Origin of the sequence: Paenibacillus sp. NPDC058174 (assembly GCF_042883865.1) — a bacterium.
In the GTDB taxonomy this organism is placed as follows: Bacteria; Bacillota; Bacilli; order Paenibacillales; family Paenibacillaceae; genus Pristimantibacillus.
This window is the reverse complement of the sequence record NZ_JBHVUY010000004.1, coordinates 215,368-273,038: the sequence shown is the minus strand read 5'-3', so window position 1 is coordinate 273,038 and position 57,671 is coordinate 215,368. Positions and strand designations below refer to the sequence as shown.

Genomic DNA, 57,671 nt, shown 5'->3' with positions numbered 1-57,671 from the left:
CCCGGCATGCAGGTTCGAGGTAGCATGGAAGCCCGCAATATAAGTCGCCCGTGCGCCCCATACGGCGGCATCCGCCTCCTGCGCTCTTCGCGTACCGAACTCCAGCAGCGTGTCGCCCGCCGCAACCTGCACAATACGGGATGCCTTTGTTGCAATCAGCGTCTGGTAGTTCATAAAGTTAAGCAGCGCCGTCTCCACAAGCTGCGTCTCAAATACCGTTCCCTCTACCCGGATAAGCGGTTCATTGGGGAACACAATTGCTCCCTCTTCCGCCGAGTAGAGTGTCCCTTTGAACTGAAACTGCCGGAGCAGCTCCAGAAAAGCAGGCTCATACCGTTCCTCCTGCTCCGCCAAATAACGGAGCTCCTGCTCGTTAAAGCGAAGCTCGCGGATATAATTGACGATTCGCTCCAATCCGGCGAATACGGCGTAGCCATTGCCGAACGGCAGCTTGCGGAAGTACGCCTCGAACACCGCGCCGGTATCGGCTGTGCCGTTTTTCCAATGGGCATACATCATATTAATCTGATATTTATCGGTATGCAGCGTTAAGCCGGAATCCGTCATGTTGCAGCACCTCTCTTGTTCAATTCCATCTTAACAGCATATCCAGCTTAAAGCGCCGTAAACGGCCTGCGGTCAGTTAAGTTCGATTCCGAAATAGGTTCGCAAAGCTTCCCGGTAGGCTTCATCCGTTTCCGGCTTGAACACCTGTACACCGTCCGCTGCGAAAATCCGGAACTCCTCGCCCGCTATCGTATTTCGTCCTTCTTCCGTTCGTATCGCGGCTATTGCCAGCTGCTTAAAAATCGATTCCGGTGCATGCTCGCACCAGAATGAAGCCATTATGTAATCCTTCGGCAGCTGAGGCTCTTCCGTGAATGAATAAATCCGGTGCCACTCCCCGCCCTTCAGCTCGCACAGCAGCCAGCCGAAATCGGCATCCCGCTCCATGCGGTACACCTCAGAGCCTTGGTGCTGCACTTCGAGTTCGACCATCCGCAACGGTCTGCGTGGTACGATCCCGCCTACGCCAACGTCGCATAAATATCGTTCTCCGTCCAGCGTCACCTGCAAAATATGATGCCTCCGCTTCGGCGGCGTATCCGTCTCATCCCGCCAGAAGCGGCTGAAATAGTGGACAACCTCGAAGCCAAGCTCAGCCAACAGCCAGCCGAATAAGGCGTTTAATTCAAAGCAGTAGCCGCCTCGGCGGCGCGTCACGATTTTATTGAACAGATGAGTAATTTCCAGCGATAGCGGTATGCCGTGAAGAATATCCAGGTTTTCGTAAGGCACAGAATGAATATGGCATTCTTGCAGTCTGGATAATGTCTCGGCATTGACGCCCACGTCCCCCGTATATCCAATCCTTTTCAAATAAGCGATAATGTCCGGCTGCAAATGCATATGCTGCTGCGTATCATTTGTCATTCGTTATTCCCCTCGCTATTCCGGAAGATAGACTTCTATAGGCATTATACCAGTAATTTATAATTGCAATTTCATCTAGCGGCCAAAAATAATATCAAGCACCGTACTTACAGAACCCGTCTTGCTTCCTCTAATGATGTCCGGGTTGTACACTTCCACGAAGCCGCAATTGCAGCAGGAGACGAATAAATAATGATTGTACTGGATGTCGAAAAGCTTGCTCAGCCCCGTTCCCGTCATCGCAACCTCCTTCACCTCGCATTCATCATCTCCGCATTTGGCACAACGAAACTTATGATGAAACATATCGATAAGCTCGGTCGAGCGCGGCATGCTTTGTTCTTCTCCGCCCTCTGCCTCCTCGTTCACCTCGTTCTTGCATTCCGGGCAGGTTCCGTCTTTACGGAGCTCTACCATCTCATGGCACCAAGGACATTTGATCATTGCAACTCCCCCTCTCTTTATCTGTTAAACGCCGCTTATATAGCAAAGGTTTCCATTAATTTGCTGTTGCGCAAAAAAAAGCTGCTCCCCAACGCCTATCGCGCATGAGCACAGCTTTTATATACACCAATTCTGTTAGAGGCCTTCCGGCGCGTGATGCATCTCGCGTCTTTTTCCCAATACCCGTCCTAACACAACGACAAGCACAGCAAGCAGTACCGGAATGACGTAATGCCCTCCGGCAACCGGAAGCTCGAAAAACTGTCCGATTCCTTTATCGTTCTCCAGCATCTCCCCTGCTGTATAGCCCAGGAGCGCAGCGCCTCCCCAGACGATGATAGGGAACCGCTCCATAATTTTCATCAGCAGCTGGCTGCCCCATACGATTAGAGGGATGCTGATCACAAGTCCAATAATGATGAGTACAATATTGCCCTGCGCAGCGCCTGCAACAGCCAGCACATTATCGAGGCTCATGACGAGATCGGCAATAATGATCGTTTTTACCGCTCCAGCTAGTCCAACACCTGGCTTCAGCTTCTCCTCGCTGCCGTCATCCAGCAGCAGCTTCACCGCTATATAAAGCAAAAGGATGCCCCCGATAACCTGTACGAATGGTACCTTGAGTATCCATACTGCAACAAAAGTCAAACCGATGCGCAGCAGGACCGCACCTGCCCCGCCCCATAGCGTTGCTTTTTTCTGCTGCTGGGGCGGTAAATTCCGGCAGGCAAGCGCAATAACGACCGCATTGTCGCCGCTAAGCAAGACGTTGATGAGAATTAGCTTCAATAATCCGGTAATCAGCTCGCTATCCATGTTCAGTGGCTCCAGTCCATTATATATAGTCGTAGAATCCGGAAATGAAAAGATACATGACCCTATCATACCCCTAAACTACGGTGCCATAAACAATGAACCGGCGGCGCATAGCGCCGTCCTGCGTTCCAAAAGGGCGATCTTGCGCCAGGAATGCAGACTTTTGCCTATTCATCCCCGAATTTCAAACTGTAGAGCCTCTCCCTTTACTTCTCACGAGGAGCAGCTGCAAACCTTCTCCAATCCACCTCGTCGAAACTATCGACAGGATAATATAGAGGGGAGGCATCGAAGGCAAGAACCTTCGTCAGCTCGTTAGGCACGACTACACAGTGCATCCCTGCGGCAATTGCAGCTCTGGCGCCATTCGGGGAATCCTCAATAGCGACCGCCTCAGCGGCTTCTACCCCAAGAGCCTCTAGCGCCTGAAGATAAAGCTCCGGATCGGGCTTGACTTTGGTGACATGGTCGGAAGTGCGAATACATTCGAAATAATCGCGAATGCCAAGCGAGATCAAATAGTTGTCCACCCATTTATAAGGGGAACTGGACGCCAAACCGATCCGCAGCCCTTCCGCCTTCGCACGCTCCAGCAATTCGCGTATGCCTGGCCGCATTTCCTCGCGCTCCATCCTCGCTGTATGCTCCAGATGAATGGCCTTCTTGAACGATTGCTTATCGATCTGGATACCATGCTCTGTCGATAAATACTCATAAGGATTGAAAACGTCGTTGCTTGTGCCTATACAGGTGGAATACAGCTCCAACGACAGCTCAACGCCGTACTCCTTATATGCGTCACGGAAAGCGTAATACCAAGGCGTCTCCGTATCGAGAATCGTGCCGTCAAAATCAAAAATTATCGCTTTAATCATATCATCGCTCCTTAAGTTTTTGTGCGAGGCGAATGTTTCCCTCGGCCATACGCTTAGGAATGTGAATTATCCTAAACCAAACGGTAGCATTGATCAAAAGTTTTAGTCAAGGCGTCAGCTATGGGCTCTTATTGAAAAAACCGCCGTACGCGGGGAAGCCAAGTGGGCCTTCCTTTCCGTATACGGCGGCTGAGACACCGCTTATTTGCGATGCATTTTAAACTCCAGAAACAGCTCATTATAATGCGACAGCATTCTTTTGCCGAGATTCTTGTAGACCTCCAGCTTGGAGGTCAATTCTTTGTCCGGGTAAAACCGCTCGTCGCCCGCCACATCTGCCGGCAAGTATTCCAGCGCCTTGGCGTTAGGCGTAGAGTAGCCTACATATTCGGCGTTTTGCGCGGCATGCTCGGGATCAAGCATAAAGTTGATGAAGGCATGGGCGCCTTCAATATTTTTAGCCGTCTTCGGAATGACCATATTGTCGAACCACAGATTCGAGCCTTCCTTCGGCACTACATAATCCAGCTTCTCATTCTCGCTCATAATTTCCGAAGCATCGCCTGACCAGACAAGGCCCACCGCCGCTTCCTCATTGGCAAGCAGCATCTTAATCTCGTCACCGACGATAGCCTTTACGTTCGGGGTCAACGTCCCCAGCTTCGCTTTGGCCTCCTGTAGGTGGGCTTCCTCGGTATCATTCAGCGAAAAATGCAGGCTGTTCAAGCCCATGCCGATGACTTCACGAGCCCCGTCGAGCAGCAGAATCTGATTGCGCAGGCTTTTATCCCACAGATCATTCCAGCTCTCAAACTTCAAGTCCGTCAGCTCGGGATTGAACACGATGCCGACCGTCCCCCAGAAATACGGGATCGAATATTTATTGCCCTCGTCAAAGGAAAGATCCAGAAAGCTCGGATCGATATACTGCAAATTCGGAAGCTTGGAATGATCAAGCGGCAGCAGCAGCCCTTCCTCTTTCATTTTGCTAATCGCATATTCAGAAGGAATGCTGACGTCGAACGTCGTGCCGCCTTGTGCGATTTTCGTCATCATCGCTTCGTTGGAATCGAATGTCTGATAGATGACTTTCATTCCGTTCTCCTTCTCGAATTCCTTGAGCAGCTCGGGATCGATATAATCGCCCCAGTTGTAGATCGTAAGCGTGTTGCCGCTCGTATAGCCTTGGCTGGAATTCAAATAAGCGGTCAGATACATCATCCCCGCAGAGACGATAAGCACAGCGGCCAGGAGCCGCACCAGCTGCTTCATCTTCTCCCCTCCCCTACGGACGCTGAGCGGTTATTTCGCTGGTTCACGAAATAATAGCCGATTACGAGTACGATCGTGAACAGGAAGATCAGCGTCGACAGTGCGTTTATGGATAAGGAAATGCCCTGACGCGCCCGCGAATAAATTTCTACTGACAGTGTCGAGAACCCGTTGCCCGTTACGAAAAACGTTACTGCGAAATCATCCAGCGAGTAAGTTAACGCCATGAAAAATCCGGCGAACACGCCTGGCTTGATGTACGGCATGATGACCTTGGTCAGTACATTCCAGCTGCTTGCCCCGAGATCACGTGCTGCGTCGATCAGTGTCGGACTCATTTCCTGCAGCTTCGGCAGCACCATAATGACGACGATCGGCACACTGAATGCGATATGCGACAGCAATACCGACGTGAAGCCAAGCTTAATGCCGATAATGGTAAACAAGATTAAGAATGAAGCACCGATAATAACATCCGGGCTGACGATCAGGACGTTGTTGAGCGCCAGCAGCGTGTTTTTAGGCTGATGCTTGCGGATGTAATGAATCGCAAGTGCGCCTGCGATGCCGAGTATCGTTGAGATGACAGACGATAACAGCGCAATAACGAATGTGTTGAGCACGATGATCAGCAGCCGCGTATCTGCAAACACTTCCTTGTACCAGTCCAGCGTAAAGCTCTCGAAATTGCGCATCGAGCCGCCGGAATTAAACGAGTAGAACAATAAATAAAAAATTGGCGCGTACAACACGATGAATACAGCGACCAAATAGAGATTAGACAGCTTTCTTCTTGCCATCATCCTGCAGCCCTCGCTTTCTGCTTCCCGTCAGCAGCATAATGACCGCCATCGCAATAATGAGGAATACGGCAATCGTCGCCCCCATCCCCCAATCCTGTGTGACGAGAAAATGCTGCTCGATGGCCGTACCGAGCGTAATAACCCGGTTGCCGGCGATGAGCCGCGTAATCATAAAGAGCGACAACGCCGGAATGAATACGGCTTGGCACCCTGACTTCACCCCGCTCAGCGTAAGCGGGAATACGACACGCCGGAACGTCGTCCATGGAGAAGCGCCCAGATCGCGTGCCGCATAGATGAGCGACGGATTCAGCTCCTCCAGTGAGTTGAAGATCGGAAGAATCATAAACGGGATAAAGATATATACCGATACGAACACAAAGCTGAAATCGGTAAACAAAATTTGCTGGGTGCCGATGCCGACCAGCTCCAGCACGCTGTTCACAAATCCGTACGTGCCGAATAGTCCGAGAAAAGCGTAAGCCTTCAGCAGCAGGTTGATCCAGCTTGGCAATATAATGAGCAGCAGCCATAGCTGCTTATGCTTCGTCTTCGTCAGCAAATAAGCTGCCGGATAGGCGACAAGCAAGGAAAACGCGGTAATGAGAAACGCATACCAGAAAGAGCTCAGCGTCATCTGCATATAGACCGGCGTGAAAAACTTCGCATAATTGCTGAAGGTAAATTGGCCTTCCACATTAAATAGCGAGTAGTACACGATCAGCACAATCGGCGCGATAACGAATAAGGCGATCCATAGCAAATACGGCACGAGGTACATATTGCGCGTTCTAGCGTTCATCGCGAGCCTCACCGCTTAAGCCGTCTTCATGCTCGCTATCGCTATAAGCATCCAGCCGCTTGTCGAATTCCTCTTCCGTCTCGTTGAACCGCATAACATGAATCGCTTCCGGGTCAAACACTAGGCCGATCTGCTCGCCGACAGACGCTTTTTTCGTCGAATGGACCAGCCACTCATTGTCCGCTTCATCATAGCAGCTGATCTCGTAATGAACGCCCCTGAACAGCTGCGAATCAACCCGCACCTTCAGCTTGCCCTGATCGAGAGTCGTAATCTCCAAGTCTTCCGGACGGATCACAATTTCGACCGGCTCGTTCGGGTTCAACCCCTGATCGACGCATTCAAACGATTTGCCTGCAAATTCGACTTCAAAATCCTGCTTCATGCGGCCAGCTACAATATTCGATTCTCCGATAAAATCAGCAACGAAGCGGTTAATCGGCTCGTCGTAAATATCATTCGGAGTGCCGCTTTGCTCGATGATGCCATTGTTCAGGACGAAGATTTCGTCTGACATCGCCAGCGCCTCCTCCTGGTCATGCGTAACAAAGATAAAGGTAATGCCTAGACGGCGCTGAAGCTCCCGCAGCTCGTATTGCATTTCTGTCCGCAGCTTCAAATCAAGCGCCGACAACGGCTCGTCCAGCAAAATAATCTCAGGCTCATTCACAATCGCCCGCGCAATTGCTACCCGTTGCCGCTGGCCGCCGGACATCTCCGTAATTTCCCGTGTCTCGTAGCCCTCGAGATTGACAAACCGCAGCGCTTCTTTGACCTTCGTCGTAATGACATCGTTTTTCAGTTTCTTGATACGCAGGCCAAAGGCTACGTTCTCGAACACATTCAAGTGCGGGAACAGCGCATAATCCTGAAATACTGTATTTACTTGCCTTTCATTGGCGGGAACGCGGTTAATTACTTTCCCGTTAAAATAAATTTGGCCATCCGAAGGTTCAATGAAACCGGCAATAAGCCGCAATATCGTCGTCTTCCCGCAGCCCGACGGCCCCAACAGCGTGTAAAATTTGCCCCGTTCAATCTCGAAGCTGACATTCTTCAATACGACAGTTTCATCGTCATATCGTTTGGTTACCCCTTCAAATCGAATGATGGATTGCTCCTGCATCCTCCCGCACCTCACTTCTTATGGAATAATAGGATATTAAACCTATGTATGCTTGTGATATCACTAACGTTTACTTTCAGCATTTGATTATACATGAAGAATACCATCTGCAAACGACAATTTTATATAAAAATCGAGGAATTTGCATCCTGTTGTTCAAATATTATTTTATCGCAAAGATTTTGCATCAATTTGATTCCAAATGCGCATAGTTAGCTTATTAATCCGATCGCATAGAAGTGACTTTTGCTTGGCGTAGAGCTATAATAAATACAAGCACTAAGCTGCTTTTCACATTACACCACAGACGGTAAAGGAGTGTTAACGATGGCACAATATCGTGAAATAGATTCCATTGAGCAATGGAACGAGGCTTTGAAAGGTTCGGCTGAGCGTCCGCTTGTCGTATTCAAGCACAGCACTACATGTCCGGTCAGCGCAAATGCTCACCGCGAGTTTCAAGAGTATTTGGACAACAAGCCGCGTGAAGATGCCGATTACGTTCTCGTGAAAGTCATCGAATCCCGTCCGGTTTCGAATCAAATTGCTGAAGATACAGCAGTAACGCATGCATCGCCGCAAATTATGCTCGTTCAGAACAAAGAAAAAGTGTGGACGACTTCCCACTGGGCCATTACGAAAGAGCATATTACAGCTGTATTGGATTAATAAAAAGACGAAAGAAGCGCGGGCCAATGGCCTGCGCTTCTTTTTTGTATAAATTTTCAAAAATTTTTTTCTGTTTTGAAACGAATAGAGAACATAGGACGTATATCACACTCATCCTCCTTAATTTTGAAAGATTTTGCCGTTTAATAGGTAAAATGTTCTAGGAAAAGGAGTGCAAATATTGAAGAATGGAGGATTCCGCAATTTATTGGACAATTTTTTCATATAAGGAGATGAGTGCTTTGAAGAAGACGATCATTAGCATTTTGACATTAGCAATGCTTCTTGTTACCAACGCATCGGTCTTTGCAGCTCAAGAACAGAAAGTCTCGTTAGGATTCAATAAGGTAACCGTGAAGTTGAACGGTAAGGTGTTCAAGGGCAACAATATTTCTTATGATGGAACCACCTATGTTCCAATCCGAAATATCTCCGCACTTCTAAAGTTTCCTGTTCATTACTATTCCTCGACAAAAACAGCATACATAGGAACGGTTCCCGCTGGCGAGGTTCCTGAATCGGTGCTGAAGGACTGGGCAGCTATGGATGCCAAAAGCAGCTCTTCGTCCTCCACAGAAAAACTTGAGAAAAAGCGGGATGCAAAGGTAACGGTAAAAATTAACGACATCACGGTTAAAGTTAACGGTAAAAAAGTAGCTTCGAACAACCTGGTATACAACGGCACTACCTACGCTCCCATGCGCGCTGTAGCGACAATGTTAGGCATCAATGTATATTTCCACGAGCCTACATCTACCGCTTATCTCGGCACGGTGCCTAAAGACGAATTGACCGCTGCGCCTCCTAAAAAATCAACCAATATGTACGATACCGCAGCATCGGGTGAAATGGCTGGCTGGCGCGTGCTTGTAGGCCATGAATACGCCGATGTAGCTAGAATCTACTTTAAAGCTAACGGCACGATTATCACGACAAAGGTTGTAGATATACGTAAGGTCGATTACAACAAGAAGGTTACATGGACCGATGATAACGGCATTAAATATACGAATACCATTCGGGAATTATATCAGCTGTTTCTCTTAACAAGTGAATATAATAGCGATTGGCTGCACAAAAAGTTCGGTAAAATTTATGACGATTGGTTCATTGTTTCCACCATTAAGGCCGATGACATCGTGACCCGCTATTTAGAGGATACCGGGAAGCTTAAGCCGATCGATGACGGCATTTCGTTGAGGCCAGATAGTGAATTTAAGTAGTCGAACCCAAAACAGACAGTCAGAGATTCCGCACTTTTGTTCGAAATTGCCAATCTAAGGCACAAGGGATTATTTAATATCCATTTAACCGGAGCTCCTGTCGAGGGAGCCCGGTTTTTTCTTACATAAACTAATTAGGACGATAGATCGAAACTTCCGACAAAAAGTGATACACTATTGGAAGTTTACGAGAGATATGGTATCCAATGATAACCTAAGGAGTCTGTGATGATCCCTACGATCAGGCCGCGAAAAGGCTTTAAGCTATCGACTATTATTTCGTTCGTCGTCATTATGTCTGTCATCGTTACCTTGGTCATAAGCACCAGAGTCGGCTACCACGCCGAGAAAACCTCATTATTCAACAACACGATTGAATTAAATCAGATTGCCGCAACCAACCTGAGTAATACAACGCAATCATTGATTAATGAGATGAGAGAAAGCTTAAGTGTCACAGCCAAGTATTTTTCCGACGTCCCGTTGACCGATGAGGCCGTACTGTCGCAGCTGGATTTCTTCATGGGAACCAGTCCTTACTTTAACTCGCTATCTATCGCCGACAGCAACGGTGTCATTATATCAACCTCGCCCAACACGCTCGGGCTGATCGGCAGCAAGCTCACTTCAGCCGCTGCCCGGCAGGCGCTGGAGCAGAAGAAACCGCTCATCTCCGAGCCCTATGTAGCGATGACCAAACGGATGATCGTCCTCGTCAGCCACCCGATCTTCGATTCAAAGGGCAACTACAGAGGGTTTGTCGGCGGCTCGATCTATTTGCAGCAGCAGAACATTTTTCAGAACATATTAGGCGTACAGGAGCAGAACAGCAGCGGCTCCTATTATTACGTTGTAGACGCTTCGGGCAAGCTTATTTTCCATCCTAATAAAGAGCGGATCGCGGAGGTTGTCAGTGACAATCCCGTCGTGAAGAAGCTGATGGCGGGCGAGTCCGGTCAGCAAAAGGTTACCAATTCCAAAGGAATTACTTTTCTCGCCGGCTATGCGCCAGTCGAATCGGTTGGCTGGGGCATCGTCTCACAAACGCCTGTCGATCATGTCGCATTGACAGCGAGAAACGTCATTGAGCAAATGCTGCTGTTCTCAGCTCCGTTTCTCATTCTGCTGCTCATTGCCTCGCTGTGGCTGTCCGGCATGCTGGCTAAGCCATTGAATCGTCTGGCGAACTACGCATCGCATCTGTCCCACGGCGACGATACATTGATGCCGCTGCCGCCCGTCGTGTTCTGGAATTACGAAGCGAACCAATTGAACAGTACGGTCGCACTGGCCTTCAGCAAGCTGAGGCAAAAAACAGCCGAGCTGTCAGTAGAAGCCCAGACCGATCCGCTAACCGGACTGACCAATCGCAGAACGCTGAATGCGATCACCGCTCTATGGCACGAGCAGCAGGTTCCTTTTTCAGTCATTATGATGGATCTCGACCACTTCAAAAGCGTCAACGACGTTCATGGCCACCATATGGGTGATGAAGTGCTCAAAGTGCTTGCCGAAATTTTGAAGAGCGAGAAGCGTGAATCCGACTATTGCTGCCGTTACGGCGGTGAGGAATTTACGATGCTGCTGCCGCACACAACAGATAATGAAGCCTATCAGGTGGCGGAGCGTATCCGAAGCAGAATGGAGAATGCGATAACGCCTATTTCTCAGCGGGTGACGCTCTCACTGGGTGTAGCCGCTTATCCCGTTGACGCCGAGGAGTTAACGAAATTGTTCAGCTGCGCAGACAAGGCGCTCTATCAGGCGAAGCATGAGGGACGAAACCGTACCGTGATTTACAGCAAAATGAGTACACTCTTAACAACGAAATAATCCATTCCGGGCTGTTCGCGAGGTTTCCGCCTCCGGGCAGCCTTTTTTATTTGATCCCGTTTGCCAGCTCTCGTATTTTCCAGCCGCCTATCAGCCATACTAACCGGAAAATAACGCCAGGAGGCCGGCATGAAATCAATCTTCCGCTTATACGCCCGCGATCTATCAGGCATCGTCCGCAATTGGGCGGCCATTATTACGCTGCTTGGACTCATCTGTCTCCCTTCCCTTTACGCCTGGTTCAATATTGAAGCTTCTTGGGACCCTTATGGCAATACGAGCGGTCTGGCTGTTGCAGTTGCCAACAACGATAAAGGTGCGACGCTGCGCGGTACACCGTTAAACGCCGGCGCAGGGGTCATCGATTCCTTGAAGTCGAACCATAAAATTGGCTGGGTGTTCGTCGACGAGAAGAAGGCGCTTAAGGGCGTCAAGCATGGCGACTATTATGCGAGCATTATCATTCCAGCGGATTTCTCCTCCAAAATCGCGACCGTCCTTAACGACAAGCCGGAACAATCAGCCATTGAATATTACGTTAATGAGAAAATCAATGCCGTCTCGCCGAAAATCGCTGCCTCCGGCGCCAACGGCATTATCCAGGAAATACGCAATACGTTTATCAAAACGGCAAACGGAGCGATCTTCACTCTGCTTAATGAGGTTGGCCTGGAGCTGGAGCAGGAACGGCCTACGATCGAGAACACCCGTGATCTAGTGCTCAAGCTGGAGAAGCTGTTCCCGGAAATTAATGCGGCGGTCAATACAGCTTCCACAGACGCCGGCAAAGCGGAGACAATCGTCGCCAAGGCGCAAGCGGCGCTGCCGGATGCCGTTAAGCTTGTGAAGGACGGCCAGCAATTGTCGGAAAAGCTGGGCAGCCTGCTGACGGATAGCTCCAAGGCGCTGGCACAAGCCGCCCCTTCTATCAAGCAAGATCTTCAATTGTTAAGCCAAACCGCCAAAGCTGCGGCGGATCTGACGGATGCATTGAAAAATGGGGAGCTGGATCCCGAGGCGGCAAAAACAGCACTGACGGCCATAGCAGGCAAGCTGGCTACAGCAGAACGGGTCGCAGGCAGCGCCGCAGCCTTCTTCGGCCAGCTTGCTGATACGACCGGCAGCAGCAGGCTTGCATCGGCCGGCAGCAAGCTGAAGCAGGCGCAAAGCCGCTTCACGCAGGCGAAGACAACCGCGGCGCAAATCGCGCAGGCGATCGATCGCGGCGAGGAACCCGCGGCGCAGCTTATCGCGAAGCTGCATGATGCGGCAGCCGAGGCTTCTTCTCTGCTGGACGGCATTCTCGCCAAATACGATAGCGAGATTGTACCGGGCGTCGAGCAGGGACTTGCCAAGGCGCAAGCCGCCGCCCAGAAAGCGAACAGTGTATTGAAGCAGACCGCAGCCGACATGCCGGATGTAGAAAAAATATTGAAGGACGCCGCCAAAGGATTAACCTTCGGCAAAGAAGCGCTGGTGGAAATAAAAAAACGAATGCCCAACGCGGAGCAGAAAATTAAAGGGCTGGCCGATCGTATCCGTCAGCTAGAGAAGGAGGGCAGCCTGGACGAGGTCATCGATCTGCTTCGCAACAATGCGCAGCGGGAGAGCGCCTTTTTCGCCGAGCCCGTCGTCTTGAATGAGAACCGGCTGTATCCCATCCCAAACTATGGCTCGGCAATGTCTCCTTTTTTCTCGACGCTGTCGATCTGGGTTGGAGCGCTGCTGCTCGTCTCGCTGCTATCGGCAGACCCGCATCCCGCTGAGGGGGAGAGCTTGAAAAGCTATCAGATCTATTTTGGCCGCTACCTCACCTTCTTGACGATATCGCTGCTGCAATCCGTTCTGATTACGACAGGCGATATTTGGGTGCTTGGCACTTATGTAGTGGACAAGCTGGCGTTTGTTCTGTTCGGACTGCTCATCAGCGTCGTCTTTATGCTGATCGTCTACACGCTTGTATCGGTATTCGGCAATGTCGGCAAGGCGCTTGCCATCGTGTTGCTCGTCCTTCAGCTGGCCGGCTCCGGGGGGACGTTCCCGATTCAGGTAACGCCTCCTTTCTTTCAAGCCATCCATCCCTATTTGCCGTTCACTTACGCCATCAGCATCATGCGCGAAGCGGTTGGCGGCATTTTGTGGGACATTGTCTGGCGGGACCTGTTCTGGCTTGGTATAGTCGCTGCCATCGCGCTCATTATCGGGCTGGCGCTGAAAAAAGCAATCAACCGTGCTTCCGCTGGCTTCCTCCGTAAAGTGAAGGAAAGCGATCTGATTCATTGATGTGCGGCAGGGCCTCCTTGCCCAATTTTCTGAAAAACATAGAGATTCTGTGTCGATAGGTTTACAATGGAGGGGCACTAGTGACCAAATTCAACCGCCCCCTGGGAAGTGACGACAATGGAGTTTTCGTGGAAACGCAATTTAATCGTGCTGTGGATCGGGGTCTTTTTCTGCAGTACGGCCTATTCAATATCGATACCTTTCATCCCGCTTTTTCTGAACACCGAGCTTGGCGTGGAGCGGCATCTGGAGACATGGTCGGGCATCGCGTTCGGCATTACGTTTCTGGCCAGCGCCCTGATCTCCCCTTACTGGGGCTCGCTTGCCGACAAATACGGCCGCAAGCCTATGCTTATGCGCTCCGGCTTCAGCCTGGCGGCGCTGTACTTCCTTACCTATTTCATTCATGATCCATACTTGTTCCTTATTCTGCGGATTTTCCAAGGGCTGCTCGCAGGCTATGTGCCTGCGGCAATTGCAATGGTCGCGACCAATACGCCCGAGGAGAAAACCGGCTATGCGCTTGGCATCATGGCGACATCAGGGGCCACTGGCGGCATAATGGGGCCGCTTATTGGCGGCATTGTCAGCCACTCCATCGGCTACCGGGAATCATTTATTTTCTCCGGCTTTGTAGTGCTCGTTGCCGCATTAATCGCTACCTTCTTCGCCCATGAGAAAAACTTCAACCGCTCGGCTCCTCGCTCATCGGTCCGGGAGGATCTCAAGCACGCGATGGAAAACCGGACGTTTCTGACGCTGCTCATCCTCGCTGGCCTTGCCACCTTCTCGGTTATGATTCTGGAGCCGTTGCTGACTGTATATGTCTTGCAGCTTGGAGCCAGCCGCAGCGAAGCGTCGCTGCAATCGGGCATCGTCTTCTCCGCTGTCGGCATCGCAACCTTGATCGCCGCCCCGCAGTGGGGCAAGATCGGCTCACGCATCGGCTTTTCCAAGGTGCTGTTCATCGGCCTGCTTGGCGGCGGTATCGGCAACTGCCTGCAGTTTTTCGTCGGCCATTTCGCCGAATTCGGCGCCCTTCGCTTCATCTATGGCTTGTTTTTCGCCGGGGTCTACCCCGCGGTCAATGCCATGATTGTGAAGGTGACAGAACCCTCATTCCGCGGACGGGCCTTCAGCCTGAACCAGTCGGCAACCCAATTTGCCACGATGCTCGGCCCCGTTATCGGGGGCGTGCTCGGCGGCATTATCCCGATCCGCTGGGTGTTCGTCCTTAATGGCGTTCTCCTCTTAACGGCCGCCTTTCTTCTCCGGAAGCAGCATATGGAGGAAAAGCTTCACGCGCCTAGCGGCACCTAAGCTCAAACCTTACAGCTCTTTACGGCGGAAATAGACCAAGCTTCCTGCCGTGAAGACGATGAAGCTGCCGCCTACGGTCAACAGCAGCGCCAGGAACGGAACGGTGAAGCCGCCGAAATCCATCGTTCCGTTGGAAAGCATCAGCAGCACCGGTTGCGCCCAAGGATAGAACGGGCCAAACTTGGCGGAATTAACGACTAACATATTCGGTAAAGTCAGCATAACGTTCACGACTAGAGGTGCGGCAAAGCTGCTCCAGCCAATTGAAATACCCAGCTGAAGAGCAGCAAGCGGCAAACAGGCAGCCCACCCGCTAAACGCGCTCGGAAGAATGAGCTCCCAGGCGATTCCTCCTTCAACACCTTTCGCCAGGAAAACAACAGAGGCTGCCCCCACAAACAACAGCTGTCCGGCCAAGAGCAGCAGCGCTACTGCAGACAGCTTCGCGGTATATACGCTTGTACGGGATACCGGCAGCGACAGCAGCTGCTTCCAGCCTCCCCCGCCGTGCTCATAACGGCAGACGAAAGCGGATAAAATCCCGGTCATAATTGGCATTAGCAGCATGCCATGGAGCATCGACATCGAAGAAAGCAGCGCTTTGCCAACGTCCTCCTCTGCAACATTGTTCAGAGAATCTAGCATGCCGATAGCAAGCGAAATGAGCGGACTAACCAGTACAAGCAGCCAAATAGGCGATTTGGACAGCTTCAAACGCTCCGACGCCAGCATTTGCATAAAACCGCCCATCTTAATTCACGTCCTTTCGGCCAAAATGCACTAAACCGGCCAAAAACACGATGAACCCCAGCAGTGCCCCAGCCTTCACAAACCAAATCTGATTCGGTCCTCTATAGCCTAGCATCGGCCAGCTTATCGGAGCCCACTCCACAATCGGAAAAATCGTGAACAACGCGCAAACGACACCGAGCGTAATGGGCAGGGCCTGATTTTTCATAATCACACACAGCCATACCATAAGAGCCAGCAGCGGCAAAGCAGCTAACAACGGAAAGAAGCTAAGTCTGGCTATAGCCCCATACGGAATCGCCGTAGAATCCAACCGCAACGACAGCCCGAGCACTGCAATGCCAACAGCAAGCAAAGCACCGGAGAACAGCAGTAAAAAGACACAAACCATAAATTTAGAACAAAAGACAGCTGTCCGCGTTATCGGAAGAGCCAGCAATTGCTTCCATGAGCCGTTGTTATGCTCGATATTCGCCATCAGCGAGCTTAGCAGGGTAATACCCAGATACAGTGAAATGGGGATGAAAAAAGCGAGATTCATCAGTAATCCGCCCCATGGATCCTCAGCATAAATACGCATCATATAGTCATACCGCAGTCCATAATTAAGCGCTTGAAGCGTGAGGATGCCAATGGGTCCAATTGCGGCAAGCAGCCACAGGCCTTTGCCTCGGATTTTGAGAAAATCGGAAGAGAGAGCATGAGCAATCATAGACCGCCACCCCCTTCTCCAATAATTTGAAGGAAGAGCTCCTCAAGCGACTTTCGTTTCTCCTCTACCCGGTAAATCGCATGTCCCCGTTCCACGAGATATCGAACGATTAGCCCGACCTTCCCGTCGTCGGTCAGCTGCTCCAGCAGAATGGATGAATCCGCAGCATTCACGCCGATGGAGCCAAGGGCCAGCCCTCTCACCTCGGACAACGCCCGTACTGCTGCCTCCGGCTCGGACACACGCAGCGAGATTCCGTTTCCGGACTGCTTGCGCAGGCTTTCAATCGCATTCTGAAAGACAAGCTCTCCATGTCGGATTATGCCTACCGTCTCAGCCATTTGCTCGATTTCACTCAATAGATGGCTCGATATGAGCACTGTAATGCCATGCTCCTTCGGCATGCTCTTGATCAGCTCCCGAATTTCCAAAATGCCGGCAGGATCAAGGCCGTTCGTAGGCTCATCCAATATGAGCAGCTCCGGATCGCCCAATAGCGCGCTTGCTATGCCCAGACGCTGCTTCATTCCAAGCGAATAGCCCTTAACCGGACGGCGGGCAGCTTCCCTCAGCCCAACGATATCAAGCACCTGATCGATCCTTGCCTTAGGCGCCCCAATGATCCGGCGAATGGCTTCCAGATTGTCCACGCCGGTCAAATGACCATAGTTCGACGGATACTCTACCAGAGAGCCTACCTTTCTCAGAATCGCCAGCCTTTCCTTATGAAGCGGCTTGCCAAATAGATGGACTGACCCCGATGTCGGCTTAATAAGGCCCAGCAGCATGCGGATTGTCGTTGTTTTACCCGCTCCATTAGGACCAAGAAAACCGTATATATCGCCTTTGGCGATTTTCAAATTCAAGTTGGAGACGACTCTTCTCCCTTTATAAGCTTTCGTGAGTCCCCTCGTCTCAATAATCCAATTGCTCACATTCATCACCTCGTCATTAAGCGTAAGGGATGAAGGTTAAGATTGGGCCGCACCAGAGTTTAAATTTCGTTTAAAACATAGAGCAAGATCTTCGTTCCCTTTCCTGTCAAGCTCTCTGCCTCCCATCCCAGTCCCATTTCTCCGGTTAAATAATTTACGATGGCCAGTCCAATGCCAGCCCCTCTATGCTCAGATCCCGCGCCTAGACCCGGGCCGTGGTCGATAAGAACAATGGCGAGACGGCCATCTTCCATCCGTTCTGTCGATAATTTGAGGAAACCGCCTTGCGAGGCGTGCCTCACCACATTCTGAAACCAGTTATCGAGGATACGGCGGAACCCTTCTTTATCTAAACGCCATATCAGAGGCTCATCGGGCAGATCGACATCGGCTTCAATACCCTCTCTCTCCCACAACGGATACCATGCTGCAGCACTCTCCCGCACAAGCCGGATCACATCGAGGCTTTCGAGCTTAAGCGGATATCGCCCGCTCTCCATTAATGTGTAGGACAGCAGGTTATCGATTAGCCGGCTTAATCCGTCGATTTTCCCTTCCATCTGGCGGATTGCGTCCTGCCCTGCCTCGCCAAGCTGTTCTTTGCGCAGCGTATATAAATGTCCGTTCAATACGGTTAACGGCGTACGTAGATCATGCGAAAGATTAGAGATCAGCTTCTTCCGAAGACTTTCCTCCTCCCGCTCCCGTTCCTTACTGGCTTCAAGCTGTGTTACCATCCGGTTAAATGCAGCTTCCAGCTGGCCGATTTCATCGGGGCGTGTCATTACTATGGGCATTGGTATATCGCTTTCCATGGTCATCGCCTTTTGCAGACGAAGCAGCCGTCTCCTCAGCCTAATGAAGAATAACAAGGAAATCAGCAGAAACACGAGAAACATGATGCTGATAAAGGTGATGAAAATAGGAGCGGCGTTAAGCGCCTCCCGGCCGCGGAGCAGCTCCCGCGGCAGCTGCATAACCATAAAGCCGGGACCGCTGTTATTTTCCCCGATAAACGCAACTACGGTAAACGGATCACCGTTCACATTGTTTTTCATGAAGCGAATTGCATCAGCAGGCGACCAGTGAAGAGCAAGCTCCGGCTGACGTTGCGGCAGCTGCAGCCGGGTGTCTCCCTGTGCGTCCACCCAGAACATCGCCGCTTCCGGATATTCTCTGCTCAGCTCCTCCAGCCTCCGGTCAATGTCCGATGCCTTGCTGTTGCCAAGTGCCGCTGCTTCCTTGTACCATCGCGCCTGGATCGCCGACGATTGGCCATACTTCAGCCCGTCGGAATGACCGAGAATCGAGTAATCAGCGATCAAATAGAACACGCTCGCAACAGGAAATATAAACGGAATAAATAAACAAGCGACGCAAATTAGCAGCAAATAACGCCACATAAGCGAGGAACGCAACTTGATTTTCCCCGTGCTCATGCGCTTCATCTGAACCTGGTCTTGGGACACCCGCTTGCCGCCCCTCAACTTCTCACCCGGTAGCCAATACCCCGCACCGTCTCTACTACTTCAGGGGTAGCAGGGTCGCGCTCCAGCTTCTCGCGCAGGTAGCGAATATGAACCATCAGCGTCTTGTCTCCTTCTATGTAAGGCTCCTTCCATACCGCTTCATAAATCTGTTCTTTCGTTAGAATCTGGCCTTGATGACGGAGTAAGTAGTTGAAAATTTGAAATTGCTTGCCCGTAAGCTGGATCTCTTCCCCGGTTTCTGCGTTTTCGATCCGATTCGCCTCTTCGAAGACGAGCAGATGCTTAATTGTTAGCGGCTCCGCCGTCTGAGCAGCAAACCTTCTCAACAGCACCTCGATACGGGCGGTCAGCTCGTCGGGGTGAAAGGGCTTCGTCAAATAATCGTCGGCAAATTGCAGACCCTGCAGCTTGTCATCGATGGAGGCTCGGGCAGAGAGCATAATAATTGGCGTCGCCGGCGCTTTCTTTTTCAACCGTTGACCGATCGTAAAGCCATCCAAGCCGGGGAGCATCACGTCGAGGATTACCAATTGGCAGTACTCCACTTCATCTGCAGCATGCTCGCCGCTCAGCAGCCATACCACCTCATAGCCTTTCTCCTGCAGCTGTCTGCATACAAGGCTCCCGATTTCTTTGTCATCTTCAATATATAATAAGGTCGTCACTTGTTAACCGTCCCTTCGCGTCTGAAACGCATTGGTATTTCTATTTCTCCCATTATAAAACAATTCGAAGACTGCTATAAACAGAAACGAAAGATCACAACGCGAAAACAAGCCCAACAGTCTGCGCCGGATAGGTTCACGACGCTTCCTGATGAGCTTGTTGTATTTAATCCTTGGATGCGAATTTATAAAAAACTTCCATCGTTTTTTATACCTTCAACTCCATGTGCCGGATGACGGAGCTTTCCACCTGAATCGTTGAATGCTGAATGCTGAACTTCTCCTCGACGAGACGTATCGCCGCTTGCAGCACAGTTTGGCAGTTGACTCCATCCTCGACGAGCACATGACAGCTGAGAGAATCCAGCCCGGAAGTAATTGTCCAAATATGCAGATCATGCACATCAACAACACCTTCAATGCTGCTGAGCGCCGCCTTTACCTCTTTGTGATTAACAGCAGCGGGCGTGCCTTCCATTAGAATATGAAGCGTATGTTTGATGACGCTCCAGGCGCTTTTCAAGATCAGCAGTGCAACGACGACCGATATGATTGGATCTGCGATGTTCCAATTAAATAACAGCATTAACAATCCTGCAACTATCGCGCCAACCGAGCCCAGCGCATCGCCAAGCACGTGCAGATAAGCGCTTTTTACGTTCAGATTGTTGTGAACATCACCTTTGCGGGTCAGCGCCCATGCGCTTGCGAGGTTAGCCAGTAATCCAACAATGGCAATTAACATCATGGACAAGCTGGATACCTCAGGCGGATCAGCAAACCTGCCGATTGCCTCGTAGACGATAAATCCCGCAATGACGAACAATGTAATGCCATTAAATAATGCCGCTAATATTTCAAAATGGTAAAAACCGTAGGTTTTATCCGGAGAAGCCGGACGAGAGGCGAACCAGACGGCCACCAGACTTAGAATTAGCGCACCAACATCGCTCAGCATATGCCCCGAATCGGCAAGCAGCGCCAGGCTATTCGTTATGAGCCCGCCAAAAAACTCCAGAAACATGATGCCGCCCGTAATAACAAGCGCAATAATTAATCCCGTTTTATTGCCGCTGGCATCATAATGATGGTGGCTATGTCCGCCATGGCTATGGCCGTGATGATCGTGACCTTGGTGACTATAATTAGGGTTGCTATGATCATGGTCATTGTGATCGTGATGATCGTGGTCACTATGATCTTGGCCGTTATGATCATGATGAACGTGGTTGCTATGATCTTGGCCATGATCGTTATGATCGTGGTCACCGTGACTGGAGTCCGCATGCACCTCCCCGTTATGTCTGACGCCGTTCTCTTCTCCAGAAGAATGATGTCTGCCTTTGCCTTCATTGCCTTCATTCTCCGCTTTTCTGCCGCCAATTCCTGATTTGTGTTGATCCTCAGCCATCGTTTATTCCCCCTGCCTAAAGCTCCATACGTGAGATGTAATATAGGAAGCTATTTATTTATAGATTCATTTAAATTAATATATGAGCAACTGTTCATATATTAATAATGCCTTACATTTCATCTATTGTCAACTGTCACATGTACCGCAAGCTAAAGCTTGCCTGAACCGCTGAAAAGCATCAGCTGTTAGACAAGCTTTCATGAAGACAGCTACGGATTATTGGTATGCTTTTTGTTGGCGAGCTTTCCAGTTGGCTTGCCTTTGCCGAAATGCTCCTTGTTCTTCTGCTGCTTTTGTTGCGTTTCTTGCACCTTGGATACGAATTCATTCGTCGAATCGCTCATGCGGACACTCCCTCCTTTACCATAAGTAGGTTTTCCGCACGCTCCAAACTTATTCGTCGTCTACACCACGGTTTGCTATGTCCTATCTGCAGCTGCAGCTGCATTTTAGCCAACATAGGGCAATATGCGACCCAGTTCTGACGCCTAACCTTTATCAAAATGCAAAAGTGCATTTTGATACGCTGAAAATCCCCGCTTTATGCCTTCAAAATGTAAAAGTGCATTTCAGATAGGTGAAAATGGCCCATTATCGCTAAAATCGCTCAATCTACCTGCACTTTTGCATTTTGATGGCGAAAATCGAGTAAAACGGCGCAATCAAAATGTACTTTTGCATTTTGATCCCCTAAATCTAAAGTTACTTTGCGTTTCTGCACCATATGAGCCATACGCCAACTATAGAGTGAACGCAGGCAGCCGCACGCATAATCGGCAACGCTCTACAACTGCCGGAACGCAAAACGACCATCGCGGAAGGGAAATCCCCTCCGAAATGGTCGCTTGTAATTCCCGCAATAACCTTTTAATCTCGTCTTTAGCCTGCATTCTGCGCAACCCCAGCAGCTACAAGCTGCAGCACCAGCGCAAGCTTACTTCTTAACCCGCGCTGCCTGCTTCAGCTGCGCCAACTGCTTCCTGGCCAACAGCGCCGTTCCCCGCCGTGTCTGTTCCAGCCGCTCCAATCACTCCATGCGCACGCTCATGGCTCGCCTGAAAATGGCGGAGCCCCAGGCGCTCCAGCCCAAGATGCTCGCGAAGCGTACCTCCGGTATATTCGCTGCGGAACAGCCCCCGCTGCTGCAAAATCGGCACGACATGATCGACGAATTCGTCGAGATTGCCCGGCAGCACCGGCGGCATAATGTTGAAGCCGTCGCAGCCGTACTCCTCGAACCAGAGCTGCATGAAGTCGGCCAATTGCTCGTACGTGCCGACGAACTGCATATGACCCCGCGCGCCAAGCAAGCGCCCTCCCAGCTCCTGAAGCGACAGCTGCTCATTGCGCGCCATATCCATGATGAGCTGCACGCGGCTCTTCATGCCATTGGTCGCCTCCACCGGATCGGGGATGTCAGGCAGCTGCCCGTCCACCGGGTAACCGGACAGATCGAAGTTCAGCAAAGCCGAGAGCATGCCGACGATCATGCTGGGCGGAATAAGCGCCTGAAGCTCCTTATACTTTCGCTGCGCTTCCTCCTCCGTCGCCCCGATAACCGGCGATAGGCCCGGCATGATTTTCATGCTGCCCTGCGGCCTTCCGTATGAGGCAAGCTTGCCCTTCACACTGCTGTAGAATGCTTGCGCCGACTCTAGCGACTGCTGCGCAGTGAAGATAACTTCCCCGAACGCTGCGGCAAAATCCTGCCCCGGACCGGAGGAGCCGGCCTGAATCAGCACCGGATAGCCTTGCGGCGGACGCGGTACGTTCAGCGCGCCCTTCGTCGAATACCACTGTCCCTTGTACTCGGTCTCCTTCACCTTCGAGCCGTCAGCGAAAACCCCCGCCTCCCGGTCGATGACGAGCGCTTGATCCTCCCAAGTGTCCCAAAGCCGGGTCACAACCTCGACGAACTCACGCGCCATCTCATAGCGCAGGCCATGCTCCGGATGCTTATCCCTGCCGTAGTTGAAAGCTTCAACATCCTGCTGTGAAGTGACGATGTTCCAGCCCGCGCGTCCTTCGCTAATATGATCCAGCGATGCAAATTTTCTCGCCACATTGTAAGGCTCATTATAAGTGGTCGATACAGTCGCCGTAAGCCCCAGCTTTTCGGTCACCGTCGACAGTGCCGCCAGCAATTGCACAGGCTCAAGCATACCCGAAGCCGAATCCTCGACGCCGCGAACATAGAGCAAATCCGCCAGAAACATCATATCGAATTTGCCGCGTTCAGCTGTTTGCGCCAGCTTTTTATAAAACTTGAAATCAAACAGCCCTTCCGCTCCAGATTCCGGATGGCGCCATCCAAAATGATGATGACCGCTATAGTAGATAAACGCACCCAAATGAAGCTGCTCATTTCTTTTCCCCATCGTAAGTCCCTCCCGCTTTGGTGTTAGTCACCCTTTGAACGTATCGCGCCAGCGAAGCCACCGCTTCTCCAGCAGCCGGACACCCGAATCAGACAGCTTGCCAATCAGGGCAAAAATAATGATGCCGACAAATACGACATCGGTTCGCATGTAGGCTCTCGCATCCTGAATCATATAGCCGACTCCGGCGCTTGCTCCCATCATCTCGGCTACAACAAGCACCAGCCAGGAAATACCGAGCGACAGCCGGATGCCGAGCAAAATATTCGGCAGAGCGGATGGAATGATCAGCTTCGCAATGAGCTGCAGCCGCGAATATTGAAACATCCGCGCGACTTCGAACAGCTTCACATCCACGTTGCGGATGCCAAGAAACGTATTCATGTACACCGGAAAGAAAGCACCCAGTGAAATCATTAATATTTTCGAAAACTCGCCAACGCCAAACCACAATATAAATAGCGGAATAAGCGACAGCAGCGGAATCGTCCACAGCATTTGCAGCGAAGGATCGAGCGTTTTTTCAGCCAGCTTGTTAAGTCCCGTCATCAGGCCAAGCAACAGCCCTGTTCCCGCTCCGATCAAGAAGCCCATCATTGCCCGATAAATGCTAATGCTCAAATGCTTATAGAGCTCGCCGCTTGCGATCAAATCCGCAAATTGCTTCAAAATCGCCGTCGGCGCCGGCAGCATCGATGCCGGTATAAGCTCCAGCCGGCTAACCGCCTCCCAGACGATTAAGATAGCGACCGGAAGCAGCCAGGCATGCAGCGGCCTAGGGATAATCCGCAGCCAGCCTTCTTGGGAGTGTTGCGTCCTCTTTTCATTCAACACTTGCCCGCTCATATCGTCCCGTCTCCTTTGTAGCTGTCCTGCCATCGCAACAAGCGGCGCTCCAGCAGCTTCACTAGCGAATCCGTCAGCTTGCCGACAAGTGCAAATACGATAATGCCGACAAATACGACGGCGGTAAGCGAGAAGGAACGGGCATCATTGATCAAGAAGCCGATGCCGGAGCTGGAGCCCATCATTTCTGCAACAACGAGAACGAGCCATGCCACGCCAACGGACAATCTTACGCCTAGCAAAATATTAGGCATCGCAGCGGGTATGATCAGCTTCGTGATCATATGCCATTTGCTGAATTGAAGCACGCGTCCCACATCGAACAGCTTGCCGTCTACCGATCGGATGCCCAGAAACGTATTGACGTAGAGAGGGAAAAACGTGCCTTTGGCGATCAGCAATATTTTCGACATTTCCCCAAAGCCGAACCATAAAATGAACAGCGGTGCGATAGCGAGATGCGGTAGTGTCCGCAGCATTTGCAGCGTCGGATCGAGCAGCCGCTCCGTTTTATAGGAAAAGCCTACCCAGACGCCGGTCGCCAGTCCCAGTCCTCCGCCAAGCAAGAAGCCCAGCAGAGCCCGCCATGCCGAGATGCCCAAATGACGTGCGAGCTCCCCGGAAGCCGTCAAGCTGACGAATTCCTCTAAAATTTTACTGGGAGCCGGCAGTAAGATCGGGTTCAGCTTACCCATTCTACCTGCGGCCTCCCAGATCACAAGGATGACGATGGGAAGCACTGCCGCCAGCAGCACATTCTTGAGCTGTATGGATCGTCTCTGATTCAACCTGCGCCGCGTACCCGCTTTACCCTTCACAAGCGGCATTGCTTCCGCCTTCTCCATAAGTACCGCCTCGTTTCCATTCTTTCTTTACCGAATCGATTGCTGACGCGTCCTGTTGTGCTGGCTGCCTGCTTACTTCAACGCTTCTTCCACGTACTGATTGTCGAACACGTCAGACACATTAATTTTCTTGCGGATATTACCGATCTCGAATTGGAAGTCAGCCGTTTTTTGCTGCTCCGCAATGATCGCATCGCTCACTGGGGTATTGATTGTTTTGGAGCGCACTTGCGTTCCTTTGATAACCTCAACCGGTACTTTACGTTCCGTCGCATAGCGGTTCAGAGCTTCATCCAAATTCTGCTCTTCCCACAGCCGTGCTTTCTCGAATACCTTCAAGTAAAGCGTGACAAGCTCCGGATATTTGTCGGCAAAATCCTTGCGTACGATCTGGAACGATGGCGACAATACGCCAAGCTGCTCGCCATCCGTCAGCACTTTCGCTTTGCCCGTTAACGTGTTCAGCGTGATGTACGGATCCCAAGTTGCCCATGCATCGACAGCGCCTGTCTCGAATGCCGGCTGCGCTTCATCCGGCTGAAGCTGAATAATCTGAACCTCGGAATCTTTAATTCCCGCTTCAGCCAAGCCCCGGTACAGGAAGTTGTAGGCGTTGCTTCCTTTCGCTACAGCGATCTTCTTGCCCTTCAAATCCTCAACCGTCTTAAGCGCGCTGTTGTTCGGAATAATAATTGCGACGTTGTTCTTGCCTTCGAGCAATTGCGAGATCACCTTGAACGGAATATCCGCTGCCTGTGCTGCTACAATCGGCATATTGCCAAGGCCGGCAAAATCAAGATGGTTCGACGCGATCGCTTCCGTCATTGGAGGTCCGCTCTGAAACTCCGCCCATTCCACCTTGACGCCCAGCTTCCCGAACTCATCCTCATACCACTTCGCCTCGCGCGCTTTGCCGTTAAGACCGCCGCTGCCCTGCACGCCCAGCCTTACGGTCAGTCCTTCATATTTATTGCCGTCTTTGTGATCGCCGCCGCTTTTCTCCGTGTTGGCGCAGCCTGCAACAAACACCGCTACTAATAGAATTGCTGCCCATATTTTAAAAGCTTTCATCGTCTATCTCTCCCCGCATTTGGTTTATATGCCCGCACCGTGATCTCGATCAACGGCAGGCTCTTCTACTTTTTCAAACTCGCTCAGCACTTTGCGCCGCAGCTCCTGAAACGACTGGCTTGCTCTTTTCCGCGGAAAAGGAAGATCGATCGGCAGCACGGTACGAATATGTCCCGGCCGGGGATTCATAATGACAACCCGCTCCGCGAGAAATACCGCCTCGTCCAGATCATGCGTCACGAACAGCATCGTCGTCCGGTTCTTCTGCCAAATATCGAGCAGCACCTCCTGCAGATGCGCCCGGGTAAAGGCGTCCAGCGCCCCAAAGGGCTCATCGAGCAGCAGCACCTCCGGGTTCCGCAGCAGCGCCCTGGCAATCGACACCCGCTGCGCCATCCCGCCAGACAGCTCCCGCGGATACGACTTCTCGAACCCCTTCAGCCGAACCAGTGCTACGAGTTCATCGACTCTCGCCCGAACCTGCGGATCTTTGAGGGACAGGTTGCCGGCAATGTTCTTCTCCACCGTCAGCCATGGAAACAACCGCGGCTCTTGAAAAATAAAGCCTTTCTCGATGCTTGGCCCTTCAATCGGCTTATCGTTCAGCAGCACTGTTCCGCAGTAGTCGGCGTCGAGTCCTGCCACGATCTTCAGCAACGTGCTCTTGCCGCAGCCGCTTGGGCCAATCAGCGTAATAAACTCGCCCTTCTTCACCTTCAGCGCAATATTGCTCAGTGCCGCAACATCCCCGGCCGGGGATGAAAAAGTTCGGTTCAACCGTTCAATTACGAGCGTTTCGGCTGCCATCGAACCTCCTCCTCTCTATTTTCACAAAACTTACCTGATTACTTGGTTTTAGGCATAAAAAAAAGAGATGCCACGGAAAATAGACGCCTGTATCGCTACAAGCTTTATTGCCGAGTCAATCTCCAGTTGTCTGGTCGATATGACGATATTCAATTTTCCATCCGTTTCGTTTACAAACTGAACCATGGTTCGTTTTGTTAATCGTAATAATAGCAACTGCTTGAATCAATTGTCAAACTATTTTTTTCCGCTGCTGTCAGGCACACTGAATAACCGCACAATACTTGCGGTGTGAATGCCTACCGGAATTTCATAGCCGGGCGCCAGCTGCAGCGTTAAGCCTTGAATTAAGCTGACAAAATAAAACGCAAGCTGCTTCGGATCGCCTTCGACAATGACACCTGCTTCTTGCCCTTGCCGCATAATGTCCGCCATCGGCTCCAGATTCGCCGTAAATCTGCGTGTAGCGGCTTCCCGCAGCTCCGGATTAACCGTCTCATTGGTACGGATACTTTGCAGCATGATCGTAAACGCCCAGTTCTCCGGTGTCGCAATCCAACTCTCGCAAATCTCATAGAGCTTGTCCCTAGCGTCCAGCTTAAGCAGCGCATGCTCGGAAATTTTGCGGCCGTAATTAATCTGACCGCGCTGCAGCACCGCGCTAAAGATAGCGTCCTTCGAATCGAAATAATTGTACACATTGCCGACGCTCAGACCCGCTTCCTTGGCAATATCCTTCACGTTGGCGGAATCAATCCCCTGTTTGGCAATGACTTGCAGAGCGCAATCCAGAATGTGCTCCCTCCTCGTTTCCCGCAATAACTGGTCCTTCTCCACATTTCTCGGTGACAATGGAATCCTCCTAAAAAGTTTTGCGAAGCAAAACTTTGCTTCGTAAGCGTATGCTTAAAGTTTTGCGAAGCAAAACTTTGCTTCGTAAGCACGTGCTTAAAGTTTTGCGAAGCAAAACTACTTCGTAAGCATGTGCTTAAAGTTTTACGTAGTAAAACTTACTTCGTAAGCATGTGCTTAAAGTTTTGCGAAGCAAAACTACTTCGTAAGCATTAGCTTAGTTTTGCGAAGCCGCACTTGCTTCGCTCCGCGAATGTTGCCATTATACCGAAAGCCGTCCAAGACGGGAAGGATTAAAAATCGGCGTGCATCAATTCCGTATTCACGCCGATTGCAGCCCGGCTCCCTCCTGCAGCCGCTGCAATGAGCTGCGCCGGTACAATGACAGACGCATCTCCCGCAGCATACAAACCGTCGACATTCGTGCGGCCAAAATCATCGGCAGCAATGCCGCCATGCTCGTTCAACTCGCAGCCCAGCATTTCGGCAAAGGGAAGCGTATGCGCCCATTCCGACGTTACAAATCCTCCGCTTCGCTTCAGCTCAGTACCATCCTCCAAAATAACGCCAGCCAGTTTTCCCTCACGGCCGGCCAGCCCTTTGATCCGCTGTTCATAAACCTGTATCCCTTTTGAACGCAGCTTTTCCGCCTGACCAGAATCCAACTGTTCGCTGCCATTCATACAGATGACGAGGTCCCGGCTCCATTGATATACGGTCATCCCCATATGAAAGGCGTGTTCCGCTGTATCTGTAATAATGACTAGCGGCTGATCCTTAAGCTCCCACCCGTCGCAGTATGGACAACTGAACAATGAACGGCCGTAATAGTCCGATATTTCGGGAATGGCGGGCAGCTGCTCTTTGAGCCCCGTTGCCAGAATGACGGTACGGGCTTCGTAACGATCTCCTGCCTCTGTCGTCACGGCAAAACAATTTTCACCCTGTTTTTCAATGGCTGTCACCCTGACTGGTGCAACCGTAATTGAAGGATACTTGCTCAGCTCTTGATGCGCCAAATCCCGAAATTCGGCCGGCTTCACGCCATCTCTCGTAATAAACCCGTGTGATTCGGGAGTAACCGCATTTCTGGCTTTATTTTCATCAAATAATAAGACCGTTCTCCGAGCCCTCCCCAGCACAAGTGCTGCATTCAGTCCGGCTGGACCTCCTCCGATAATCGCACAATCGAGCAGCATTTCAGCATGCCTCCTTTTTGATGATAGACTTCAGCTATTTATTATCAGAGCCAAGTTCCGATACCATTTTTTACCCATTGCATCAGTATGGCTTCCTTTAACCCCTTGCATTCATTTATGAAAATAGCGCCCAATGCAAAAAGACCAAGCAGTCTTCGCAGACGTTTTGGCCTTACTGATAATATGATTGCTCGCGATAGTCTATTTCTCAGCCAAAAACTCATCAATAATGGATAAGAGCCATTCCTGCTCCCCCGGTACGTTCTCTCTCAATCGCGCAGCTGCGACCGGTATGAACCATTTTCTGATCATTCCCCGATCAACCTCCATAATGGAGCAGTAGTGTTCCAGATAGACGTCGTTCATTTGTTTTTTGAAAGCTTTGATTTGCTCCTGCGTTCCAAGAGTCGATCCATCCGGAAGATATGGACTAAGAAACATCAGAGAGGTTCTTGCAATATCGCAGTGCGGATCTCCGGAAGACGCATTCATCCAATCGATCGCTCTTAGGCCGTCAGCCGTCCGAATGATATTGTCCGGATGCAAATCGCCATGGCACACATAACCGCTCGGAGACGCTGCCTCAAGCTCTCCCAGCACTTCGATGAGCTCTTCTTCTCTACCCAGCAGTACATCACGAGATTCACTAATCTCCCGTTCCAGCCTCTCTGCTTGGCTCGGCAGGTCTGAAGATGCCTTGCACCGGTGAATAGCGGCGTGCAGCTCAGCCATTTCCCTGACAACTTGCTCTGCACCATCCAGATCGGAAAGAAGCTCGTTTAATAAGGACTGACCGATTAGCCGCTCATAAACAATTCCGGTACGCCCTTCAAGCTCCGCCAGCTCATACGCAACCGGAGCAGGAACCCCCGCGTCAACGATGCTTTTGACGATTTTCCACTCATATATCGCCCAATCCGCAGGAATTCCCGCAAGATAGAGCTTCATGACAAGACCGCTCTCCCATTCATAAACCTCAGCAGTCATTCCTTTGCCAAGCAGTTCTCCTAGACGCATAGACGGCAGTCTCCTCCTTTACTACTAGTTATGATTTTAGTATTTTTTGGAATAAATAGCTATGAAAATAGCTTTCAATCACAAGTCCTATAGATTTGAACGTATTCGCCTATGTTCGAGCTTTTTCGAATTGATTATCGTTAAGGAGAAGGGAAATTTTACAATTAGGATGGAGGGAATTTGTGAAGGAACGCAAAAAATGGATTGATGTCGCACGCGGCCTCAGCATCATTCTCGTCGTGATGGGACATGCCGGCAACGATGTCATCAACCACTATCTGGGCTGGTTCCGCATGCCATTGTTCTTTTTGGTGAGCGGACTGCTGTTCAAGGAGGTGCCTGCCGGAGCTTATTGGAATTGGGCTTGGCGGCGAATCAAGTTTTTCATGATCCCGTATTGCGCTTACGGCATCTGCATCGCGCTCCTTGTCGCCGTAAGGCTCAGGGACCCGATGTCGATCCCTCACGACTTGCTTCTATTGGCATATGGCGGAACGGTTTTGGGAGGATGGTACGGCGTCTTTTGGTTTATAACCTGCTTGCTCGTCGTCCATTTGCTAATGGGCTATTTATCCCGCTTCAGCCTCAAGACGGCGGCAATTGCTGTCGCAGTCTGCTACGCAGCTGCCCATGCAGTCAGCATGTCCCCGATGGCGAAATGGGACATCCCTTGGAATGCAGACGTGGCATTAATGGCTATCGTATTCTTTTTCCTCGGCTATGCCGGTAAAACGGTCTTGCCTGGCCTGCTGGAACGCGGCACCGCCTTTATTCCGTCGCTGATGATCTGGTTCATTGCAGCCGGACTGAATATCGGGGGGCTGTGGCAGCTCCGAATCGATATGAAAGCCAAGCTGTATAACCAGCCGGTGCTCGATTTCATCGTGCCTGTCGCCTGTGTCCTTGTCGTGCTGCAGCTTTGTTACTGGCTCTCCCGGTACAAAGCGGCCAATGTGCTGGCTTTCCTCGGCACCGTCACCATTGCGATCATGTATCTGCATGTGCCGATTAATATCGTGTTGGAATACGGCTTAGGCTTAAAATACGGTACGCTTGTCTTTACCGCTGTCGGCGTCATCATCCCGCTGGGCATCGCTTGGCTCATGTCGCAGTCGCAGCTCTTATCCAAGCTGTTTCTGGGGCCAAGCGGCTTTGGCCGCCGCAAAGACAAGCCTGCTGCTCAACAGCAAGCTCCGGCTGGAGGTTAAGATTCGTTCAAGGCAAGAGGTGCCCATCTTTATGATGAGGCACTTTTTTGCATATTTACAACCTTAATCCGTACCAAAGCAAAAAAAAGCATCGCCACATGCCCGCTTGGACAATGACGATGCTTTGCATCCCTAATTTTTGCTCCAAACTATTTCACCGCACCCGCCGTTACACCCTCGGCGATCTGCCGCTGGAACACGACGTAGATCATAATAACCGGAATCATCGACAGCAGCAGCCCCGCGAACAACGGCCCCCACTCCGTGCGGTATTGCATCTCCGATTGCATAATCGCAATACCGACTGGCAGCGTATATTGGCTTGGATCGTTGATGAAGACGGTACCCATAATGTACTCGTTCCAAATATTGAGCGCGTTCATAATGCCTACTGAGACTAGGCCAGACTTGGCCAGCGGCAGCATGACGGTAAAGAACGTCCGGCTGTAGCCCGCGCCATCAATAGATGCTGCTTCTTCCAGCTCTTTCGGCAGCGTTTTGAAGAAGCCAACAAGTACAAAGATGCCAAAGGGCAAAGCGCTTGCCGTATACACGACAATAAGGCCAAACAGCTTATTAATGAGGTGAAGATCATTTAATAGGAAGAAAAGCGGGATAAGGCCCAAAATCATCGGAATCATCATCGCCGACAGATACAGATTGTACAGCGCACCGCTGCCCTTAAAGGCGAATCTGGCCAAAATATAAGCCGATGTCGCCGCCAGCAGCAGCGAAATCAAAGTACTGGCCCCCGTGACGATCGTCGAATTCAAGAAGTAGCTGCCGAATCCGTACGTTTCCCACACGTATGTAAAGTTCGACCATAGGAGCGGAAACTTCGGCAGCGCCCACGGCTTGCCCAGCATAAACTGCTGATTATCCTTCAGCGCCCCGAGCAGCGTCCAGATGAGCGGGTAAAGGACAGCAACAGTCCAGAGAACGAGCACAAGGACGGTTATCATTTTATAAAATGGATGTTGTTTCGTCGCAGACACTTGATCACCCCTAAACGTTAAGCTCAGCAAACCTGCTTCGCCATTTAAAGCTAAGCCAATTCAACCGTTTCCCTGCGAAGCAGGCGTTGCAGCACAACTGTCGTAATGAACGACAGAATCAGAATGAGGACGCCAATGGCTGCGGCATATCCCATATGATATTGACGGAAGCCCATCTGATACAGATAAGAGCCCATAACCTGCGTGGAATTATCCGGCCCGCCCTCTGTCATGATCCAGACGATAATGAAGGAACCGTTCAGCGTCGTCATGACAATATGCAGAATGCTGACCTTCATTTGTTCCCAGATGAGCGGAAGCGTCACTGTCCAGAACTGCCTGCCTTGCGAAGCGCCGTCCAGATCGGCCGCCTCATACAGCTCCGACGGAATGCTGAGAATGGCCGCAATCAGCAAAATCATATAGAAGCCGATACCCGCCCAGATCGACGGCCACAGAAGAGACCACATCGCTGTACTCTCCTGCCCCAGCCATGCCGTCTGCACGGGCTCTTTCTTGAATAGGGAGAGAAATGAGTTAATGAAGCCCATGTTCGGATTGTAGACGTACCGCCACAGAACCCCGATGACGACGACGGAAATAATGTTCGGAATAAAGAAAATCACACGATAAAACGATGAGCCTCTTATATTCAATCTCGTAATGGCAATCGCAAAAAGCGTCGCCAGAAGCAGAATGCCGATCACTTTGCCAACCACAAGAAAATAGTCGTTTTTAATAGCGGTCCATATAATGGGGTCCTTCAACAGCTCGCGGAAATTATCGAAGCCGATGAAATCCATATTTTTGGCACTGCCGGACCAGTCATAGAATGAAATATAAATGCCGCGAAATATCGGATAAAGCGTAAAGACGCAGAAGAATACCAACGTCGGAATAATGAATGCGGCGATGAATAACTTGCGTTTTGCCCGTTGTGACAAGACCTTCACCTTCCTTCAAGCCGGCCAGCCGGCCAACTGCTCTTGTACTTTGTTAAAACCAGACCACCAGCAAGGATGAGACCGGGCAGCCCGGCTTCTCCTCGTTGGCGGTCTGGTTGGCGGTTGTTATTGCGAAAATGCGGTTAGCAATTGTGCTATTTTCTTGCTTTTGCCGCTGCGTCCTCTAGACGTTTCATCCATTCTTCCGGCTGGATTTTGCCTACCGTCAGAGCCAGCGTTGCGTCTTGTTTGGCCTTCTCAACGTCTGCGTTCAGTACAGCTACAGGTGCAACTGTTGTCTTGTCGGAGTTAAAGAACTTCATAGCGTCCTTCACCACGTTGCCTGCCGAAGAGGAATCGAGATCCGCTTTGACGTTCATGATGGCGCCTGTCAGCTCTGCCCAGCGGACAGCATGCTGCTTCGTGAAGACGAATTGCAGGAACGCTTTTGCCGCTTCCGGATTTTTCGCATCCTTCGCGATTGCGACCGTATTCGTGTAAGGAATAACGACGCTGTTTGCGCCTGCCGCTTGAGCGACCGAAGGAATGAATCCGAAGTCGAAGCCGGCTGGAATGTCTTTTTTCATTTCATTTTCCAGCCAGAGGCCGTTCGGGATAAATGCCGCTTTATGCTGCAGCCATTGCGATTGCGAGTCCGTATGGTTGAGCGATACTGCGCCTTTGTCGATAAAGCCTTTGTCACGCAGCTCGACGATTTGGTTCAGCGCGGTTTTCACAGCGTCCGAAGAGAAGCTGCCTGCCTCAAGCGCCGCTTGCTTCGTCAGGATGGAACCGTCGCCGCCGTTCGCCGCTACCATAGCGGAATCAACCAGACCGCCGTTGATGTAGTAAGGATATATGCCGGTATGAATGAGCGGGCTGATGCCAGCGCCTTTGATTTGTTCGCTTACTGCCAGGAAGCTAGCCCAGTCGGTTGGAACCGCCCAGCCTTTTTCCTTGAAGAGCGCTTTGTCGTAGAAAATGCCCCATGATCCGAATACGAGCGGAAGTGTGAAGTTTTTGCCGCCTTCATACGCAGTCGGTTGGGAGATGAGGATGTCGCTCACTTTGTCGCCGTCCGGGTTCGTTGCCGAAGCCAGGAAGTCCGTCAGGTCGAGAAGCTGGCCGTCGTCGATCATTTGACGTTCATTGGAGCCTTTGCCGTCGATGTAGACGACATCCGGCGGATTGCCTTGAATCCAGCGCGGCTTCATTTGATCGTTAATTTCAGGTCCAGCGGATTGCTTGATTTTCAGATCGGGATTTGCCTTCTGGAATTCTCCGATGACTTCCTTCCACCATGCGTCGCCATAGCCGCCTACGAAATATTGAATTTCGAAATCGCCTTTCAAGCCAGCAGGAGCAGCCGTCTCCGTCGTGCCGCCGCTATCGGCCGTTGCTTCCGGAGTGCTGGTCGATTTATTGCCGTTATTACCGTTAGTTCCGCTGTTCCCGCCTCCGCAGGCGGCCGTCAAAGCGAGCAGCAATACGGCACAAACCATGAGTCCTTTTTTCAACATGCGCAAGTCTCCCCTTTATCCTGTTTTTAGAAAATGTGATCGATTCCCGTAGCGATATCATGTCGTGTCGAATGGAGCACGCAAAAAAGGGCATGAGCGATATAAGCATAATGCTGCTTACATAACTCATGCCCTTGCGGTAACACGTCATGTTTTCTTACGTATTCGACTGAAACCAATCATATATCCGCTTATAAAAATTGTCAATACACAAAATAATAAATTGTAAGCGGTGTCTTTTTAGAGTGTATGCGCTTTACTTTACGTTAATGATTATTCATGTCATATAATATGACGTAAATTTATGTTGTATAAAAGTATAGGAGAAAGCAGCTGATATTAAGATTTTTACTGGAGAAATGCTTAATTTGAGTGATAAAATCACACTTTTGATCATTTCAATCACCCTTGGACATGAGACAAGGACTGGATACAAACGTGAAGTTTGCTCCCTAATGAAAATTGTAAAAACCGGTTTAATCCGGTAAAGTTACCCATCAAGCCAGAAGAATTGTCAGCTTTCCTGCTGCGATAAATTGTCTAGTGTGGCGGTGAGCGAGGCGATCTAAGGCACCTTTCCTCCTCCATATGCCGGGCTCGTCACATATGTATGTAACTCACAGACCTCCTATTCGCTTCCCTAGCTGACTACGCGCACTCGCATTCCCCCAACCCGCTCCTCTAGCTCACTATGCGCACTCGCATTCCTCAAACCCGCCAACGCAGCTTTTTTCGCTGTTAACTAACCTTTTTTCTTTATTTTTGACTGGTTTAAGCAGATTCGCGGTATTTCACCCCATTAAGCGACATTTTTTCTCTATTCGGAAATGAATTTCCGATGCGGTGAAGATATAGACATTAAGTTACTTTTTCAACGATTACAGCGTGCAAATAGAGAAATTTTCGACGTAATAACGAAGTTTTTTCCTGAAGCTTGACCTCATACGCGTGATCAGGCCCGCGTTGTCACTATAGCAGTAAGAGGTGCTGAGTGCAGCATTAAACGGTGTGACCGCGCGAGAATATCATAGACGCCATAACATGCCAAAAGAACCCCGGCAGATGCCGGGGCCCTTTTGCAGCCATGTAATTATGAATTATTTGCCGACAATTGCGTTAAGCTGTGCGCGGCCCGCAACGATCTCTTGCTCGTAACGCGTTTGAATTGGCTCCAGAATAACTGGATTGCCGCCAACTTCTGCAATCGCATTGCCTGCTGCCGAGAAGGTAGTTGCATATTGTCCTGTGCAGCTGCTAAATGCGGAAGTAGCAACTTTGTACAATTCTGTCTTAGCATGAGTCGAAGTCAGCGTCGTAAACTGTACGGCATAACCAGTCAACTCAGCTTGGCAAGTGTTGCGCAATTGGAACATTTTCGCGGACGTGTCATTGTAGATCTTCTGAACCTTTTTCTCGATCTCCGCAGCGCCACCGTTACCATTGTTTCCGTTATTGCCGTTGCCGTTGTTTCCGTTGTTACCATTGTTTCCGTTGTTGCCGTTGTTTCCGTTGTTTCCGTTGTTGCCGTTATTGCCGTTATTGCCGTTATTGCCGTTGTTGCCGTTGTTTCCGTTGTTTCCGTTGTTACCGTTGTTGCCGTTGTTTCCGTTGTTGCCGTTGTTGCCGTTGTTGCCGTTGTTGCCGTTGTTGCCGTTGTTTCCGTTGTTTCCGTTGTTTCCGTTGTTTCCGTTGTTTCCGTTACCATTGCCATTGCCTTTACCGTTGCCTGTGTTTTTCTCCAGCTCCGTTTTGAGCTTGTCCAAAATTTTGTTCAACAGTTGGTTGTCGAACCCTTTGAACGAGCTATTCGAATTCGAGGAATTCGAATTGGAACCCAGAGAAAACCCGGGTACGGATTGGCTGTCTAACGAAACCTTGGATGCAGCGGATGCGTTAGCAGCAATCGCCGGCACCATCAAAGCTACGATCAGCGTCATGGCCAATACGCGAAAATTCCTTCTCATTGACTTCTCTCCTCTCAAAACTTATAACGGTTCATCAATCCGATTTCAGCGGCGCGCACTGCCGGCTGGACTCCGTCAGCACGACCTCACCAGTCGCCAGCCTGCCGGCCAAAACGGCGGCGCGCACCGTCAGCGAATGATTCACCCCCTCTCCCGGATCGTTTCCCGCTACATATTGACCGATTTCCGCCCCTCTTGAAGCCGGTTGACCGGTCTGCGTCCGATGGAGTAATAAATAAAGCCGCGACGTTCCATATCCACTGTATCGAAGCAGTTGCGTCCATCAATAACGACTGGCACCTTCATGCTTTCACGGATTTGAGTCAAATCCATCGATACAACATCCTCCCATTCGGTCAAAATAACGCAAGCATCGCTGCCCGCAACCGCCTGCTCCGCAGATGCTGCGTATTGCACATCGCCAGGCAGCAGCTTCGAAGCCGCTTCTGCCGCAATCGGGTCATAAGCCCGTACCGCAGCGCCTAGCTTCAGCAGTTCCGGTATGATGGACAACGAAGGCGCTTCGCGCATATCGTCCGTATTCGGCTTGAACGCCAGGCCAAGCACAGCAATCTGCTTGCCCGCCAAGCCGCCAAGCGCTTCCCGCAGCTTGTCCATAATGACGAAGCGCTGCTTCTGGTTCGTACGAATGACCGACTTCAGCAGTTCAAACTCATAGCCCGCTTTATCCGCGATATGCGCCAGTGCATACGTATCCTTAGGGAAGCAAGATCCGCCGTAGCCGATACCGGCTTGCAGGAACTTGCCGCCAATCCGGCTGTCGAGCCCCATACCTGCTGCTACATCCTCTACGTCAGCGCCAACCTTTTCGCAAATGTTAGCGATCGCGTTAATGAACGAAATTTTCGTAGCCAGGAATGTGTTGGCCGCATATTTGATCATTTCTGCGCTCTCCAGATCCGTCTTGAACACTTTCGTCTTGAACGGAGCATGCAGCTCCTCGATAACCGATGCCGCCTCCGGATTATCCGAGCCGATAATGGCGCGGTCCATGTTCATGCAGTCAGAAAGTGCGGAGCCTTCGCGCAAAAACTCCGGGTTGGAGACGATATCGAAGCCAATCCACGGATATTTTTTATTCGCCTGCACAACCTCGCGGACAAGCTCGCCTGTACCGACAGGCACGGTGCTTTTGTTCACGATGATTTTATGCCCGTTCAGATGCTCGCCGATTTTGCGCGCCGCCGACATGACGTAACGCATATCCGCTTCTCCTGTCTCCGACATCGGCGTGCCTACCGCAATATAGACGATATCCGAAGCTTCGATCGCCTCGCCGACCTCGGTCGTAAACAGCAGCCTTCCTTGCTCCTTGTTGCGGGTTACCATTTCCTGCAGCCCCGGCTCATAGATAGGAATCTCGTTCCGGTTAAGCAGATCGATTTTGCGCTGATCGACATCGCAGCAGATTACCCGATTGCCGATTTCTGCAAAACAAGCACCCGATACGAGCCCAACATAACCTGTTCCGATTACCGTTATTTTCTTCATCTATTTCGCCACCTTATTTAGAATGGGAAAATGTTTCTCGTAGACGTTCTGCACATAATTGAGCACGTCTGCTTGCAAATCTTCGCGCTGCAGGGCGAAATCGAGCGTCGCTTTAATAAAGCCAAACTTGTCGCCGACATCGTAACGTACGCCATCAAAGTTGTAGGCGAGCACATTCCGCAGATCATTCAGCTTTTTGATCGCGTCCGTCAATTGAATTTCATTGCCCGCTCCTGGCGCCTGATGCTCCAAAATATCGAAGATTTCCGGCGTCAGCACGTAACGGCCCATAATCGCGTAATTGGAAGGCGCCGCTTTACGCGAAGGCTTCTCGACAAGGCCGTCCAGGAAAAATACCGAAGGCTCAATCGAGGAGCCTCGAGGTGCGATGATCCCGTATTTGGACACATCGTCGTCGCTGACGCGTTGAACGCCAACGACCGAGGACGAATAACGGTTGTACACGCGAATCAGCTGACTGAGGCACGGCTCCTCCGATTGCACGATATCGTCGCCAAGCAGCACGGCAAAAGGCTCGTCGCCTACAAAGCTGCGGGCACACCAGATCGCGTGGCCGAGACCTTTTGGCTCTTTTTGCCGGATGTAATGGATATTGGCCATTTCGGAAATGTGGCGAATCTGGTCAAGCTCCTTCGTTTTCCCTTTTTTGGCCAGCATGTCTTCGAGCTCGAACGTTTTGTCAAAATGGTCTTCGATTGCCCGCTTGCCGCGGCCGCTGACAATGAGAATGTCCTCGATGCCGGAAGCGATCGCTTCCTCGATGATATATTGGATAGTCGGCTTGTCTACAATCGGAAGCATTTCCTTCGGTTGAGCTTTCGTTGCCGGCAAAAACCGGGTGCCGAGACCCGCGGCTGGAATAATCGCTTTACGCACTTTCATGAGACATCCTCCTAGTCGTTTGGTATAAGCTGTCTTGAATCACTTCGATAACCCGATCCTGCTCTGCAATCGTAAGACTGGAGCCGGAAGGCAGGCACACACCTTGCTGGAACAAGCTCTCCGAGACACTGTCCCCCTCCGCATGCGGATAGTAAGCGTATTGCTGCAGCAACGGCTGTATATGCATCGGCTTCCATACCGGACGCGCCTCGATATTCGCCTTCGACAAACGCTCAATCAGCTCTACCGGCGTCAGACTTGTCGCATCGGGGTTCAGCGTCAAGGTTGTCAGCCAGCGATTAGCCCGGCCAAAATCGGCCTCCGGCATCATTTCCACGCCGTCAAACTTCGCCAGTGCATGGGCGTACCGTTCAAATACAGCGCGGCGGGCGTTCACCCGCTCCTCCAGCACACGCAGCTGACCACGGCCGATGCCGGCTAAAATATTGCTCATCCGATAGTTGAAGCCAACCTCGGTATGTTCGTAATGCAGCGCCTGCTCCCGCGCCTGTGTCGCGTAAAACCGAGCTTTGCTCAGCGCCTCCAAGTCGTCGGATACGAGCATGCCGCCTCCGGATGTCGTAATAATCTTGTTGCCGTTGAACGAGTAAATCCCGAACTTGCTGAGCGTACCGCTTGCCTGTCCCTTGTAAGTAGCGCCAAGGGACTCGGCAGCATCCTCGATGACCGGCACTTCATAACGGCTGCAAATTTCATTGATCGCATCCATATCGGCGCTTTGGCCGTACAGGTTCACGACGATGACCGCTTTCGGCAAACGGCCAATACGCTGCGCATCCTCGAACGCACGCTGCAAAGCAGCCGGCGACATATTCCAACTGTCGCGCTCGGAGTCGATGAACACCGGTTCACCGCCCTCGTATAGAATCGGGTTGACGCTGGCAATGAAGGTCAGCGTCGATACGAAAACGCGGTCGCCTCTTTCCACTCCGAGCAGCCGAAGCGCCATATGAATAGCTGCTGTACCCGATGACAGTGCCACAGCGCCTCGCGAGCCGACATGCTCAGCCAGTTCGCGCTCGAATTGGTCCACATTGGGACCAAGCGGCGCAATCCAATTGGTGCGGAACGCTTCCTCTACAAATTCGCGTTCCAGTGACCCCATGTGAGGGGGGGATAATAATATCCGTTGATCCACGTCGAAGCAGCTCCTTTTCGTTTGCAGGCGTAAACGGCTGTCCGCTGCTATAGGGGCAGCGCGCGTTTCGCATTATATAAGGGCAACAATTACATTGCCGGTCTGTCTATGTCTCTGTCCTATCCTAGTTCGGGCCCTGCAACACTCACCGAATCGCTTTCGCCGGCACGCCAACCGCGGTTACGCCGTCCGGCACATCCCGGACAGCAATGCCGCCGGCGCCGAGCACCGACCAGCTCCCGACCCGTACACTCGGAATAAGCACCGCGCCGCTGCCAACATGTGCACCTTCTTCCGCGACAGCCGCTCCAGCCATCGTCGCATTTGGCGATACGTGGGCGAATGCGCCTACGATCGCGTCATGATCGACAACCGCGCCGGAGTTCACAATGGCATGCGCGCCGATTACAGCGCCAGGACCGATCACGGCACCAGGCATCACGACGGTGCCGAGGCCAAGCCGTGCATCCTCGGCGACGCAAGCCGCCGGATGAATGAGCACGGCATACGCCGCTTCCGGCAGCGCCAGCCGCTCGGCGATAGCCCGCCGGGTCCGATTGTCGCCGATGCCGATGACGACATGCATATCCGGCTCATCAGCCAGAAAATTATGCAGCTCAGCAATCGGGCCATAAGGCAGCCCGCCGCGCAGCTCCACGGCTGCAAAGCGGTCATCAAGCACTGCCGCCAGCCGGTAGGAAGGCGATACCCGCGCGATATCCATCAGCACGCGGCCATGACCGCCAATGCCGACGACGATGAGCGGACGCCGGACCGGCGGCTCCAGCTCCGTCCCGCCGTAAAGGCTGTCCCGGTAATTCATGACGCATTCCCCATTTCCCGGCTGCCGGTAAATTTATGGACGGTTGCTTGCCCCTGCTGGGAAATTCCGTCTCTCTTTAGCACCTTCACGACTGTCTTAACCAGAATCCGCAGGTCAAAACCTAGTGATTGCTTCTCCACATACTCAATATCCAACTTAAATTTATCTTCCCACGACACCGTGTTGCGGCCGTTCACCTGCGCCCAGCCGGTAATGCCCGGCCGGACGTCATGACGGCGAGCTTGCTCCTCGGTATACAGCGTTAAATATTCCATCAGCAGCGGTCTTGGTCCAACTAGGCTCATGTCGCCGCGAATAACATTGAACAGCTGGGGCAGCTCGTCCAGGCTCAGCTTGCGAAGCAAGTGGCCGACCTTCGTCATGCGCGCCTCGTCGGGGAGCGGCTGGCCGTTCCGGTCTACCGCATCCCGCATCGTACGGAACTTCAGCACATAGAACGGGTTGCCGTATTTTCCCGGCCTCTGCTGCTTGAACAGCACAGGCGAGCCCAGCTTCAAACGCACCACCAAGCCTACGGCTGCCATGACAGGCAGCAGCAGCAGCGCCGCTGGCACGCTAAGCACCAGATCAAACAATCGCTTCACGAAAGCATTCAGCCTCACGCCGATTTTGCGCGACCGTGCGGCTCTGCGCCCCGTCTCCCGGTAGAGCCGCTGCAGCCTCTCGACTACGCGGGCTTCCGTGAATTCCGCATCGATTCGGCTGCGGCTAGCTTCTCCAAAGCGCTCGCGCAATGAAGCGTCTCCCATCACCGTCGACAATGACTCACTCAAAACCGCCGCATCCCGATAAGGAACGAGCAGTCCTGTCTCACCATGCGCCACTAGCTCCCTCGTGCCAAGCACATCGGTTGCCACAACGGGCTTGCCTAGCGCCATCGCTTCCATGAGCGATCTTGGGATGCCCTCCTTCTCGGAGGTAAGCGAGACGGCGTCGGCCATCAGAATCCAAGGCACGATTGACGGCTGTTGGCCGATGAAGACCACATCCGCTTTCATGCCATTGCTTTCCACATACCTTTGCACGGCAGCTTCCAGAGGTCCTTGTCCAGCAAGCACCGTCACCCAGTTAAGCCGGCCTGCCTGCTTCAATTCAAGCAAAGCTTCCATCAGCAGAAAATGATCCTTCACCGATTCGAATCGCGCGGCCATTAGCAAGAGCGGCTTGCCTTCGGCGATGCCATGCTTGCTGCGCAGCTGCTCCAATACTTCCGGCGTTACGGATAAAGCCCGTCTCTCCAGCCGTTCTTTATCTACGCCATTGCCTTCGATGTACACCGGCCGCCACGGAGCAAGGCGCTTCAGCACCTCCGCATCCTCCGCATTTTGCGAAGCAAGCGCGTGGCAGCAGACAGCTCCAACCTTCTCCAGCGTCCGATACAGCTGGTATGCCCGCTTCGGCTGCCCTTCGTAGAAAGGCAGACCATGACTCGTATGGATGACTGTCGGTACCCGTGCCAGCATGGCTGCGACTCGGCCGATAATGCCTGCTTTTGCCGTATGCGTATGCACGATGTCGTAACGCTCCTTGCGGAACAGCCGGTACATCGCCCAGATCGAGCGCAGATCGGCAACTGGCTTGATTGAACGCTCCATCGGAAGCATCTTCCATTCGAACGGGTAGGCTTGCATCGCCTGCTCATCTGCCCCTTCCGGCGACGAGATGAAGGTCACCTGATAGCCTGCCTGCTGCTGAAGCAGACGAAGCTTGTCGCCCATAATTTTGTGGCTGATGCCAGAGGTGCATATATGGGCTACTTTCGTCATTTGCTCGCCGCCTTTTCCAGCTGCTTTGCCTCGTCATAATAAGCGCGATACCACTCAGCGAACCGGGCGATGCCTTCTTCAATCGTCGTATCCGGCTTGAAGCCGACATCCTTCATCAGCCCGTCGATGTTCGCATACGTCGCAGGCACATCGCCCGGCTGCATTGGCTTATATTGAATGACCGCTTCACGGCCCAATGATTTCTCGATCGTACGGATAAAATGCATAAGCTCAACCGGCTGGTTGTTGCCGATGTTGTAAACCTTGTAAGGCGCATAGCTTCCGGACGGGTCCGGACGGCTGCGATCCCAGGACGGGTCCGGCTGCGGCACATGGCCGATTAGCCGGTAGATGCCCTCTACAATGTCATCGATATAAGTGAAATCACGCAGCATCCGGCCTTCGTTGAACACGTCGATCGGCTCGCCCGCCATGATCTTTTTCGTAAAGCTGAAGTACGCCATATCCGGCCGGCCCCAAGGCCCGTATACGGTGAAAAACCGCAGCCCTGTCGTCGGCAAGCCGTAGAGATGGCTGTACGTATGTGCCATAAGCTCATTCGCTTTTTTCGTCGCTGCGTACAGGCTGACCGGGTGGTCGACGCTGTCGCTGACGGAGAACGGCATTTTCTCATTCGCACCGTACACCGAGCTGGAAGAAGCATAGATCAAGTGCTTAATGCCCGCATGACGGGACGCTTCAAGCACATGGCCGAAGCCTTTCAGATTCGTCTCCAGATAAGCGAATGGATTGGTCAAGCTGTAACGTACGCCAGCTTGCGCCGCCAAATGAACGATAACCTCTACCTTTTCCGTGCGAACAAGCTCAAACAGCTTGTCGTAATCTGCGATGTCCAGCTCCACGCCCGTGAAATTCGGGTCCGGCAGCAGCTGTGCGAAACGATCGCGCTTCAGCTGCACCTCATAATAGTCGTTGAAGTTGTCGATGCCGATTACGCGCTGTCCTTCCCGCAAAAGGCGGGAGGACAGATGATAGCCAATAAATCCGGCAGCTCCTGTTACTAAAATCGTCATAGTGCCTCCACCCTCTCATTGGTATAGGTCGTTCTTACCGCTCCGCCGGAGCGGACATATTCGCCAAATGACCGCCAGAATGCCTGGCGTTTCGCATCCAGACGAACCTTCGTATAACCGCGTGATTTGCCAAAGTTACGCTCCGCCTGCTCCTTCACCCAAGCGCGGTCTGTGGCAGCCCGCTTCAGCTGCTCTGCCAACTGGCCGACTTGACCCGGCCGGTGCAGGCAGCTCTCATGAATCAGCTCCGGAATGCCCCCGGCCGTTGAGCCCAGCACCGGGCATCCGCGGCTCATCGCTTCGATCGTTGCCCGCGGCAGCCCTTCCTGATAGCTAGGCTGCAAGTAGAGATCGATATTGTCCAGCCATTCGAATACGGCTCCGCCGCTTGGCAGAATGCCTTCGAAGGTAACGGCGCTGCCGATGCCGAGCTTGTCGGCCATCGCCTGCCAGCGCGAGGCATCTCCGTCACCCAGCACCCGGAACCAGACCCGCGGAAGCTGTGGCTTCGCCTTGGCGATCGCCTTCAGCGCGATGTCGATTCCTTTCGTCCGGCCGTTCAACGAGCCGATTAAGCCAATGGTCAGCGTCGTCGTGTTATTATAGGATGCGATCCGCTCCAGCCTGCGGGTCAGCACTTCATCACCCGGCTCAGGAATTTCAACGTTCGAGCAGGATTCAGTCATCCCGTTTGTGCAAGGATAGCGGTTTTGCAAAAACTGCTCCGTTACATAGAGAGAATAAGGCGCGCTCTTGACCAGCGCTCGTGTCTGGGCAAGCGCCATTGGCGCATATAACTTGCCCTGCACGTTGCCGTAGTTCCACAACCCGTCCCAAGCGCAAGCTACTACTTCGACCGCATACGGCTTGCCCATGCTTTGAGCGACGCGGATGGCTTCCGCGCCGATCTCGCTCGGAACCCGGGCGATCACCGCGTCGGCTTTGCCGATCGCCTCACGCAGCAGCTGGTCAACATAGCCGCGCTTCGTCAATTTATTAACCGGATTGCTGAGAGAAGGCAGGACGAGAAAATCGACATTCGCGCCGCTCGACAGCGTTTTGCCAGCCATGTCGGCATCCAGCGGCGTTTTTTTGCCGCGGCAGGCAATCGTCAACTGGTCGAATACACCGAGATACCGCTCCCATACCGCATAAGGAAGCTTGCCGCCGGAGAAAAACTTGCCCGATTCATTGAAATAAAACGTATGATCATGTGCCCAAAGCAGCTTCATGACTTTCCCTCCTTATATGATTTGATTTCGAATTTGCTTGTGAATTGTCGAGCGGAACAAGCTCAATCCGCTTTACGACTCGCGCCGGAACGCCGGCAGCAACGACGCCTGGTCCTACTGGTTTATTAACAACGGCACCTGCCGCAATAACCGAGCGCGGCCCGATTTCAACGCCAGCCAGAATACGTACACCGCAGCCGATCCAGACATCTCGTCTGATCGTAATCGCCGAACCCGTCACCGGATTGTCGCGAATCGGGAGCGAAGCATCGCTCCATGTATGCTGAAAGGATACGAGCGACGACTGATGCGCGATAGATACTTCATCCTCGATCGTCATTCCGCCGTACGCATCGATATAGCATTGCTTATGAATGCTCACATTAGAGCCAATCGACAACCGTTCGGGATACCGAAGCTCCACCGACCGTCCGATCAGCACATTGTCGCCGCAGTGCTTAGCAAGCCTGCGCAGCAGGCAGTAGCGGAAGGCGACGCCGATCAGCTCCGGCAGCCAGTCGCTCAGCACCCACAGCCATTGCAGCAGCGGGCGCGGAAGCGGCCGAAGCAGCAGTTCCACTACTCGCAGCACCGGACGGAACTTGCCGAATTTATCGCGTCCCCGCATCATAATTCCCTCCTGTAGAATCCGATTGGATAGCGTCTTTCCGACGCATTATTGTCGGAATTTTCAGATGTTTCATGCTGAACGAATGGCGGCACCATACGAGCGTATAAGCGCTAATCGTATAGATCACAGGAACGACAGGCAGCTTTTTACGCACCATGTTGTCTCCGATCGTACCGAGGCCGTAATCCAGCGATCTTCCCGTTACCGTCGCATAGCCGACTAAGACGAGCACGCAGGCATAGGTGAATATAACGATGGCCGCCATCAGGTAAAAGCGCCGCGTCTCCTTGAACTTAATGCAATGAAATACCGACATCGCCAGCATGACGGCCATGAACAGCGCCTCCAGCGTCCGAAGGAACAGCTTCGGCTCCCAATTGCCGAGATTCGAAGGATTTGGACTAATGAACAAGAAGACGGACAGCATTCCCGCATTAATGACCGCTAACGGGCCAACCTGCAGCACGATCAGACCGACTGCGCCAATCATGATGATGAGCGATCCCCGCAGCCGCTGTGTATACAGCAGGTAGAAGCTGATCGTATAAATAATGGCGTAATCCCGGAGTCCGGTCGCATAGAGCATAACCAGCACGAATACGATCCACTGCTTGCGAAGCATCAGAATCGCACCGTACAGTCCAAGCAGCACGCAGGTGATATCCTTAGCGAACAGCGAGGACATGTACATCAGCGAAGGGCTGACCATCAAGCCAAAGACGATGATGACTGCAAAAGACCGCTGCGATTGCTCCGGGTCAAGCTCCGGCTTCGTTGAAGGTGGCAGCACATACTTGAACCACTTGTGATTCATACGATAGGCCGCGTTGACAATCAGGAGCAGCAGTACCGTATTAAGCAGGATGATCGCCATCGGATCCTCCAGCTGCAGCCACTTGAAGAACGGCATGTACAGAAGGCCGAATATCGGCACCGCCGATATATTCATCCACTGCGTCTCGATATGCTCCATCGCATAGGGCATATAGTCGCTTAAAGTCTGGAACGTCGTTACCTGCTCGAAATAATGAATTTCATCCGGCCCGGCGAGCGGATTAACGGTCGCCCCGTAGATGAGCTTACCGATCAGCATGACCGTAAACCCGGTCATCAGCAGCACTGGCGCGTTCGGCCAGCGAAGCAGCGCGAACACCGGCAGCAGCAAGCCGCTGTAGATAACGATCGCAATTGTCTCGTCCAGCGCAAATACCCATCTCGCCGTCAAAGCGAGCATCAAGGCATAAGCGAGGACGGTAACCGTACGCAGGTCAATTCGTTCAACCCGCATACATCCGCTCCAGTCTGGCCGCGCTGGCTTGAATGTTGTAGCCGCGCTCGCTAAGCGCATGGGCTCGTTCGTTCCAATCGCCCGCACCGGCGCCTAGTCCTTGACTTGCCGACGCGGCTCCTCCGCCTGCGGCAAGCTCCGCGATGCCTCTTGCCCAGCTCTGCGGCGTATCTCCTGCAGGCAGCCGGCTGATCATGCCAAGACCAAGATCGGCCTCGCGCGGCACCTCCTCAGATACGAGACATGGAACGCCCGCCGCTTGCGCTTCAATCAGCACAATGCCAAGCCCTTCATATAGCGATGGCAGCACGAAACCGTCAAGCGCGCCGAGCAATTCCGGGATATCCTTGCGCAGGCCGAGAAACCTGACCTGCCGGTCAATGCCAAGCTCTTCCGCCTTATGCTCCATTTCGCCCCGCAGCGGACCGTCCCCGACGAGCAGCAGCTGCGCTTGCGGCTCCTTCTTCAAGTAAGCGGCGAAGGAATCCAGCAGCAGCACATGGTTCTTCTGCCTGCTGAACCGGCCGATATGACCGAACAGCGGCCCCTCTTCACTTGCCCCGAAACGGCTGCGCAGCTCCGAGCGGTCTTCCGGCAGCGCCTCGTAAGGCGCCAGCGATATCGCATTAGGGAACACAGCTACCCGCTGATCCTTCCAGCAATTGCTGCCGAACAGCGATTCGCAAGCGGCCCTGGAGCAGCCCAGCATCATCGTCGCATTCTTCCGGATAAGACTGCGCATATAAGCGCGATAAAGCGTGCGGATTGGCGAAGATGACTTGCTGTCATTCGTATTGTGGCTATGGCTGATACGCACCGGCACGCCAAGCTGAGCCGCCAGCTTCAATACATAACCGCTGAAGCCAAATACATGGCTGTGGACAGCAGCATACGGCCCATGCTTCTTCATGTTCGCCAGCAACTGCTTGCGAAACGGGCCGATGCCGTTTTTCGGCGGCGGCTGCACGAACAGCGTCCCGCCCAGCGCCCGAATTTCATCGTCGTAGAACGCCGGCTCGGGAGACTGGACGGCAAAATGAAATTCGAATCGGTCCCGGTCGATGTTCCGGTAGACATTCATCAGCAGCGTTTCGATCCCGCCCGGATGCATTTTTCCGACGATGTGCAGCACTTTTATTTTTTGAGTCATTTGCATTACACTCCCGATTCATGATCTTCTCTTGCGTCGCCGGATGTGTTCTTCTTCCGAAGGCCAAGTCCCGGCGCCCAAGCCAGTGTCTGAACGCCCGGTTTACGGCGAACCAGCAGAACCGCGCCGATGTTCCATGTCATCATGGAAGCAGTAGCCGCGATCGCTCCGCCTGTCATACCCATGGATGGAATCAGCAGGCCATTGAGCACCGCATTGACGATAGCCGCCACAATGAGCACCTTCGTCAGTGCGTTTTGCCCGCCGGTCATCGTAGCGACGATACCGTTCTGGCCGCAGTACGCGTTGAATACTTGACCGAAAACAAGAATGAGCATCGCAGGATAGGCCTGCGTAAATTCAGAACCGAACAGCCCCAGCGTCCAGTGGCCGAACAAGCAGAAAAACAAGCCAACTACAGCGGCGAACACGAACCCGACTCTGCCGGTCGACGTACATACCTTTTGCAGCGTATCCATGTCGCCTTTTGCATACGTTTCAGATATGAGCGGCGAAGCCGTCATGTTAACGGCAGTGAGCATAAACGCGACAAGCGTCGCAAGACGGACCGCAACAGAGAAAATGCCGGACTGCGTCTCGCCCTCCATCAGACCGAGCATTAATACGTTCAGCTGTCCAAGAATGAGATAAACTCCGGCATTAGCCATCATCGAGCCGGACAATCTCATCCAGCTTCGAGTCTCATATGCAGGAGCAACTCCCTCTATCTGAGAGCCGATCCGTTTCTTAAGAACAACTGCGCCAACGATATAAGAGACAATGACTGCCAGAACGAAGCAGATCATCGCGAGCCCCGCATTCGCTGTAATGCCAAGTGCCGCAGCAGCGAATACAAAGGCGATCGTTAGTACCGGACGCAATATCTTTTCCGGCATTTGCGCGTACACGACGTCCTTAAGTCCTTGCAGCGCGCTTTGCCGCAGCGTAGCGAGCGTCAGCAGCGGAATCGACGCAAAGCCCGCCGCATAAGTAATCGCTTTGGCTGTATCGCCGACTGCGTCTCCCTTCAAGGTGACGAAGATCAGTCCGCCAACGGCCAGCACAATAGACAATACAAGCCCGATCTGATTGCTGCGCTTGAGCAATCCCTTGATCAACCCCCACTCTTCCTTGACCCGGTAGGCGGCGACCAGCTTCACGATCGTCGTATCAAAGCCAAGCTTCGCGGGGAAAACCATGAATGTGACGACAGTCGTCACGAACGCGTAAATACCGTATCCGTCGACGCCGAGCAGCCGCGCCAGCGCAACCTGCATCAGCATCGCCAATGCCATGCCGGCCGAGTTGATCAGGAAGCTTGCGCTTCCGCCTCTGCTAAGCCGTTTGGCGAACGCCGGCTGCGCCGATTTTGCCGCTTGCCCCGCCGTATCGCCCGTAATCATCATCAATTCCCTCCTTCATCAGCCAACTGCCGTCGTTCCCGTATTGCGGTAGGACGGTACCAAGTGCTGCAGTACGGCACGTATCTCGTCCGGGTGCTGCCCCAGCACCTTTTCCATTTTTCTTATTTCGAAATCAAGCTCGGTCCGGTTAAGCTGCGCCGGACGGCCGATAAAGATCCGATTATGCTTCGTCGAGGAGAGCCCCTCTTCATTGGTCAGCAGCTCTTCATACAGCTTCTCTCCCTCGCGCATGCCGGTGAAGGCAATGTCGATATCGAGGTTTGGCTCAAAGCCCGAGAGACGGATCAGGTCGACAGCCAAGTCGTAAATTTTGACCGGCTTGCCCATATCGAGAATGAACACCTCTCCGCCCTTGGCGAAGGAGCCGGCTTGAATAACGAGCTGAACGGCCTCGGGAATCGTCATAAAGTAACGAACCATCTCTGGATGCGTGACCGTTACCGGACCGCCCTTCAAGATCTGATCCTTGAAGCGGGGGATAACGCTGCCCCGGCTGCCAAGAACATTGCCGAACCGCACGGCTACGAACTTCGTTGCGCTATGCTTGTCCAAGCTCTGAATGAACATCTCAGCGATCCGCTTCGTCGTACCCATAACGCTCGTCGGGTTAACCGCCTTATCTGTAGAGATGAGTACAAACCGTTCAGCTCCGTATATGTCCGCGCATTCCGATACATTTTTCGTGCCAAACACATTGTTCTTAATGGCTTCAGCCGGATTTCGCTCCATGAGCGGTACGTGCTTATGCGCCGCTGCATGGAAGACGACCTGCGGACGATATTTAGCAAACACGGCATCAATCCGGGTACGGTCCTGCACATCGGCGATGACCGTCTCGATCTGAAGATCAGGAAAAACACTGCGCATCTCCATCTCGATGTTATAGATACTGTTCTCACCATGGCCGAGCAGCAGCAGCTTTCTCGGGGAGAACGGCGCGATCTGACGGCAAAGCTCCGACCCAATCGAACCTCCTGCTCCTGTGACGAGCACCACTTTCTGCTCCACATAACCTGCAATATGCTCCAGATCGGTACGAATCGGATCACGTCCGAGCAAATCCTCAACGCTGACATCCCGCACGCGGCCGGAAGCGCCTCGTCCGTCAATCATGTCCTGCAGATCCGGTACGATCCGCAGCTTCACCTTTGTCGTCTTGCAAATGTTGACCAGCGCCGAGATTTGCGTCTTCGATACGGAAGGCATCGCAATAATGATCTCGTCGATCCGGTGGTTCTCTACGATGCAGCCGATATCGCCGCGTCCGCCGAATACCGGCAAGCCCAGCACTTGCATCCGGTGCTTGTAAGGATCGTCGTCGATAAAGCCGACCGGCGTCACGTTGACACCGTCATTTTGCTGCATTTCCTTCGCGATGAGCGTGCCGCAGCTTCCGGCTCCGATAATGAGCGCCCTGCGGGAAATGGGATGTTTTTTCACACTGTACTTGTCGCAAAAAGCCCGCCAAGCAATGCGAGGTCCCGCCATAAGCGCCGCAATGCCGATAAAGTGATGCAGCATCAGCAGCGTTTGCGCTTGACCTTGGAGCACCCATGCCGCTGCAAACGGGATAAGCGCGGCAAGCAGTGCCGTTTGCAAAATGCATTTCAATTCAGCAATGCCGGTGTACTGCCAAATGCGGCGGTGCAGCCGGTGCCGGGTCACGCTCCAAAAACCGATTGCCGTCGAAGCCGCTCCGTAGAGGAGCCAGCCCGACGACCCGCCCAATGCCTCAGAAGCCGCTGGCTCCATGGCGTAGGCGATAGCCAAGCTTAGTAATATCGCTGCCAAATCCCAGCCAATAATGACTTTCGTCCGATAAGCAACCCGCATGATCGAATTTCCTCCTTCTGGATTTACCGTTCTACGTATTCGTAATAAGGACCCGCTTCACTTTGCGCCGTTTGATTCAGCGCGACGCCGACAATTCTTGCCTGTACAAACTGCAGCGCGTTGCGGGCCTTTATAGCATGCTGTCTCTTGCCGCTGCGTGCATTAATAACGAGCAGTACGCCGTCGCAGCGCGTCGATACGATTTGGGCATCGCTCACTGCGAGTACGGGCGGCGTATCGATCAGCACAATATCGTATTGCTCCTTAAGCTTCTCCAAGACGCTATCCATTCGCGCCGAACCAAGCAGCTCAGACGGATTCGGCGGCACCGGGCCAGCCGTCAGCACATCGAGTCCGGCAATCCGGCTCTGCTGAATTGCATTGCCGAGCAGATCCTGTCCCGAGAGCACCTGAGACAAGCCGCTACGGTTGCTAAGCTGCAGCGTATAATGCGCAGTAGGCTTTCGCAGATCGGCATCAACGAGCACGACCTTTCGGCCGGAATGTGCGTACGCCACCGCAAGGTTCATAATGGTCGTGGACTTTCCTTCCTTGGGACTCGCTGACGTCACCATAAGCAGTTGAAGCTGACGGTCGGCTTCAGCGTATTGCAGGTTGGTGCGAAGCGTGCGGTAAGCCTCGGAGATCGGCGACATCGGATTGGCGTCAGTAACGATGGGGCGAAGCTCTTGATTACGTGACATGCGTCTCACTCATCCTCCTTTTGATTCTGTAACCGCCTTTGGATTCGAAGCAGTATCGGCCGAGACTGCCGCGGCCGGCTGCTTCGGCTTTAAGTCGCTTTGCCTAATATTCGGTATTGTAGAAAGCGTCGGCAATCCAAGATGCCTCTCTACAGAAGCTTCATTCCGCAAGTTGTCATCGAAATATTCGATAAGCAATACGAGCATGATGCCCAGCATAAGAGATACGACGGCTCCGATCGCAATATTCAGCTTCTTCTCCGGCTTGACCGGTATCGGCTGCTTGCCCGGGTCCGCCGTGTGCAAAATATAAACGTTGTCAACCTGCATGATCAGCGGAATTTGCTGCTGGAACACATACGATACGCTGTTGACGATGTTCGCTGCCCGCTTGTAGTCCGTGTCCAGATAGGACACCGTTACAACCTGCGTGCCATTTACAGAACTGAACTGGATATTCCGCATCAGCTGCTCCGACGTCAGATCTAGCTCTGGATGCTTCTCCAGCACAATATCCATAATGGAAGGCGTGCGGATGATCTCCTTGTACGTGTTGATCAAACTCAGATTGGTGTTGATCATGTTCAAATCCAGCTTGAACGCGCCTGCTTGCCCAACTGTCGAATTGACGATCAGCTTCGTGTAGGCTTGATAGACCGGTTTCTTGATCCATACGCTATAGGCTCCCGCCGTCGCTGTGCCGATGACGACTACAAGGACGACGATCCAAAGCTTTTTCCGAATGAGCGATAATAGTTGCTTCAAGTCTAATTGGCTGCTCAAAACGACACGAACCTCCATCCTTCTCCAACAATTCGTTTTATTCGCTTTGATTATGTCACAATCCGATTATTTACAAGGAGGGATTAAGGTAATATTTTCAAATAGGTTGCTGCTATCATTTTCAAACTCGAATAACATGCTTATTTTCCTAAAAATACAGGGACTATATCGTAAACATTTAGTAAAATGATTTCGATTTTCAGTATAAATTCATGTATTTATATGGAATTCAATGTTTTAATTCACCAGTCGAACAGGGTCTTCTATACTCCTATTGGATTAGTATATTTTAGAATCGGGATCGGTCCGTTTTCCGCATAGCTATCCGCTTTCCGGGTGGCAGGGTATAGGAGCAAGCTGATCAGCTTGTAAGGTTGTAAGAGAGGGTTAAAGGGACTTTTGCCATGGCGATGCCCAGCCCTTGGGATTCGTCCCTGACTTTATTCATATGAGGCAAATTCAATGTCCGCTTTTTGAATGCGGGATTTCTGACCGGGGGACTAGGCATTGCCGCCTTTTCATGGCCTAAAATTACCATTTTTTCCGCGAAAAAGCTTTTTGAAGATGTTTGAATGATCGATTTTGGGGTTAATATTATTTAATCTTTCTCTCATTATGGATATGCTCAAGGTGAAACCCCTGAATATTCCATTTTTATAAGCGTTTACATGAGCGCGGTTTGTAAAGGGGGATAGTCCGAGGGTAGGACGAATATTCGATATGGCACGAAAATAAGATGGAAGCTGCGTATTTCAACCTTCTTATAGGCCGGTCCCGGTTTTAAGGTGTGAAACTGCTGCTCCTTCCGGATGCGTCTGCAATTCACCTTTTTCCGCAGATATTTCAAGCATTTTCCGGCCTTGGGGAACCGCTCCAAACCCGGCTTCATTTACATGGAACAGCGCGAGCCATTTCACCCATATCGCTCTGAACATGTCTTCTAGCATATAAGCATATGCGGCCAAAAGGCCTCCAGCACTTTGCAGATAGGGACTGATGCGGCTATCCGATCCGGCTTTTTTACCCATCATCATCCACCATCCTTTAGCTTTCATTTTGCCAAAAGGAAGGCATAAAAAAATCGCCCTGCGGAAGGAAGAATGCCTCCTCCTGCAGAACGATTCTGATTTCTGGCTATTCTAGACTTGCAGCCCGAACTTAGAAGTATGCAGCCTGCACGCACACCGGTCCCGGCAGCTCAATGGAATAGCCCGTATAGACCGGCAAACCGGATGCTTCCATGCGGAACACCGCCACATTGTCAGTATCTTTATTAGCAGCCAGCAAATAGCGGCCGCCCGGCAAAATCGCAAAATGGCGCGGATGCTTGCCTTCAGTGGACACATGGCCAACCAGCGTCAGCGTGCCTGTCTCCCCGTCTGCGGAGAAGACAACGATGCTGTCATGGCCGCGATTGGAGCCGTACAAGAACTTGCCGTCTGCCGACATCGTAATTTCGGCGCAGCCGTTCGGACCCTCGTAGTCAGCCGGCAGCGTCGATACCGTCTCTACCGCTTCCAGGCGTCCGCCCTCTGCATCGTAGCGGAAAGCGACGATCGTCGAATCCAGCTCGTTAATGACATAACCGAACCGGCCGTTCGGATGGAATACGAAATGGCGCGGACCTGCGCCCGCTGCAACCGCAGTCTCGCCATGGAATTCCAGCTTGCGGCTCTCCTTATTAATTGTATAGACACGAATACGGTCGATGCCAAGATCCGGCACGAATACGAACCGGCCGTCAGGGCTAAAGAACAAGCTGTGCGGATGCGGCGCTTCGCCTTCATGCTGCTGAATGTCGAGCAGCTCGCCGATCTCTCCGTTTTCCTCAAGTGAGACAAGGCTGACTCTGCCGCCATGATAGCTGGCAAGCAGTACATATTCACTATTAGCGTCCCGTTGGATATGACAAGAAGGCGCCGTAATCGCCAGCTTGCGGTTTAATTGGCGCAGAGTGCCTCCGCCATTGCCGTCGATGCCGATCTCAAACGCAACGGCATCGCCGCCTTTTCCACCGTCAGCCGTAACGCCCTCAGCAATTGCGTATAATCTCCGGTTTGCTGCATCAACATTTAGGAACGTCGGATTGCGAAGCCCTGCGGCTTCGTCCTTCAACGACAGTGTTCCATTCTCTTCATCAAATGCGTACATATACACGCCGCTTGCGGAAGCCTCCGCATAAGAACCTATAAAGACAAACATCTGCTTCGTATGTAATGACATGTCTGTTCCCTCCATAACTCGTTTGCTCATCTATGTCCTATTGTACCCGCTGCCCCTCCATAAACCAAGTCTGTGTTGCAACGGATCCGCTGATGCTTGGAGACGGTTAACCCTGCATTATTCCTGCGAATTAGTAGGCCAACTGCTTGTGGCATCATTGCCGGAAAGTTAAGGAACCGTCAGCAGCATTGAAAAATGTGCCGTAATACGACACAATAAATAGATAGAATTGCATTCTTTATTAATGAAGGAGGCCTCTCGTGGCATTAAACCGAAGATTGACTACCGACCGGGATTTCGAGGAGGCCGTGCAGCGCGAGATTCGCGTTCGCGTGTTCCAAGATGATTATATCGTGACCAGCAACGGCATCATTATCCGGTTCGATGAAGAGACCGCCGTCGTACAGTCAGGTGTAAGCGAGATTGCATACCACGACCGGCGGACTTGCGAGTTTTTTGAAGTTCGTAAAAAATAGGAGTGCAAGGAGCTATAGACGACCATGTCTTTGAACACCTCACGTGCAGATCTTGATCTTGATCAAGACCCTGATACCACTCAGCCTAAAATATTGATTATGACAGCCGTTGCGGCAGAACGCGATGCTGTTCTGCGCGGACTGCGCGGCGACCCCCGCTTTGAGGTGCGGGAAGCCGGAGTTGGACCTGTTGCAGCAGCTGTCAGTGCTGCAACAACGCTTGCGCTGGCTGGCGAGGGCGCGTACCGCCTCGTCATTTGCGCAGGCATCGCCGGCGGATTCGTCGGCCGTGCTGCCATCGGCTCAGTCGTCGTGGCGGACGAGCTCATTGCCGCCGACCTTGGCGCCGAGACGCCGGAGGGGTTCCGGCGCGTAGATGAGCTGGGCTTCGGCAGCGCGCATATTGCCGCTGACGCTAAGCTTGGGGCTCGCCTGACCGAAGCGCTGCGGTCAGCCGGACTTACTGCTGTGCAAGCTCCCGTCCTCACGCTTTCCACCGTCACCGGAACGGCAGCCACAGCAGAGGAGCTGGCTGCGCGTGTTCCAAAAGCAGCGGCTGAAGCGATGGAAGGCTTCGGTATCGCCGCCGCTGCACAAAGCCATGGGCTTCCGGTACTGGAAATCCGCGCGATCTCCAATGCTATTGGTCCACGTGACCGGGACGCATGGCGCATCAAAGAGGCGATGCAAGCGCTGGAAGCAGCAAGCGCCGTATTAATGGAGGTAATCGAATCATGACTACTGCAAGCGACAGCTTGAAAATCGCTTTTTCCCCTTGTCCCAATGACACTTTCGTCTTCCATGCCTGGGTGCACGGCCTTGTGCCTGATGCACCGAAGTTAGAGGTGACGTATGCAGATATCGATATCACGAATCGGCTTGCATCCGACGGGAGCAATAAGCTCGATGTGCTGAAAATTTCATATGCCGCCTTGCCCTGGGTGCTCGACGACTATGCGCTGATCCCTTGCGGCGGCGCGCTTGGCCGGGGCTGCGGTCCATTGGTGCTGACGAATGGCGGCTCCTCCGATCCGGCTTCATTGAAGGGGCGCCGCGTCGCTGTACCGAGCGACCGCTCCACCGCTTATTTGCTGTTCAGACTGTGGGCAGCCCAGCTCGTTCCAGGCGGGGTTGGCGAGATCATCGTCATGCCGTTCCACGAGATCATGCCTGCCGTCCGCGACGGACGCATCGATGCCGGACTCGTCATTCACGAGGCCCGCTTCACTTATCCGAACTACGGCTTGACGATGCTCGCCGATCTCGGCAGCTGGTGGGAGTCGGATACCGGACTCCCGATCCCGCTCGGCGCGATTATCGCGCGCCGCTCGCTTGACCTTGCGGCCATCAGCCGCTGGACGCAAGCTTCGGTCGAGCATGCGTGGAAGCATCCGCAGCTGTCGCAAGCGTATGTTATGCAGCATGCACAGGAGATGGACCCGCAGGTCGCGCAAGCGCATATCGACCTCTACGTGAACGACTTCACCGGAAGTCTAGGCGGCAGCGGCTATGCCGCCGTCACCTCCCTGCTGACACGCGCAGCCGAGGAAGGGCTCGTTCCCGCCATCGATCCGGCAAAATTGCTGCTTCCTTAGCAGCACTGTTCGAAAAAGGCTGTGCCGTCTTGTTGGCACAGCCTTTTTCATGCTTCCCGCGTGCGTAACGAACCAGCTTCGCTATTTAGCGAAAGCAAGTTCGCTGCGCTGCCTGCTGCAAGCATGCCCTGTAGCTACAGCGAAGCTAGCTTCGCTACTCGTGAACCTAGGTTCTCCAACTGCGAAATTCAGTTCGCTATACTCAACAACCGCCGATCTAGCAACACTTTAGCGAATTTAGCTTCGTTAATTAGCGAACCAGCTTCGCTGAACAACAATGTCACTTAACCAACTTAACCATCCCTGCCCCTTCCTGCGATTAGAATCCAACTTTGCGCTCATCCCATACTCAGAACGAACCAGCTTCGCTATTTAGCGAAGACAAGTTCGCTGCGTTACCTGCTGCAAGTATGCCTTACAGCTGCAGCGAAGCTAGCTTCGCTACTCGTGAACCTAGGTTCACGAACTGCGAAATTCAGTTCGCTGTTGCTCAACAACCGCCGTTCTAGCAACACTTTAGCGAATTTAGCTTCGTTAATTAGCGAACCAGCTTCGCTGAACAACAATGTCACTTAACCAACTTAACCATCCCTGCCCCT

Annotated in this window: 53 protein-coding genes and 1 pseudogene (1 of these 54 running past the window's edge); 9 read left to right on the top strand and 45 right to left on the bottom strand. The window is 52.3% G+C overall.

Annotated features, from left to right (window positions below; genetic code table 11):
* The 9 genes from ACFVVF_RS20455 to ACFVVF_RS20415 form a co-directional block, all read right to left on the bottom strand.
* On the bottom strand, positions 1 to 567 hold the 5' end (the start) of the coding sequence (locus ACFVVF_RS20455; RefSeq protein WP_387813688.1) for a nicotinate phosphoribosyltransferase. The gene continues 876 nt to the left of window position 1, outside the view; only the first 567 of its 1,443 coding nucleotides appear in the window; the start codon lies at positions 565 to 567; its stop codon lies beyond the left edge, outside the window.
* Positions 568 to 639: 72 nt separating this feature from the next.
* On the bottom strand, positions 640 to 1,434 hold the full coding sequence (locus ACFVVF_RS20450; protein ID WP_387813686.1) for an arylamine N-acetyltransferase family protein: 795 nt from the start codon (positions 1,432 to 1,434) through the stop codon (positions 640 to 642).
* Between the two features lie 75 nt (positions 1,435 to 1,509).
* Positions 1,510 to 1,878 (bottom strand): zinc ribbon domain-containing protein, encoded by a 369-nt coding sequence (locus tag ACFVVF_RS20445; protein WP_387813684.1) that lies wholly within the window; start codon positions 1,876 to 1,878, stop codon positions 1,510 to 1,512.
* A 135-nt stretch (positions 1,879 to 2,013) separates the two neighbouring features.
* Entirely contained in the window at positions 2,014 to 2,697 is a 684-nt protein-coding gene (locus ACFVVF_RS20440; protein WP_387813683.1) for a TerC family protein, read from the bottom strand.
* A 206-nt stretch (positions 2,698 to 2,903) separates the two neighbouring features.
* Complete coding sequence (locus tag ACFVVF_RS20435) at positions 2,904 to 3,572, bottom strand: HAD family hydrolase (RefSeq protein ID WP_387813681.1); 669 nt, start codon at positions 3,570 to 3,572, stop codon at positions 2,904 to 2,906.
* 201 nt (positions 3,573 to 3,773) lie between these two features.
* Complete coding sequence (locus ACFVVF_RS20430; protein WP_387813679.1) at positions 3,774 to 4,844, bottom strand: ABC transporter substrate-binding protein; 1,071 nt, start codon at positions 4,842 to 4,844, stop codon at positions 3,774 to 3,776.
* Positions 4,841 to 5,644, bottom strand: a complete 804-nt coding sequence (locus ACFVVF_RS20425) for an ABC transporter permease (protein WP_387814292.1) — start codon at positions 5,642 to 5,644, stop codon at positions 4,841 to 4,843. The genes ACFVVF_RS20430 and ACFVVF_RS20425 overlap by 4 nt, the downstream gene beginning before the upstream one ends.
* Positions 5,622 to 6,449, bottom strand: a complete 828-nt coding sequence (locus tag ACFVVF_RS20420; RefSeq protein WP_387813677.1) for an ABC transporter permease — start codon at positions 6,447 to 6,449, stop codon at positions 5,622 to 5,624. The genes ACFVVF_RS20425 and ACFVVF_RS20420 overlap by 23 nt, the downstream gene beginning before the upstream one ends.
* Positions 6,439 to 7,575 (bottom strand): ABC transporter ATP-binding protein, encoded by a 1,137-nt coding sequence (locus tag ACFVVF_RS20415; RefSeq protein WP_387813675.1) that lies wholly within the window; start codon positions 7,573 to 7,575, stop codon positions 6,439 to 6,441. The genes ACFVVF_RS20420 and ACFVVF_RS20415 overlap by 11 nt, the downstream gene beginning before the upstream one ends.
* A gap of 327 nt (positions 7,576 to 7,902) precedes the next feature.
* On the opposite strand from ACFVVF_RS20415, the gene ytxJ reads away from it, so the two are divergent.
* The 5 genes from ytxJ to ACFVVF_RS20390 all read left to right on the top strand — a co-directional run bounded on the left by ytxJ (position 7,903) and on the right by ACFVVF_RS20390 (position 14,903).
* The gene (ytxJ, locus tag ACFVVF_RS20410) at positions 7,903 to 8,244 is read left to right on the top strand and encodes a bacillithiol system redox-active protein YtxJ (RefSeq protein WP_387813673.1); all 342 of its coding nucleotides are present in this window, start codon (positions 7,903 to 7,905) and stop codon (positions 8,242 to 8,244) included.
* 242 nt (positions 8,245 to 8,486) lie between these two features.
* Positions 8,487 to 9,467, top strand: a complete 981-nt coding sequence (locus tag ACFVVF_RS20405) for a stalk domain-containing protein (RefSeq protein WP_387813672.1) — start codon at positions 8,487 to 8,489, stop codon at positions 9,465 to 9,467.
* Between the two features lie 228 nt (positions 9,468 to 9,695).
* Complete coding sequence (locus tag ACFVVF_RS20400) at positions 9,696 to 11,300, top strand: sensor domain-containing diguanylate cyclase (protein WP_387813671.1); 1,605 nt, start codon at positions 9,696 to 9,698, stop codon at positions 11,298 to 11,300.
* Between the two features lie 129 nt (positions 11,301 to 11,429).
* On the top strand, positions 11,430 to 13,583 hold the full coding sequence (locus tag ACFVVF_RS20395) for a YhgE/Pip family protein (RefSeq protein ID WP_387813669.1): 2,154 nt from the start codon (positions 11,430 to 11,432) through the stop codon (positions 13,581 to 13,583).
* Positions 13,584 to 13,700: 117 nt separating this feature from the next.
* On the top strand, positions 13,701 to 14,903 hold the full coding sequence (locus ACFVVF_RS20390) for an MFS transporter (protein ID WP_387813667.1): 1,203 nt from the start codon (positions 13,701 to 13,703) through the stop codon (positions 14,901 to 14,903).
* 9 nt (positions 14,904 to 14,912) lie between these two features.
* Here ACFVVF_RS20390 and ACFVVF_RS20385 read toward each other — a convergent pair whose 3' ends face one another.
* The 15 genes from ACFVVF_RS20385 to ACFVVF_RS20315 all read right to left on the bottom strand — a co-directional run bounded on the left by ACFVVF_RS20385 (position 14,913) and on the right by ACFVVF_RS20315 (position 29,884).
* On the bottom strand, positions 14,913 to 15,653 hold the full coding sequence (locus ACFVVF_RS20385; RefSeq protein WP_387813666.1) for an ABC transporter permease: 741 nt from the start codon (positions 15,651 to 15,653) through the stop codon (positions 14,913 to 14,915).
* Between the two features lies 1 nt (position 15,654).
* The gene (locus ACFVVF_RS20380) at positions 15,655 to 16,365 is read right to left on the bottom strand and encodes an ABC transporter permease (protein WP_387813665.1); all 711 of its coding nucleotides are present in this window, start codon (positions 16,363 to 16,365) and stop codon (positions 15,655 to 15,657) included.
* A complete protein-coding gene (locus ACFVVF_RS20375; RefSeq protein ID WP_387813663.1) occupies positions 16,362 to 17,300 on the bottom strand; it encodes an ABC transporter ATP-binding protein in 939 nt (312 codons plus the stop codon). The genes ACFVVF_RS20380 and ACFVVF_RS20375 overlap by 4 nt, the downstream gene beginning before the upstream one ends.
* 59 nt (positions 17,301 to 17,359) lie before the next feature.
* Positions 17,360 to 18,769: a HAMP domain-containing sensor histidine kinase gene (locus ACFVVF_RS20370; RefSeq protein ID WP_387813662.1), complete on the bottom strand. Its 1,410-nt coding sequence runs from the start codon at positions 18,767 to 18,769 to the stop codon at positions 17,360 to 17,362.
* 14 nt (positions 18,770 to 18,783) lie between these two features.
* On the bottom strand, positions 18,784 to 19,455 hold the full coding sequence (locus ACFVVF_RS20365; RefSeq protein WP_387813661.1) for a response regulator transcription factor: 672 nt from the start codon (positions 19,453 to 19,455) through the stop codon (positions 18,784 to 18,786).
* 208 nt (positions 19,456 to 19,663) lie between these two features.
* The gene (locus ACFVVF_RS20360) at positions 19,664 to 20,746 is read right to left on the bottom strand and encodes a cation diffusion facilitator family transporter (RefSeq protein WP_387814290.1); all 1,083 of its coding nucleotides are present in this window, start codon (positions 20,744 to 20,746) and stop codon (positions 19,664 to 19,666) included.
* Positions 20,747 to 21,078: 332 nt separating this feature from the next.
* The gene (locus tag ACFVVF_RS20355) at positions 21,079 to 21,213 is read right to left on the bottom strand and encodes a DUF4023 family protein (protein WP_387813659.1); all 135 of its coding nucleotides are present in this window, start codon (positions 21,211 to 21,213) and stop codon (positions 21,079 to 21,081) included.
* A gap of 597 nt (positions 21,214 to 21,810) precedes the next feature.
* A complete protein-coding gene (locus ACFVVF_RS20350; RefSeq protein ID WP_387813658.1) occupies positions 21,811 to 23,247 on the bottom strand; it encodes an LLM class flavin-dependent oxidoreductase in 1,437 nt (478 codons plus the stop codon).
* Between the two features lie 27 nt (positions 23,248 to 23,274).
* Positions 23,275 to 24,093 carry an ABC transporter permease gene (locus tag ACFVVF_RS20345; RefSeq protein WP_387813656.1) on the bottom strand — a complete coding sequence of 273 codons (819 nt, stop codon included), beginning with the start codon at positions 24,091 to 24,093 and terminating at the stop codon, positions 23,275 to 23,277.
* Positions 24,090 to 24,938, bottom strand: coding sequence for an ABC transporter permease (locus tag ACFVVF_RS20340; RefSeq protein WP_387813654.1), 849 nt, complete (start codon positions 24,936 to 24,938; stop codon positions 24,090 to 24,092). The genes ACFVVF_RS20345 and ACFVVF_RS20340 overlap by 4 nt, the downstream gene beginning before the upstream one ends.
* Before the next feature lie 72 nt (positions 24,939 to 25,010).
* Positions 25,011 to 26,009 (bottom strand): aliphatic sulfonate ABC transporter substrate-binding protein, encoded by a 999-nt coding sequence (locus ACFVVF_RS20335; RefSeq protein WP_387813652.1) that lies wholly within the window; start codon positions 26,007 to 26,009, stop codon positions 25,011 to 25,013.
* Positions 26,010 to 26,033: 24 nt separating this feature from the next.
* Positions 26,034 to 26,816: an ABC transporter ATP-binding protein gene (locus ACFVVF_RS20330; protein WP_387813650.1), complete on the bottom strand. Its 783-nt coding sequence runs from the start codon at positions 26,814 to 26,816 to the stop codon at positions 26,034 to 26,036.
* A gap of 237 nt (positions 26,817 to 27,053) precedes the next feature.
* Positions 27,054 to 27,668 carry a TetR/AcrR family transcriptional regulator gene (locus tag ACFVVF_RS20325; RefSeq protein WP_387813648.1) on the bottom strand — a complete coding sequence of 205 codons (615 nt, stop codon included), beginning with the start codon at positions 27,666 to 27,668 and terminating at the stop codon, positions 27,054 to 27,056.
* Between the two features lie 293 nt (positions 27,669 to 27,961).
* The gene (locus ACFVVF_RS20320) at positions 27,962 to 28,867 is read right to left on the bottom strand and encodes an NAD(P)/FAD-dependent oxidoreductase (protein WP_387813646.1); all 906 of its coding nucleotides are present in this window, start codon (positions 28,865 to 28,867) and stop codon (positions 27,962 to 27,964) included.
* Between the two features lie 201 nt (positions 28,868 to 29,068).
* Entirely contained in the window at positions 29,069 to 29,884 is an 816-nt protein-coding gene (locus tag ACFVVF_RS20315; RefSeq protein WP_387813644.1) for a phosphotransferase family protein, read from the bottom strand.
* A 182-nt stretch (positions 29,885 to 30,066) separates the two neighbouring features.
* Between ACFVVF_RS20315 and ACFVVF_RS20310 the strand changes: the two genes are divergently transcribed.
* Positions 30,067 to 31,092 (top strand): acyltransferase family protein, encoded by a 1,026-nt coding sequence (locus ACFVVF_RS20310; protein WP_387813642.1) that lies wholly within the window; start codon positions 30,067 to 30,069, stop codon positions 31,090 to 31,092.
* A 149-nt stretch (positions 31,093 to 31,241) separates the two neighbouring features.
* Here the strand turns inward: ACFVVF_RS20310 and ACFVVF_RS20305 are convergent, their stop codons facing one another.
* The 21 genes and pseudogenes from ACFVVF_RS20305 to ACFVVF_RS20205 form a co-directional block, all read right to left on the bottom strand.
* Complete coding sequence (locus ACFVVF_RS20305) at positions 31,242 to 32,054, bottom strand: carbohydrate ABC transporter permease (protein ID WP_387813640.1); 813 nt, start codon at positions 32,052 to 32,054, stop codon at positions 31,242 to 31,244.
* Between the two features lie 83 nt (positions 32,055 to 32,137).
* Positions 32,138 to 33,031: a carbohydrate ABC transporter permease gene (locus ACFVVF_RS20300; RefSeq protein ID WP_387813638.1), complete on the bottom strand. Its 894-nt coding sequence runs from the start codon at positions 33,029 to 33,031 to the stop codon at positions 32,138 to 32,140.
* A 155-nt stretch (positions 33,032 to 33,186) separates the two neighbouring features.
* Positions 33,187 to 34,551, bottom strand: a complete 1,365-nt coding sequence (locus ACFVVF_RS20295) for an extracellular solute-binding protein (RefSeq protein ID WP_387813636.1) — start codon at positions 34,549 to 34,551, stop codon at positions 33,187 to 33,189.
* A 1,097-nt stretch (positions 34,552 to 35,648) separates the two neighbouring features.
* Positions 35,649 to 36,515 carry a hypothetical protein gene (locus ACFVVF_RS20290; protein WP_387813634.1) on the bottom strand — a complete coding sequence of 289 codons (867 nt, stop codon included), beginning with the start codon at positions 36,513 to 36,515 and terminating at the stop codon, positions 35,649 to 35,651.
* Positions 36,516 to 36,683: 168 nt separating this feature from the next.
* On the bottom strand, positions 36,684 to 38,027 hold the full coding sequence (gene tuaD / locus ACFVVF_RS20285; RefSeq protein WP_387813632.1) for a UDP-glucose 6-dehydrogenase TuaD: 1,344 nt from the start codon (positions 38,025 to 38,027) through the stop codon (positions 36,684 to 36,686).
* Positions 38,028 to 38,930: a UTP--glucose-1-phosphate uridylyltransferase GalU gene (gene galU / locus ACFVVF_RS20280; protein WP_042168343.1), complete on the bottom strand. Its 903-nt coding sequence runs from the start codon at positions 38,928 to 38,930 to the stop codon at positions 38,028 to 38,030.
* A complete protein-coding gene (locus tag ACFVVF_RS20275; protein WP_387814288.1) occupies positions 38,917 to 40,056 on the bottom strand; it encodes a DegT/DnrJ/EryC1/StrS family aminotransferase in 1,140 nt (379 codons plus the stop codon). The genes galU and ACFVVF_RS20275 overlap by 14 nt, the downstream gene beginning before the upstream one ends.
* A 178-nt stretch (positions 40,057 to 40,234) precedes the next feature.
* Positions 40,235 to 40,912, bottom strand: coding sequence for an acetyltransferase (locus tag ACFVVF_RS20270; RefSeq protein WP_387813630.1), 678 nt, complete (start codon positions 40,910 to 40,912; stop codon positions 40,235 to 40,237).
* Entirely contained in the window at positions 40,909 to 41,517 is a 609-nt protein-coding gene (locus ACFVVF_RS20265) for a sugar transferase (RefSeq protein ID WP_272945320.1), read from the bottom strand. Before ACFVVF_RS20265 ends, ACFVVF_RS20270 begins: the two co-directional genes overlap by 4 nt.
* A gap of 129 nt (positions 41,518 to 41,646) precedes the next feature.
* Positions 41,647 to 42,651, bottom strand: a pseudogene (locus ACFVVF_RS20260) (glycosyltransferase family 4 protein); the annotation flags it as partial.
* A gap of 44 nt (positions 42,652 to 42,695) precedes the next feature.
* A complete protein-coding gene (locus tag ACFVVF_RS20255; protein WP_387813628.1) occupies positions 42,696 to 43,733 on the bottom strand; it encodes an NAD-dependent epimerase in 1,038 nt (345 codons plus the stop codon).
* Entirely contained in the window at positions 43,730 to 44,965 is a 1,236-nt protein-coding gene (locus ACFVVF_RS20250; RefSeq protein ID WP_387813626.1) for a glycosyltransferase family 4 protein, read from the bottom strand. The genes ACFVVF_RS20255 and ACFVVF_RS20250 overlap by 4 nt, the downstream gene beginning before the upstream one ends.
* On the bottom strand, positions 44,943 to 45,596 hold the full coding sequence (locus ACFVVF_RS20245; RefSeq protein WP_387813624.1) for an acyltransferase: 654 nt from the start codon (positions 45,594 to 45,596) through the stop codon (positions 44,943 to 44,945). Before ACFVVF_RS20245 ends, ACFVVF_RS20250 begins: the two co-directional genes overlap by 23 nt.
* Positions 45,577 to 46,884 (bottom strand): hypothetical protein, encoded by a 1,308-nt coding sequence (locus tag ACFVVF_RS20240; RefSeq protein ID WP_387813622.1) that lies wholly within the window; start codon positions 46,882 to 46,884, stop codon positions 45,577 to 45,579. Before ACFVVF_RS20240 ends, ACFVVF_RS20245 begins: the two co-directional genes overlap by 20 nt.
* Positions 46,874 to 48,034: a glycosyltransferase family 1 protein gene (locus ACFVVF_RS20235; protein ID WP_387813620.1), complete on the bottom strand. Its 1,161-nt coding sequence runs from the start codon at positions 48,032 to 48,034 to the stop codon at positions 46,874 to 46,876. Before ACFVVF_RS20235 ends, ACFVVF_RS20240 begins: the two co-directional genes overlap by 11 nt.
* 5 nt (positions 48,035 to 48,039) lie before the next feature.
* Positions 48,040 to 49,440, bottom strand: a complete 1,401-nt coding sequence (locus ACFVVF_RS20230) for a flippase (protein WP_387813619.1) — start codon at positions 49,438 to 49,440, stop codon at positions 48,040 to 48,042.
* Between the two features lie 15 nt (positions 49,441 to 49,455).
* Positions 49,456 to 51,291, bottom strand: coding sequence for a polysaccharide biosynthesis protein (locus ACFVVF_RS20225; RefSeq protein ID WP_387813617.1), 1,836 nt, complete (start codon positions 51,289 to 51,291; stop codon positions 49,456 to 49,458).
* A gap of 23 nt (positions 51,292 to 51,314) precedes the next feature.
* Positions 51,315 to 51,995 carry a CpsD/CapB family tyrosine-protein kinase gene (locus tag ACFVVF_RS20220; protein ID WP_387813615.1) on the bottom strand — a complete coding sequence of 227 codons (681 nt, stop codon included), beginning with the start codon at positions 51,993 to 51,995 and terminating at the stop codon, positions 51,315 to 51,317.
* A gap of 9 nt (positions 51,996 to 52,004) precedes the next feature.
* The gene (locus ACFVVF_RS20215) at positions 52,005 to 52,778 is read right to left on the bottom strand and encodes a YveK family protein (protein ID WP_387813613.1); all 774 of its coding nucleotides are present in this window, start codon (positions 52,776 to 52,778) and stop codon (positions 52,005 to 52,007) included.
* Positions 52,779 to 53,539: 761 nt separating this feature from the next.
* Positions 53,540 to 53,812 carry a hypothetical protein gene (locus tag ACFVVF_RS20210; protein ID WP_387813611.1) on the bottom strand — a complete coding sequence of 91 codons (273 nt, stop codon included), beginning with the start codon at positions 53,810 to 53,812 and terminating at the stop codon, positions 53,540 to 53,542.
* Positions 53,813 to 53,936: 124 nt separating this feature from the next.
* Positions 53,937 to 55,001: a lactonase family protein gene (locus tag ACFVVF_RS20205; protein WP_387813608.1), complete on the bottom strand. Its 1,065-nt coding sequence runs from the start codon at positions 54,999 to 55,001 to the stop codon at positions 53,937 to 53,939.
* Between the two features lie 260 nt (positions 55,002 to 55,261).
* Between ACFVVF_RS20205 and ACFVVF_RS20200 the strand changes: the two genes are divergently transcribed.
* The 3 genes from ACFVVF_RS20200 to ACFVVF_RS20190 are packed head-to-tail and all read left to right on the top strand — an operon-like array spanning position 55,262 to position 57,072.
* Complete coding sequence (locus tag ACFVVF_RS20200) at positions 55,262 to 55,477, top strand: hypothetical protein (RefSeq protein WP_387813606.1); 216 nt, start codon at positions 55,262 to 55,264, stop codon at positions 55,475 to 55,477.
* A 24-nt stretch (positions 55,478 to 55,501) separates the two neighbouring features.
* Positions 55,502 to 56,215, top strand: a complete 714-nt coding sequence (locus ACFVVF_RS20195) for a futalosine hydrolase (protein WP_387813604.1) — start codon at positions 55,502 to 55,504, stop codon at positions 56,213 to 56,215.
* A gap of 17 nt (positions 56,216 to 56,232) precedes the next feature.
* Positions 56,233 to 57,072, top strand: a complete 840-nt coding sequence (locus ACFVVF_RS20190; protein ID WP_387814286.1) for a 1,4-dihydroxy-6-naphtoate synthase — start codon at positions 56,233 to 56,235, stop codon at positions 57,070 to 57,072.
* Positions 57,073 to 57,671: the final 599 nt, after the last annotated feature.

Excerpts from the sequence above, each read along its gene's own strand:
- ACFVVF_RS20450 (WP_387813686.1), bottom strand. The coding sequence starts at position 1,434 with ATGACAAATGATACGCAGCAGCATATGCATTTGCAGCCGGACATTATC.
- ACFVVF_RS20445 (WP_387813684.1), bottom strand. The coding sequence starts at position 1,878 with ATGATCAAATGTCCTTGGTGCCATGAGATGGTAGAGCTCCGTAAAGAC.
- ACFVVF_RS20440 (WP_387813683.1), bottom strand. The coding sequence starts at position 2,697 with ATGGATAGCGAGCTGATTACCGGATTATTGAAGCTAATTCTCATCAAC.
- ACFVVF_RS20435 (WP_387813681.1), bottom strand. The coding sequence starts at position 3,572 with ATGATTAAAGCGATAATTTTTGATTTTGACGGCACGATTCTCGATACG.
- ACFVVF_RS20430 (WP_387813679.1), bottom strand. The coding sequence starts at position 4,844 with ATGAAGCAGCTGGTGCGGCTCCTGGCCGCTGTGCTTATCGTCTCTGCG.
- ACFVVF_RS20425 (WP_387814292.1), bottom strand. The coding sequence starts at position 5,644 with ATGGCAAGAAGAAAGCTGTCTAATCTCTATTTGGTCGCTGTATTCATC.
- ACFVVF_RS20420 (WP_387813677.1), bottom strand. The coding sequence starts at position 6,449 with ATGAACGCTAGAACGCGCAATATGTACCTCGTGCCGTATTTGCTATGG.
- ACFVVF_RS20415 (WP_387813675.1), bottom strand. The coding sequence starts at position 7,575 with ATGCAGGAGCAATCCATCATTCGATTTGAAGGGGTAACCAAACGATAT.
- ytxJ (WP_387813673.1), top strand. The coding sequence starts at position 7,903 with ATGGCACAATATCGTGAAATAGATTCCATTGAGCAATGGAACGAGGCT.
- ACFVVF_RS20400 (WP_387813671.1), top strand. The coding sequence starts at position 9,696 with ATGATCCCTACGATCAGGCCGCGAAAAGGCTTTAAGCTATCGACTATT.
- ACFVVF_RS20395 (WP_387813669.1), top strand. The coding sequence starts at position 11,430 with ATGAAATCAATCTTCCGCTTATACGCCCGCGATCTATCAGGCATCGTC.
- ACFVVF_RS20390 (WP_387813667.1), top strand. The coding sequence starts at position 13,701 with ATGGAGTTTTCGTGGAAACGCAATTTAATCGTGCTGTGGATCGGGGTC.
- ACFVVF_RS20385 (WP_387813666.1), bottom strand. The coding sequence starts at position 15,653 with ATGGGCGGTTTTATGCAAATGCTGGCGTCGGAGCGTTTGAAGCTGTCC.
- ACFVVF_RS20380 (WP_387813665.1), bottom strand. The coding sequence starts at position 16,365 with ATGATTGCTCATGCTCTCTCTTCCGATTTTCTCAAAATCCGAGGCAAA.
- ACFVVF_RS20355 (WP_387813659.1), bottom strand. The coding sequence starts at position 21,213 with ATGAGCGATTCGACGAATGAATTCGTATCCAAGGTGCAAGAAACGCAA.
- ACFVVF_RS20350 (WP_387813658.1), bottom strand. The coding sequence starts at position 23,247 with ATGGGGAAAAGAAATGAGCAGCTTCATTTGGGTGCGTTTATCTACTAT.
- ACFVVF_RS20345 (WP_387813656.1), bottom strand. The coding sequence starts at position 24,093 with ATGAGCGGGCAAGTGTTGAATGAAAAGAGGACGCAACACTCCCAAGAA.
- ACFVVF_RS20340 (WP_387813654.1), bottom strand. The coding sequence starts at position 24,938 with ATGGAGAAGGCGGAAGCAATGCCGCTTGTGAAGGGTAAAGCGGGTACG.
- ACFVVF_RS20335 (WP_387813652.1), bottom strand. The coding sequence starts at position 26,009 with ATGAAAGCTTTTAAAATATGGGCAGCAATTCTATTAGTAGCGGTGTTT.
- ACFVVF_RS20330 (WP_387813650.1), bottom strand. The coding sequence starts at position 26,816 with ATGGCAGCCGAAACGCTCGTAATTGAACGGTTGAACCGAACTTTTTCA.
- ACFVVF_RS20320 (WP_387813646.1), bottom strand. The coding sequence starts at position 28,867 with ATGCTGCTCGATTGTGCGATTATCGGAGGAGGTCCAGCCGGACTGAAT.
- ACFVVF_RS20315 (WP_387813644.1), bottom strand. The coding sequence starts at position 29,884 with ATGCGTCTAGGAGAACTGCTTGGCAAAGGAATGACTGCTGAGGTTTAT.
- ACFVVF_RS20305 (WP_387813640.1), bottom strand. The coding sequence starts at position 32,054 with ATGATAACCGTCCTTGTGCTCGTTCTCTGGACTGTTGCTGTCCTTTAC.
- ACFVVF_RS20295 (WP_387813636.1), bottom strand. The coding sequence starts at position 34,551 with ATGTTGAAAAAAGGACTCATGGTTTGTGCCGTATTGCTGCTCGCTTTG.
- ACFVVF_RS20290 (WP_387813634.1), bottom strand. The coding sequence starts at position 36,515 with ATGAGAAGGAATTTTCGCGTATTGGCCATGACGCTGATCGTAGCTTTG.
- tuaD (WP_387813632.1), bottom strand. The coding sequence starts at position 38,027 with ATGAAGAAAATAACGGTAATCGGAACAGGTTATGTTGGGCTCGTATCG.
- galU (WP_042168343.1), bottom strand. The coding sequence starts at position 38,930 with ATGAAAGTGCGTAAAGCGATTATTCCAGCCGCGGGTCTCGGCACCCGG.
- ACFVVF_RS20275 (WP_387814288.1), bottom strand. The coding sequence starts at position 40,056 with ATGGGGTCACTGGAACGCGAATTTGTAGAGGAAGCGTTCCGCACCAAT.
- ACFVVF_RS20270 (WP_387813630.1), bottom strand. The coding sequence starts at position 40,912 with ATGAATTACCGGGACAGCCTTTACGGCGGGACGGAGCTGGAGCCGCCG.
- ACFVVF_RS20255 (WP_387813628.1), bottom strand. The coding sequence starts at position 43,733 with ATGACGATTTTAGTAACAGGAGCTGCCGGATTTATTGGCTATCATCTG.
- ACFVVF_RS20250 (WP_387813626.1), bottom strand. The coding sequence starts at position 44,965 with ATGAAGCTGCTTTGGGCACATGATCATACGTTTTATTTCAATGAATCG.
- ACFVVF_RS20245 (WP_387813624.1), bottom strand. The coding sequence starts at position 45,596 with ATGATGCGGGGACGCGATAAATTCGGCAAGTTCCGTCCGGTGCTGCGA.
- ACFVVF_RS20240 (WP_387813622.1), bottom strand. The coding sequence starts at position 46,884 with ATGCGGGTTGAACGAATTGACCTGCGTACGGTTACCGTCCTCGCTTAT.
- ACFVVF_RS20235 (WP_387813620.1), bottom strand. The coding sequence starts at position 48,034 with ATGACTCAAAAAATAAAAGTGCTGCACATCGTCGGAAAAATGCATCCG.
- ACFVVF_RS20230 (WP_387813619.1), bottom strand. The coding sequence starts at position 49,440 with ATGATGATTACGGGCGATACGGCGGGGCAAGCGGCAAAATCGGCGCAG.
- ACFVVF_RS20225 (WP_387813617.1), bottom strand. The coding sequence starts at position 51,291 with ATGCGGGTTGCTTATCGGACGAAAGTCATTATTGGCTGGGATTTGGCA.
- ACFVVF_RS20220 (WP_387813615.1), bottom strand. The coding sequence starts at position 51,995 with ATGTCACGTAATCAAGAGCTTCGCCCCATCGTTACTGACGCCAATCCG.
- ACFVVF_RS20210 (WP_387813611.1), bottom strand. The coding sequence starts at position 53,812 with ATGATGATGGGTAAAAAAGCCGGATCGGATAGCCGCATCAGTCCCTAT.
- ACFVVF_RS20205 (WP_387813608.1), bottom strand. The coding sequence starts at position 55,001 with ATGTCATTACATACGAAGCAGATGTTTGTCTTTATAGGTTCTTATGCG.
- ACFVVF_RS20195 (WP_387813604.1), top strand. The coding sequence starts at position 55,502 with ATGTCTTTGAACACCTCACGTGCAGATCTTGATCTTGATCAAGACCCT.